General features: G+C 47.2%; 31 protein-coding genes and 1 tRNA gene. 27 read left to right on the top strand and 5 right to left on the bottom strand.

The genetic code is table 11. The features are described 5' to 3' along the window. Positions 1 to 220 precede the first annotated feature (220 nt). The 4 genes from C8N47_RS16945 to C8N47_RS16930 all read left to right on the top strand — a co-directional run bounded on the left by C8N47_RS16945 (position 221) and on the right by C8N47_RS16930 (position 2,838). Positions 221 to 838, top strand: a complete 618-nt coding sequence (locus C8N47_RS16945) for a hypothetical protein (RefSeq protein WP_107823762.1) — start codon at positions 221 to 223, stop codon at positions 836 to 838. 238 nt (positions 839 to 1,076) lie between these two features. Further along, the gene (locus C8N47_RS16940) at positions 1,077 to 1,400 is read left to right on the top strand and encodes a hypothetical protein (protein ID WP_107823761.1); all 324 of its coding nucleotides are present in this window, start codon (positions 1,077 to 1,079) and stop codon (positions 1,398 to 1,400) included. Between the two features lie 227 nt (positions 1,401 to 1,627). Then, positions 1,628 to 2,089 (top strand): IS200/IS605 family transposase, encoded by a 462-nt coding sequence (tnpA, locus tag C8N47_RS16935; protein ID WP_107823760.1) that lies wholly within the window; start codon positions 1,628 to 1,630, stop codon positions 2,087 to 2,089. 41 nt (positions 2,090 to 2,130) lie between these two features. Continuing rightward, positions 2,131 to 2,838 (top strand): hypothetical protein, encoded by a 708-nt coding sequence (locus tag C8N47_RS16930; RefSeq protein ID WP_107823759.1) that lies wholly within the window; start codon positions 2,131 to 2,133, stop codon positions 2,836 to 2,838. A 643-nt stretch (positions 2,839 to 3,481) separates the two neighbouring features. On the opposite strand, the gene C8N47_RS16925 is transcribed toward C8N47_RS16930, so the two are convergent. After that, the gene (locus C8N47_RS16925; RefSeq protein WP_107823758.1) at positions 3,482 to 4,057 is read right to left on the bottom strand and encodes a DNA-3-methyladenine glycosylase I; all 576 of its coding nucleotides are present in this window, start codon (positions 4,055 to 4,057) and stop codon (positions 3,482 to 3,484) included. A 99-nt stretch (positions 4,058 to 4,156) separates the two neighbouring features. Here C8N47_RS16925 and C8N47_RS16920 point away from each other — a divergent pair, with 99 nt between their 5' ends. From C8N47_RS16920 to C8N47_RS16845, 16 genes are all read left to right on the top strand, one after another. After that, positions 4,157 to 6,097 (top strand): tetratricopeptide repeat protein, encoded by a 1,941-nt coding sequence (locus C8N47_RS16920; protein WP_107823757.1) that lies wholly within the window; start codon positions 4,157 to 4,159, stop codon positions 6,095 to 6,097. A gap of 17 nt (positions 6,098 to 6,114) precedes the next feature. Then, entirely contained in the window at positions 6,115 to 6,339 is a 225-nt protein-coding gene (locus C8N47_RS16915; protein ID WP_107823756.1) for a hypothetical protein, read from the top strand. Beyond that, a complete protein-coding gene (locus tag C8N47_RS16910; RefSeq protein ID WP_107823755.1) occupies positions 6,339 to 7,613 on the top strand; it encodes a replication-associated recombination protein A in 1,275 nt (424 codons plus the stop codon). The genes C8N47_RS16915 and C8N47_RS16910 overlap by 1 nt, the downstream gene beginning before the upstream one ends. A gap of 149 nt (positions 7,614 to 7,762) precedes the next feature. Further along, a complete protein-coding gene (locus C8N47_RS16905; protein WP_107823754.1) occupies positions 7,763 to 8,335 on the top strand; it encodes an RNA polymerase sigma factor in 573 nt (190 codons plus the stop codon). 134 nt (positions 8,336 to 8,469) lie between these two features. Then, a complete protein-coding gene (locus tag C8N47_RS16900; RefSeq protein WP_107823753.1) occupies positions 8,470 to 9,504 on the top strand; it encodes a FecR family protein in 1,035 nt (344 codons plus the stop codon). A gap of 198 nt (positions 9,505 to 9,702) precedes the next feature. Further along, entirely contained in the window at positions 9,703 to 12,963 is a 3,261-nt protein-coding gene (locus C8N47_RS16895) for a TonB-dependent receptor (protein WP_211316194.1), read from the top strand. Between the two features lie 11 nt (positions 12,964 to 12,974). Next, complete coding sequence (locus tag C8N47_RS16890; RefSeq protein WP_107823752.1) at positions 12,975 to 14,594, top strand: RagB/SusD family nutrient uptake outer membrane protein; 1,620 nt, start codon at positions 12,975 to 12,977, stop codon at positions 14,592 to 14,594. 96 nt (positions 14,595 to 14,690) lie between these two features. Further along, positions 14,691 to 17,003 (top strand): GH92 family glycosyl hydrolase, encoded by a 2,313-nt coding sequence (locus C8N47_RS16885; protein WP_107823751.1) that lies wholly within the window; start codon positions 14,691 to 14,693, stop codon positions 17,001 to 17,003. Positions 17,004 to 17,015: 12 nt separating this feature from the next. Beyond that, positions 17,016 to 19,307: a GH92 family glycosyl hydrolase gene (locus C8N47_RS16880; RefSeq protein ID WP_107823765.1), complete on the top strand. Its 2,292-nt coding sequence runs from the start codon at positions 17,016 to 17,018 to the stop codon at positions 19,305 to 19,307. A 43-nt stretch (positions 19,308 to 19,350) separates the two neighbouring features. Beyond that, positions 19,351 to 20,343, top strand: a complete 993-nt coding sequence (locus tag C8N47_RS16875; RefSeq protein WP_107823750.1) for a family 43 glycosylhydrolase — start codon at positions 19,351 to 19,353, stop codon at positions 20,341 to 20,343. A 115-nt stretch (positions 20,344 to 20,458) separates the two neighbouring features. Beyond that, the gene (locus C8N47_RS16870) at positions 20,459 to 22,009 is read left to right on the top strand and encodes a glycoside hydrolase family 28 protein (protein ID WP_211316193.1); all 1,551 of its coding nucleotides are present in this window, start codon (positions 20,459 to 20,461) and stop codon (positions 22,007 to 22,009) included. A gap of 7 nt (positions 22,010 to 22,016) precedes the next feature. Then, positions 22,017 to 24,248, top strand: coding sequence for an alpha-N-acetylglucosaminidase (locus tag C8N47_RS16865; RefSeq protein WP_107823749.1), 2,232 nt, complete (start codon positions 22,017 to 22,019; stop codon positions 24,246 to 24,248). 2 nt (positions 24,249 to 24,250) lie between these two features. Then, positions 24,251 to 25,393, top strand: a complete 1,143-nt coding sequence (locus tag C8N47_RS16860; protein WP_107823748.1) for an acyltransferase family protein — start codon at positions 24,251 to 24,253, stop codon at positions 25,391 to 25,393. Between the two features lie 102 nt (positions 25,394 to 25,495). Then, positions 25,496 to 28,489, top strand: coding sequence for a glycosyl hydrolase 115 family protein (locus tag C8N47_RS16855; protein WP_107823747.1), 2,994 nt, complete (start codon positions 25,496 to 25,498; stop codon positions 28,487 to 28,489). A gap of 9 nt (positions 28,490 to 28,498) precedes the next feature. Beyond that, a complete protein-coding gene (locus C8N47_RS16850; RefSeq protein ID WP_211316192.1) occupies positions 28,499 to 30,445 on the top strand; it encodes a metallophosphoesterase family protein in 1,947 nt (648 codons plus the stop codon). A 97-nt stretch (positions 30,446 to 30,542) separates the two neighbouring features. Beyond that, the gene (locus C8N47_RS16845; protein WP_107823745.1) at positions 30,543 to 31,955 is read left to right on the top strand and encodes a family 43 glycosylhydrolase; all 1,413 of its coding nucleotides are present in this window, start codon (positions 30,543 to 30,545) and stop codon (positions 31,953 to 31,955) included. A 99-nt stretch (positions 31,956 to 32,054) separates the two neighbouring features. On the opposite strand, the gene pgi is transcribed toward C8N47_RS16845, so the two are convergent. Both pgi and C8N47_RS18705 read right to left on the bottom strand, forming a co-directional pair. Beyond that, positions 32,055 to 33,704: a glucose-6-phosphate isomerase gene (gene pgi, locus C8N47_RS16840; protein WP_107823744.1), complete on the bottom strand. Its 1,650-nt coding sequence runs from the start codon at positions 33,702 to 33,704 to the stop codon at positions 32,055 to 32,057. 246 nt (positions 33,705 to 33,950) lie between these two features. Then, positions 33,951 to 34,157 carry a hypothetical protein gene (locus C8N47_RS18705; RefSeq protein WP_170111434.1) on the bottom strand — a complete coding sequence of 69 codons (207 nt, stop codon included), beginning with the start codon at positions 34,155 to 34,157 and terminating at the stop codon, positions 33,951 to 33,953. A 215-nt stretch (positions 34,158 to 34,372) separates the two neighbouring features. Between C8N47_RS18705 and C8N47_RS16830 the strand changes: the two genes are divergently transcribed. Beyond that, entirely contained in the window at positions 34,373 to 35,434 is a 1,062-nt protein-coding gene (locus C8N47_RS16830) for a Smr/MutS family protein (protein ID WP_107823742.1), read from the top strand. A 61-nt stretch (positions 35,435 to 35,495) separates the two neighbouring features. Here C8N47_RS16830 and C8N47_RS16825 read toward each other — a convergent pair whose 3' ends face one another. Continuing rightward, positions 35,496 to 36,470: a glycoside hydrolase family 5 protein gene (locus C8N47_RS16825; RefSeq protein ID WP_107823741.1), complete on the bottom strand. Its 975-nt coding sequence runs from the start codon at positions 36,468 to 36,470 to the stop codon at positions 35,496 to 35,498. A gap of 440 nt (positions 36,471 to 36,910) precedes the next feature. Here C8N47_RS16825 and C8N47_RS16820 point away from each other — a divergent pair. The 4 genes from C8N47_RS16820 (at position 36,911) to C8N47_RS16805 (ending at position 40,378) form a co-directional block, all read left to right on the top strand. After that, a tRNA-Leu gene (locus tag C8N47_RS16820) sits at positions 36,911 to 36,996 on the top strand. A 1,090-nt stretch (positions 36,997 to 38,086) separates the two neighbouring features. Continuing rightward, a complete protein-coding gene (locus C8N47_RS16815; protein ID WP_107823763.1) occupies positions 38,087 to 38,845 on the top strand; it encodes a carboxymuconolactone decarboxylase family protein in 759 nt (252 codons plus the stop codon). A gap of 26 nt (positions 38,846 to 38,871) precedes the next feature. Further along, positions 38,872 to 39,273, top strand: a complete 402-nt coding sequence (locus C8N47_RS16810; RefSeq protein WP_107823740.1) for a cupin domain-containing protein — start codon at positions 38,872 to 38,874, stop codon at positions 39,271 to 39,273. 61 nt (positions 39,274 to 39,334) lie between these two features. Then, positions 39,335 to 40,378 carry an alpha/beta hydrolase gene (locus C8N47_RS16805; protein WP_107823739.1) on the top strand — a complete coding sequence of 348 codons (1,044 nt, stop codon included), beginning with the start codon at positions 39,335 to 39,337 and terminating at the stop codon, positions 40,376 to 40,378. 219 nt (positions 40,379 to 40,597) lie between these two features. Here the strand turns inward: C8N47_RS16805 and C8N47_RS16800 are convergent, their stop codons facing one another. Next, positions 40,598 to 44,149 (bottom strand): hybrid sensor histidine kinase/response regulator, encoded by a 3,552-nt coding sequence (locus tag C8N47_RS16800; protein WP_107823738.1) that lies wholly within the window; start codon positions 44,147 to 44,149, stop codon positions 40,598 to 40,600. 769 nt (positions 44,150 to 44,918) lie between these two features. On the opposite strand from C8N47_RS16800, the gene glmM reads away from it, so the two are divergent. Both glmM and C8N47_RS16785 read left to right on the top strand, forming a co-directional pair. Next, positions 44,919 to 46,301: a phosphoglucosamine mutase gene (gene glmM, locus C8N47_RS16790; protein ID WP_107823736.1), complete on the top strand. Its 1,383-nt coding sequence runs from the start codon at positions 44,919 to 44,921 to the stop codon at positions 46,299 to 46,301. A 6-nt stretch (positions 46,302 to 46,307) separates the two neighbouring features. After that, positions 46,308 to 47,408: a phosphotransferase enzyme family protein gene (locus tag C8N47_RS16785; RefSeq protein ID WP_107823735.1), complete on the top strand. Its 1,101-nt coding sequence runs from the start codon at positions 46,308 to 46,310 to the stop codon at positions 47,406 to 47,408. The last annotated feature ends 168 nt before the right edge of the window (positions 47,409 to 47,576 follow it).

Genomic DNA, 47,576 nt, shown 5'->3' with positions numbered 1-47,576 from the left:
CTTAAATTCTTTGTCAAACTTCTTTCTCATAGGACTCATAATATAGGTAAATAAATTATACTTAACCTACCGTCCAGTCAAATGTAGCAGTTCCACAAACGAATCTACAACGATTTAATTCGCTGTTTTGAGATGCATGGTTTCTACCGTAAAAGGTGGTTGGGGGATTTGGAGCCTGTAGATAAAATAAACGGAAATAATATTGAAAATCTATTTAAGTATGCAAACAAATAGCACAAAGGAATTATTGGCAGAGGTTCGCAAATCATACAGATTGCTTTATAGCTATCAGAAAAGGATTTTGGATTTAGTCGATTTTATAGGAAAGAAATACGGTCTTAACTATGATGGAGGATATCCTAAATTTAGTAGCCCTGGGCCTCGAAATGGGAGCGGACGTTTAGACCTTTGGGCATGGGATTGGTTAAATATGTATTTCTATGAGTTTCACTTTCAGAATAAAAAAGCAGGAGAGGATACAATCTATTTTTCAATCTTTTTAATGAATGACAGTGGTTTTTTTGAAACGCATAACGAAAATAAGATTGGTAAAACATCGGTTTCGAAATTTGCTGAAGTTGAAGATTCTACGAGTGATTTGATCTTTGTTGTAGGTAAAAACCTTTGGGATGGTTGGGGATACAATTGGGATGAACCGGAATTTATCCTCAATGAATCAGGTGAAAAAAGAAAGGGAAATAATAAATACATGATCTTTAAACATTATGCGTTGGATTTATTTGAGGATGAGAACGGAGCAATGAAATGCATTAAAGATTTTGAGGCGCTTTGCAAAGAGAACAATATCAAATTAAAGGTGCTAGATCAAAAGATATAACTCCACCTGCCCCTCCTCTGAGCGCTAGCGGAGATGAGGGGAAAGCTTGGAGTTCCCGATTGTATTGGGCAAGCTGTTTATATCGACATTACGCCAGCTAGCGCAAATTTGAGATTCATGCTTTGTTTGGAACAAACAAGCAAGCAGGAAAAGGAGGCCGCTTACCAAAGTGCGCCAGCGAATAGGAGATCAAGGAAACATTACCACCAATAACAAATGAACTTTAAATAAGCCTAATATGAAAAAATGTCCCAATTGCAAATCCGAGATGGAAGAAAATTTTGAGTTATGCTGGAATTGCAACTTCAGCCTAACTGAAAATAAGGTTCTTGATATTAAAGATTTAAATGACAATAAAAAAGACATTAACTGTCTGCGATGCAATACCCCGTACATCTATTCCGGAGAGTATAAATTTCATGAAGGACCAAGGATCGGAATATTGGGAAATATATTTGAAGTGTTTGTTAATCGGGAAGCATTTGATATTTATGTATGTCCGAAATGCGGGAAAGTTGAATTCTTTATTCCCACAGACGATAGCGAATACAAACTTGAATAAGATTGTGAAATGCGCTTCTGCTACCGCAGGACGATGATGTTTTGTTGTATCAAATATGCAATTCAATGGTAGCAGCCTGGCAAGTGCCGCTCCTCCGGAGCTCGGATTTCAGCATCGGGCGATTGAGCTACAAAGATGGCGCTCCTCCGGAGCTGGAGATACAATAAAATTCAATAGAGCTAGTTTCTTAAAAAAAGAATAGCTTAACTGATTTATACGAAACGATCATGGCCAATACATACACCCAACTAATTGTTCAAATTGTATTTGCAGTATATGGTAAACAAAATCTAATTGCGGAAAAGCATCGGGAACGGTTAGAAAAATACATTTGTGGTACGATCACGAACAAGAAATCAAAACCTCTGGCGATTTATTGCAATCCCGATCATACACATATATTAGTTGGAATTAATCCGTCGACCTCGGTATCTGATTTAGCCCGGGATATTAAAGCGAATTCATCAAGGTGGATCAACGAGGAACGGTTGGTGGTTGGCAAATTCGGCTGGCAGGAGGGCTTTGGTGCATTTTCATATTCAAAATCGCAGATTGATGCAGTCGCGAAATATATTCTCAATCAAGCAGAACGCCATAAGCATCGTAGCTTTAAGGAAGAATACCTGGAGATCCTGATGAAATCGGAAATTGAATACGATGAACGCTATCTATTTGAATGGTATGATTAGTGCAAATAATTTTCAAACAACAAACACCCAAACAACACCTCATGAAAAGACTAAAACACCTTTTACAAACCGGCTTTTTGCTGGTCGTTAGTATTAATGCCTTGGCGCAACCTACCAACAAAGATTGGATGCTTTCGGGGGCGGGCAACTATTACAAAAAGACGACGTCCGAATCGGTTTCGGGCAGCAGTGTTGATCAGATGGACAAATCAATAATCGGTTCTTTTATGGTCGAGCGCTTTTTAAGCGATCGGTTTTCGGTGGGGATCGGCATTGCCCGTCATTGGGAAGATGGCGAGCTGGATATTTCCAATTTCAGTAACAACACGCTGACTCGAAGCGTTATGGAGTTGGAGTCGAATTATTGGATGCCTCAGCTTTTTGGGAAGTATTATCTTCCGCTGAAAGGTCGATTGTATTTGGTTCCGCGTTTTACGGCAAGTTATGGCAAAGCCAAAGCCGAAGGTTTCTTGTTGGAGCTAAGTGCTCAATACATTGAATCCGATGAAATACAGATGGGACAAGCAGGCCAGACTACTGCCACCGAATCGTATTTTCGGACCGATGTGGATTTGTTTTCGGCCGAGTTGGCTCCCGATTTGGTTTTCTTTTTCGCACAGCGCTGGGGCGTGTCAGTTTCTCCCGGTGGTTTGCGTTACGACAAAGTAAGCGGCGACCTGGATGATTCGGAATGGACATTCAGCTTTAAACGGCAGTATTGGCGGTTGGGCGTTAACTTCCGGTTTTAAAGCGGAGGGGGTCGAAAGCTAAGCGCAAAGTCCAGTCTCGTAGGGGCGGCTCTTTGCAGAAAGCTTGGGCATTGAGGAGCGTAACAGAAACCAGCAGCCTGGCAGGTGCCGTTCCTCCGGAGCTCGAATTTTTGCTTATGGCAATTGAGCTACAAAGATTTCGCTCCTCCGGAGCTTTTGTTTTGATTGCTTGCTTTTATTGATGATTATCAGTTGGTTTTGATCGAGGTTGTTGGCGGTGGAGGCTTTTTGTTTTTCTGCGACTTCTGATTTCTTTAATGTTTCCTTAATGCTGTGTTAATGCACACACCGTCATTCTGCCTTATCTTTGTCGTAGATTTTATTTCATAAGTTTAGGTTTGATTAGTTTTATTGGTTTAGTTAGGTTTGAAAAGGGTAGATAGAGATCTACTCTTTTTTTTTGCTTCAATGTGAAGGAAATTCCAAAATCCAAAATCCAAACTCCAAACTCCAAATTTCAAAGACCAAAGACCAAAATTCCAGATTCCAAATTTCAAAGACCAAACTCCAAATTTCAAAGTTCCTTGCTAGCGAGAGTCTGTAATTAGTGCTTTGTTTGATACAAACAAGCAGGTTGAGAGACGGCGGCAGGCTTTACAAAAGCGCGGCAGCGAAAGGAATTCTATTTCGTAGAGGCATTAACTTCCTGATGCCGGAAACAACTCACCAGATGATCGTTAACCATGCCGGTGGCTTGCAGATGGGCATAAACAATGGTTGAGCCAACAAATTTGAAGCCTCGCTTTTTCAGGTCTTTGCTGATTTTGTCGGAGAGGGGCGTGGTGGCCGGCAAATCACTTAGCTTTTCAAAATGATTGACGATGGGTTTGTGGTCGACAAAGCGCCAGATGTAGTTCGAGAAAGAACCAAATTCTTTTTGTACTTCCAGGAAGCGTTGCGCATTGGTAATGCTGGCGGCAATTTTTAGGCGATTACGGACCAGTCCTTCATTTTGCAGTAGCTCGTCAACTTTTTGCTGGTCGTAGGCAGCCACTTTCTCCGGATCGAAATTGTCGTAAGCGTGGCGGTAGTTTTCTCGTTTCTTCAAAACAGTATGCCAACTCAGGCCTGCCTGCACCCCTTCAAGGATCAAAAACTCGAACAAAACCCGATCGTCATAAACCGGAACGCCCCATTCCAGGTCGTGGTAGTTGCGGTACAAATCATCTTTCAGGCACCATTCACATCGATTTTCCATAGTGTGAGTTGTTAAAAAATTGAAATCGAGATAAAAATACTTAAAACAAGCGATACCGGGCTAAAATATTATTTTTGCTCTTCGTAAATTGTCCACCCTATGAAATTTAAGATTCTTTTTCTTCTGATCTTTATAAGCGGCTTTGCTTCGGCACAGCTTAACATTAACCACTACATCCGGGTGGGACAGACCCGTATTTCGACAGCTAACTATGTGGGGGCCATCGAAAACTTCAATATTGTGATCAAGTTTAAGCCACAGCTGCCCGAGCCGTATTTCTTTCGCGGCTTGGCTAAGCAACAGCTGGAAGACTTTCGCGGTGCAATTGAAGATTACGATACGGCCATCAAAATAAAACCCTATTATCCGGATGCCTTCATCAACCGGGGCTTGGCTCATTTGTCGCTTCACGAATATGCCGCTGCGATTGCCGATTATAACCGGGCGTTGGAACTGGCACCGCGCAATGCCGGCATTTACAATAACCGCGGTATTGCCAAACTATCGATGAAAGATGTTGACGGCGCCATTGCCGACTACGATAAGGCCCTGGATATTAATTCGAACTTTGTGAATGCCCTGATTAACCGCAGCAATGCCAATATTGTGAAGGGAGATACCAAAGAGGCTATTCGCGACCTGAACCGGGCAATTATCATTCGCCCTCACTTTGCCAGCGCTTATTTGCTGCGTGGTTTGGCCCGCTTCGAGTTGAATGACTTTGCCTCGGCTTTGCGCGACTTCGATCAAACTATTAGGCTGGAGCCGCAAAATGCTTTTGCTTACAATAACCGCGGGATTGTGAAGCAAAGACTTGAAGATTTTCAGGGGGCCATTATGGATTACGACCTGGCGCTTCAGTTAGATCCGACCATGCCGAATGCTTATTTCAACCGGGGTATTGCCAAGGAAGTTTTGGGACAGCCCGGTTTCGAGGAAGACTACCGCATTGCAGCTAAACTGGATCCGAAGCTGGATATTCGTCGCCGACCAACCGAGGAAGAATACTATGCGCAGTTGCAGAAGCAGCAGTCACAGTCGCAGTCTCAGTCACAGTCGCAGTCTCAGTCACAGTCGCAGTCACAGTCGCAAGCTTTGGCACAAAATGGCAATCAGTCCAACACGACGGCCGATCCAAACAACAAGAACGAAGGAAAAACAAAAGAGGAAGAAGCTGCCGAACGGGCTCGCCGTCGTTTCCGTCTTTCGCTGGCCGACACGCGTAATATTCCCAATTACGACGAAGAAGTGGACGATGGACGGGTGCAGAACAAAAACGTGATCATCGAGCTGCAGCATATCTTCCGGATCGCTTCCTTCAGCGAAAACTCGGTCGACTACGAGCGTTTACAGTATTACAGTATGGCCTTGGAAGAGTTGAACAAGTACAATAACTATCTTCCGCAGATGACCATCACCAATAAGGAGACGGCTGATTTTACGGATAGTTTTCAAAACAATATTCTTTACTTCAACGAGAAGTTAAAGGTGAACCAGTCGTCGGAAAATTATTTGAGCCGCGGGATCTTTAAGTTTCTCACCCGGCAGTATAACGAGGCGATGGGCGACTTCGACAAAAGCCTGAAATTAGACAGTAAGAATTTGATTGCTTATTTTAGCAGGGCAAACTGCCGGGTGAAGATGGTTGAATTGTTGGAGTCGGTTCCCGATCTTTCGCAGGACCTGACCATCAGCATTGGTTCGGGCGGCTCGGGAAATGCTGCCGGCACCAATGAGTTTTTGAATGACTACCGGGAGATTTTAGGCGACTACGAACGCTGCTCGAAACTGGATGCCGACTTCCCGTTTGTGTATTATAACAAGGCCTACATTCTGTGTAAGCTCGATCGATACGAAGAGGCGATTGTTTCCCTGAACAAGGCCATTGACCTGCAGCACGATTTTGCTGAAGCTTATTTTAACCGTGGCTTAACCAAGATTTACCTGGATGATGTGGATGGTGGTGCCAAAGATTTAAGTAAAGCCGGCGAGCTGGGTATTGAAGAAGCTTATAATATTATAAAGCGCTATTGTAACTAGATTAAAACCTTTTAGATATGACTGATGTGAAAAAACTGAGCAACATTGAATTGCTGGAGAAACTTTCGAAATACCGGAACATGGCTTTCTTTTCGGTGTTGTCCATTTTTTTGGGTATGGCTGTTATTATTATTTACAAAGTTCACTTCCTGTATTTGGCGATTGTTGCTGTTCCCTTCATTTTTGTTGCCCGGGTATTTTATAAATATTACAACGAAGTACAACGCCGAAACTTGCAGTAATGAGCTTACAACCGTTGGCAGAACGTTTGCGTCCGAAAAAGCTGGACGATTATATTGGTCAGGAACATCTGGTCGGTCAGGGCGCCGTTCTGCGCAAAATGATTGACTCGGGGAATCTGTCGTCGCTCATTTTGTGGGGACCTCCCGGGGTTGGTAAAACAACCCTGGCCAAAATTATTGCCAACACACTGGATCGGCCTTTTCATATTTTAAGTGCGATCAGTTCGGGGGTGAAGGATGTGCGCGAGGTGATTGAAAAAGCTCAGAAGCAGCAGTTTTTCAGTCGTGCCAACCCGATTTTGTTTATCGATGAGATTCACCGGTTCAGCAAAGCACAGCAGGACTCCTTGTTGGGCGCTGTTGAACAGGGCGTTGTAACCTTGATTGGCGCCACCACCGAAAATCCCTCGTTCGAGGTGATCTCGCCTTTGCTGTCGCGCTGTCAGGTATACATTCTGAAACATCTGGAGAAGGACGATTTGCTACGTCTGCTCGAAAATGCTTTTGCCAAAGATGTTGAGTTGAAAAACAAGCAAATTGAGCTGAAGGAATATGAAGCACTGCTTCGTTTTTCGGGAGGCGATGCCCGCAAATTGCTGAACGTGCTGGAGCTCGTGGTGAATGCTGAAGAAAGCGACCAGATTGAAATTACCAATGAAAAAGTCACCAAACGCCTTCAAAATAACCTGCGCACCTACGATAAAAAAGGGGAGATGCACTACGACATCATTTCGGCCTTCATTAAAAGCATTCGCGGCAGCGACCCCGATGCGGCAGTTTACTGGTTGGCCCGAATGATTGATGGCGGCGAAGATGTGAAGTTCATCGCCCGGCGTTTGCTGATTTCAGCAGCCGAAGATATTGGCCTGGCCAATCCGAATGCTTTACTACTTGCCCAAACAACTTTCGATGCCGTGCATCAGATCGGGCATCCCGAGTCGCGGATTATTTTGTCGGAATGTACCATTTACCTGGCAACTTCGCCCAAAAGTAATTCAGCCTACGAAGCGATCAACAAAGCGCTGGCCATGGTTCAGCGTACCGGCGATTTACCGGTACCCCTGCATATCCGTAACGCTCCCACCAAGCTGATGAAAGAACTGGGTTATGGCAAGGAATATAAATACGCCCACGCTTACGAGGGCAACTTTGCCGAGCAGGACTTTCTACCCGAGCAAATCCGAAAAGAACGTTTCTATATTCCCCAAAATAATGCGTCGGAACTGAAGATCCTGGAACGTCTGAAAAACTGGTGGAAGAAGCGCTATTCGTAAAAATGCGATAAACAAGAATAAGGATCGGATAAAGATCGGATAAAACGATAATAAAATTAGAGACAGTCCGGTTTGGTATTCTTTCATCTTGAAATAATTTCCTAGCTTTAAAAGCAAATAGCTTTGAAATAAGGAATAGCCAGGAAAGAATGAATTTGTCTGTTAACGATATTAGGCGCTTGCAGCAAGGCGATCTGCATGCCTTCGATTTAGTTTATAAGCTGTATAGCCAGCGCTTGTACGGCTTTGCCTATTCCATTCTGAAAAACCATGAAGATGCGAAGGAGATTGTGCAGGAAACTTTCCTGAAATTATGGAAGAACCGCAAACAGCTCCGGAGTGACCAGTCGCCCAAAGCCTTTTTATTTAAGATTTCCTATAACATTTCGATCGACTTGATTCGTCGGCGCCTGAAAAACGACCAATACCTGGAATACCTGAAAGGGCATTTTAGCGACAATGACGAGGCGGCAGAAAATATCGCCGACTACAATGAATTGAGTGATGCCTTGAAAAAGATTATTGCTGAATTTCCGGAGCAGCGGCAGCGCATATTCCGAATGAGCCGCGAAGAAGGCTTGAGCCATGCCGAAATTGCCGATAAGCTCGGCATTACCCCCAAGACGGTTGAAAATCACATTAACCTCGCATTGAAAACAATGCGTAAAAAATTGAGCGGCGGCAGCTATGTTGCCCAGTTGTTCTCGGTGTTTTTCTTCTAGCATTTGGGCGGTCTGCAAAATAAAATCAAAATTTTTAGAATACGCGTTGGGGGCTCGGAGCCACTTCGCCGTAATAGCTTTGAATTTCGGAACGAAAGCCGCTGCCTTTGATCCGAATCCAAAAAAATACGGGAATGGATAAAACAAAAAATATAGGCCAGCTCATCGAAAAGTATCTGAATGATCAGTGTTCGGCCAAGGAGCTGGAAACCGTCGCGGAGATCTTTCAGTCGGAGCAATATCGCGAAAAATTACAGCCATTGCTGTATGATTACTGGAGCAATACGCCTTCGTTCCGCCATGAAGTTGCGGAAGATGAACTGGGACAGATGTTGGACACCATTCATCACCGCATAAATCTGGAAGAGCCTTCGGAGAGGCCGCTTGTTAAGCGCTTGTATTTGTATACCTATAAAGCTGCTGCGATATTATTTATTCCACTGTTGATTTTTTCGGTGTGGCAATTGGCAACCAATTTCAACCCAAATGAAAATAATTATTTGACACTGGAAACGCCGCTGGGTTCGAAAATGAAGACGACCCTGCCCGATGGAACGGAGGTGTGGCAAAATGCCGGAACGACCTTGAAATACCCGGCTGACTTCTCGAAACAGAACCGCGAGGTGTTCCTGGTCGGGGAAGCCTACTTCCACGTTGAGTCGGACAAAAATAACCCCTTCCATGTTCAAACACCCGAAGGAACAATCACGGTTACCGGTACGCGGTTTAATGTGTCGAACTATGCGACCGACAATACTTACAGCGTGGTATTGGAGGAGGGGAAAGTGAGTTTTAGACCAAGCGGGGCATCGGACAAAATCGATTTAAAGCCTTTGCAGCAAATTATTCTGGATAAAGCCGACGGCGTTTTACATCGAAGAACCATCGATATCGAGAAGTTCACGTCCTGGAAAGACGGCAGACTGATTTTCCGGAACGATCCGCTGGAGGAAATTGTGAGGCGGCTGGGGCGCTGGTATGATGCAGATATCCGGATTGTAGATCCGGAGGGCGAACTGAACGATTACACCTTTACCATGACCGTTCAGCAGGAGCCCCTCGATCAGGTGCTGGAATACCTTACACAAGCTTCGGGCTTACACTTAAAAAAGGAACAGATCAGTGCAAACGGATCAGTAATAAAAATGAAATATGAAATTTTAAAATAGCAAAAATCATGAGATGAACGAAAGAGCATAGATAAATCAACAAAGGGAAGATGCTGGCACATCCTCCCTTAAGGTTGAAAAAATACAACTTCAGAATTCAAATTGTTTAATTCAATCGATTACAAAACTATGGAAAAAAATCGTAAACGGTTTGGCCCGGGATTAGATTATCCCATGGTCACTAAACTTATGAGATGTATGAAACTAACAATCCTGGTGGTGCTGCTTTTTGCCGGACAGGTGGCAGCATTTGACTCCTATTCCCAGACTGCCCGTATAACGGTGGATATGCACAATTCAACGGTCAAAGACGTGTTGATGCATATTGAAAGAAGCAGCGACTATTTTTTCTTGTACAGCAACAAATTTATCGATGTTGAACGCCGTGTGAATGTCAACCTGCATGAAAGTAACATTGCCGAAGTGCTCGGTGAAGTTTTCCGCGGAACAAATGTGGAATTTGACATTAAAGATCGTCAGATCATTTTAAGCCCGAAGCAAACGGAGCCGGGCACGGGAACTTACAACTGGCAGCAGGCGGTGAACGTGAAAGGGCTGGTTACTGATCCGGATGGCAATCCGATTCCCGGAGCAACCGTTGTTGTGAAAGGGACCTCGATGGGAACGACCACCGATGTTGATGGAAAATTCACCATCAATACAGAAGGTGAAAACCCGGTGCTGGTTATTTCGTTTGTTGGGATGAAAGCTCAGGAAGTAGCCTACACCGGGCAGCCGAGCCTGAGCGTGATGCTGGAGCCTGAGATGATCGGGATTGACGAGGTTGTGGCCATTGGCTACGGAAAAATGACGCGCAAAGATGTGTCCAGTTCCATTACCACCGTTAAGGCTGAAGACCTGAACGTTGGCGTGTACACCGATCCCGCACAGTTGTTGCAGGGGAAAGTTCCGGGCTTAACAATTACGCAAACCTCCGATCCCAATGGCAGTTCGTCCATTACGCTGCGGGGGGCTTCAACCTTGCGCACTGGCGCAGCACAGGAACCTTACTATGTTATCGACGGGGTTCCGGGCGTATCGTTATCGCTGGTGGCCCCCGAAGATATCGAGAGTATGGATGTGTTGCGGGATGCATCGGCAACAGCCATCTATGGTTCGAAAGCAGCCAACGGAGTGATCATCGTCACCACCAAAAAGGGAACTAAAAGCGGTAAAACCAATGTCAACTACAGCACTTACATGGCTGTGGATGACGTGTTGAAGAATCTGGATATGATGACCGCAGCAGAGCTTCGTGCCTATGCCTTGGCCAATGATGTTAGCCTGCCCAACGATGAAGGAGCCAACACCGATTGGCAGAAACAAATGCAACGCACGGGTTTCAGCCATAATCACAATGTTTCGATTAATGGTGGCGATGAGAAGACCAGCTATAATGCCAGTGTAAATTATCTGGACAAGCAGGGAGTTATTAAAGAAACCGACATGGATCGTTTGATTGCCCGTTCATTTTTACAAACCAAATCCATGAACGACCGGCTAACCCTTTCATTCAGCCTGAACGGAAGTATTACCAATAACCATAATGTGCCGATGTGGAACGAGGGACGCAGCGTGTTGGATGCGATGAATTATTATTCACCCCTGGTTCCGGTAAAAAATGCAGATGGCAGCTGGTATCAAAGCTCAGGGATCTCCCAGAACTACAATCCAATGTCGATGATCTACGAAGACGAGTATAACACGGAGAGTAAACGGATGCAGGGAATCACCAATGCTGCGTTTACGATTGTGGATGGTCTGGTGTATAATTTAGGCCTCTCGTACCAGAACGAGCAATACATTTACAGCAACTACAACACGGCAGCGTCCCAGATTTTTGCTTCGCAGCATGGGCAGGCAAGTCGTACCGCTGTTGAGAATAAGAAAAAGGTGCTGGAAACCTACTTGAACTACGACAAGGTTTTCAACGATATTCATAAGTTGGGGTTGATGGCTGGTTATTCGTGGGAGCAGTCGGATAATAACGATGGCTTTGGGCTGACGGTGTACAACTTTTACAACGATGCCTTAAAGTATTATAACATGGGCTATGCCAACAATATGGATATTTCGGGGATCAACAGCGGGTATACGCTTTCTACGCTGCGGATGATCTCTTTTTACGGGCGTATCAATTACAGTTACAACAGTAAATACATTTTCCAGGCGACTATGCGTCGCGATGGCAGCTCGGCTTTCGGGAAGAACAACCGCTGGGCAACCTTTCCTTCGGCATCGGCCTCCTGGCGGATGAGTGAAGAAAATTTTATCAAGAACCTGAATGTGTTCGATGATTTGAAGTTCCGGATTGGCTATGGTGTCAGCGGTAACTCGTTAGGTTTCGACGCGTTTACGGCCATTCAAACTTACGGCGCTTCGGGCTGGTTTTCGTATACCGATCCAACCGGAAATATTTCACCTTATCGTACCCTGGCGGCCACAAGCAATGCCAATCCCGATTTGAAATGGGAACGTACCAGTATGTTGAATGTGGGCATGGATTTTGGCTTCCTGAAAAACCGGGTAACCGGTACACTGGAGTACTACAATAAAAGTACAAAGGATCTGATCTATAGTTATGCGGTGTCGACCAACCGTTACCCCTACGGAAGTATGCTTGCCAATGTGGGCGAAATCAGCAATAAGGGGATTGAACTGTCGTTGAATGTGATTCCCGTTCAAACCAAAAAAGTCAAATGGGAAACATCCTTGAATCTGTCTCACAATAAGAATGAGGTGGTAAGTCTTTCAAACCAAACTTACTCTGTTGATTACATCAATGCCGGAAATCCGAATATTGGTGGTTATTCAACAGCTAACGTCCAGCGGATTATGGAGGGCGAAGCGATTGGCACATTCTACATGTGGGAGTGGGCCGGATACAGCGACAACGGCGTGTCTCAGTTTTATGTGCACGATGCGGAAACCGGCGAACGCACCGGCGAGCTGACCACCAGTCCGCAGGAAACCGATCGGACGAAGGTTGGCAGTGCACAGCCCAAGTTAACTTATGGATGGAACAACACCCTTTCCTACAAAAACTGGTCACTTACAGCATTTCTGCAAGGCGTAACCGGTAATAAAGTCTTGAATTCAACCCGCGCTCAGTACAATTACATTGCGTTGGTGTCAACCGGTAAAAATGTGTTGAGTGAAGTGGCCAGTAATCAGAAATTCTCGGATGTGAATGCACAGGCTCCCTCGGATCGTTATCTGGAAAGCGGCAGCTATCTGCGTTTGTCAACCTTGTCGTTAAGTTACGACTTTGGCCGAATTGGCGACTATATTCATGGTTTACGCGTATACGCAACATGCAACAATTTGATGACTATCTCGAACTACAAAGGACTTGATCCTGAGATTAACCTGAGCGGTCTTACGCCAGGCATCGACAGCCGGGAGTCCTACTATCCGCGTACCCGGACGTTCATGCTTGGACTTAATATCAATTTCTAATCTTAATTCCTATGAAAAAAAGAAATATCATATTCCTTATAGCATCCGGTCTAATGGCATTTGCGGTTAGCAGCTGCACCGATTTGGATGTGGATATAAAATCGCAATACACCTCTTATCCGGATTCGGAAATTGCTATCGAAGCAAAAACTTCGGATGTTTATTACGCCTTTCGGGGCGTGTTAGGGCGCCGTTACAACGAGGCGATGAGCTTTTCGTCGGATGAATGTATGGGCGTAAGCTACGACGGCGACTACTACGATTCGGGCAACTACGCCCATCCGAGCCTGCATAATTTTATGCCCGACGATGCCTGTATCGGCTTTTGGCCCGATTTGTCGAGTGGTATTACCAAGTGTAATCAGGTCATGGTCGATCTGGGGGGCGACGATGCCGTTACGGCTCCCGTCCGCGCTATGAGGGCCTTCTATCATTTTATTTTGATGGATAATTATGGTGATGTGCCCATTTTGGATCATGTGCTGGATGCTGATGAAGCCTTGGAACGCAGTTCGAGAGCCGATGTGGCCCGCTGGATTGAGTCGGAGTTATTGGAAATCCGCGACGGCGTGAATGCTGCGGTTGATGCCTCCACTTATGGAAAGCCAACCCGTTGGATGGTGGATGCTCTGTTGGCCAAGTTGTACATAAACTGGAATGTGTACACCATGGATGTGACCAGTTCTTCCTGGTCGGCAACAGCGGCCAACGAAAAACTGGATGATTGTGTGGCGGTATGTGACGACATCATTCAATCGGGGCTGTTCAACTTGGATGACGATTACCTGGAGAAATTTTATCCGACAAATGGATACCATATCAAAGATTTCATTTATGCAATGCCTTATACAGCTGCCAATCAGGATGGACTGACCTATGGGCGTTTCCGGACCTGGCGCAAGGGCGATTCTGACGGCGAAGGTGGTGCAGGCTTGTACGGCGTAAAACTGGCTAAGTCGGCTGCCGGAAACTTTGCGGTTAACCCGGAGTTTGCCGATCTGTTTAGTCTGGAAGGAGACCGACGCAACGATGCCTTGTTTAAAGGAGCTCTGTATCAGTACGATCCGTCGACTTATGATGTGACATCAAGTCCTTTCCTCTACAAGGGCGAGCAAGTGGTGTTGACCAAAGAAATTGCCCTGAAGGATGTGGATGAGAATCTGAATGTTGGGAACACGGTTTCCGGCTGGTCGCAGGGCTATCGCTTTAATAAGTTCATTATGGATCCAACCGACTATGGCTTGTATAGCCGTTCTCAGGATAATGATGTTCCGATTTTTCGCTATGCTGATATCCTGCTGACCAAGTGCGAGGCCATTCTTCGCGGAGCAACCGCGACCGACGGAGACACACCCATGAGCTTATTCAACCAGATCCGTTTGTATGTGAATGCGCCAACCATCGGCGCAAATCCTACATTGGATGAACTGCTGGACGAAAGAGGCCGTGAGTTTTTCGACGAAAACTGGCGCCGCAACGACCTGATTCGTTTTGGGCGTTTCGAAGATGATTGGGGTTACAAAAACATCATTAACCCTAGTGCGAAGACCGATTTGACCAAACGGATTTTTCCGGTTCCCACAGGTGTGTTGAACGAGAATACCAACTGGTCGCAAAATGACGGCTACTAATCCATTGAAAAGAAAAGGGGTGTTCTGGCGGACATCCCCTTTTCATTTCTAACCCTTCCGGTCTATCGCGTATTTTCTCTATTCATAAGAAGTAAAATGAAGAAACGATTTTTGCAGGCTACAGTTTTGCTGACCTTTTGTTGCACGGGGATCAGTTGTATGACCGATACAGCATCCATTGAACGCAATGTTGATTACGTGAACCCACTAATCGGCACGGCGCCTTCCACAACCATTAGCGCGCTGAAGCACGGCGAGGGAACCGAAAATAATTCACAGGTGGTGCCTTTTGTCACAGTGCCTTTCGGGATGACCAACTGGACAGCTCAAACCAAAGATACCGAAACCAAGTGCGTGGCTCCGTACTATTACGCCGATTCAATTATCCAGGGATTTCGGGGAAGCCACTGGCTGAGTGGCTCCTGTGTGCAGGATTATGGCAGTGTAACGATTATGCCAATTGCGGGGGAACTGAAATGTCTTCCGGAGGAACGAGGCTCATCATTTTCTCACGACAACGAAATTTCAACGCCGTATTTCTATCATGTTCGCTTGGATGATTATGCAATTGAAGCGGAAATGACTGCGACCAAGCGCTGCGGACTTTTCAAATTCACCTTCGAGAAGGGGGGAGAGTCGCATCTGGTCATCAATCCCAACAGCGATGAAGGGCAGGGATTCATTCAAATTATACCCGAAAAGAATGAGATTGCCGGCTACAATCCGGTGCACCGGATTTACCAGGGCTGGGGCGAACCGGCCGGCTTCAGCGGTTACTTTGTAGCGCGCTTCAGCCACGATTTTGAAAAATACGGAACTTACCAGGACAGTCTGATTACCGAATTAGCAACAGAGATAGCCAACCAGGCCAAGCTGGGCGCGTGGGTGACTTTCAACCTGAACGAAAACGAGCCGGTTTATGTTGAAGTTGGAACCTCGTTTACCAGCATTGACGAAGCCCGTGCAAACCTGGATGCCGAAACTGCAGATTTGGATTTTGAGCAAGCTAAAACTCAACTGAAAGAAAGCTGGGAAAGGCTGCTTTCAAAAGTTCAGGTTGAGGGAAGCGATGAAGAAGCGAAGGTGAAATTCTACACGGCGCTTTACCATAGTTTCTTGCAACCCCGAACCTTTAATGATGTCGATGGCAGTTATCCGGCTTTTGCGGGCGGGAAACAAATTCTGAACTCCGGTTCGCGGGATTATTTCGATGATTTCTCGATGTGGGACACCTATCGGGCTTCTCATCCGTTGTTCAACCTGCTGGTGCCCGAAAAGAATGCCGAGATGATGTACAGCCTGCTCGACAAAGCCCAACAAGGGAATTGGCTACCCATTTTCCCCTGCTGGAACAGTTATACCTCGGCGATGATTGGCGACCATGCCGCTGCGGCTATTGCGGATGCTTATTCGAAGGATGTCATTGATTTGACCGATGCGCAATACCAGCTACTGCTTAAAAACGCTTTCCAGTCGCCGGAAACCTTTGCCGAATACAAGGAGGGCAAAGGACGACGGGCGTTGGAATCTTATTTGGAATACGGTTATATTCCGATGGAAGACAGCGTTCAGGAATCTTTTCACAAAAAGGAGCAGGTTTCGCGAACGCTCGAATATGCTTTCGATGATTTTACCTTGAGCCGGATTGCCGAAAAACGAGGCGATACGGAGCGGGCAGCGATCCTGAGAAAAAGAGCGCTGAACTACCAAAATGTTTACAGTCCGGCCGATTCCTGTGTTCGCGGGAAATACCTGGATGGCCGCTGGGCCGCCGACTTCAACAAATACATTCGTCAGCCATACATTACCGAAGGAACGCCCTGGCAGTACACCTGGTATGTTCCGCAGGATGTTCGCGGGTTGATGGACTTGATGGGCGGAGAAGATGGTTTTAACTGCAATCTCGATCAGTTTCACGCTTCGGGGCAATATTGGCACGGGAATGAACCCGGTCACCAGATTCCGTTTTTGTACAATTATTCCGGCCAGCCTTGGAAAAGCCAGCAGCTGGTTTCGGAAATCATGGTCAATGAATACGGAACAGGCCCCGGAGGATTAAGCGGCAACGACGATGCGGGGCAAATGTCGGCCTGGTACGTGTTTGCCGCCTTGGGCTTTTATCCGGTTTGTCCGTCGGTGCCGGAATATGTGATTTCCGGGCCGCATTTCGACAAAATTACGATCGAGCTGGAAGGTGGGAAACAACTGGTGATTCATGCTCCGGGAGCATCCTCCGGTAAAAATTACATTCAGGGGATGAACGTGAATGGTCAGGAAACAGACCTGAATTATTTCAATCATTTCGACCTGATCAAAGGAGGAACAATCAATTTTGAGATGGGAGACCTGCCCAACAAATCCTGGGGTGTAGCGACGAAAGCGCGGCCTTATTCTTTGTCGAATGACTAAAAAAAACCAATGATGAGAAAACAACTTCAAGCTAAAATAGTGCTCTTGTTTTGTGCCCTTTGCTGGGCTTTTACAGCTCCGGCGCAGCTTCACCGCTATGTCGATCCGTTGATTGGTTCCGAAGGTTTGGGCAATGTTTTTATCGGTCCATCCTGTCCGTACGGAATGGTGAAACCGGGGCCGGATAATGATGTCGCGTCCAATAGTGGTTACGCTGCCGATCCGGCGAAACCGATCTACGGCTTCAGCCAGCTGCATGTGAGCGGCACCGGCGGTGGCCCCAAATACGGAAACGTTTCGGTCATGCCTTTCTCCGGCGATTTGGAGTCGATTGAGCAGGAGTCGGTGAAAAGCGACGAACAGGTGGAGCTGGGCTATTACAGTGTGGTGCTTCAGAAGTGGGGCATTCAAACCGAAATTACAACTTCGGACCGGGCAGCTTTTTACCATTTTGCCTATCAACCCGAAAAAGCCAAAGCCATTAAAATCGACTTGGGAAAGTTTTTGGGCGAACCTGCGATCGCGAATCCGGATGCACGGGAGGCACAACAATTTGTGGGCTCCGAAATTGAAATCGTTTCAGAAACTGAAGTTCGAGGCTATACAAGGATTCGTGGCGGGTGGAACAACGGATCAGCTTACACAGTCTATTTCTCGGCTGTTTTCGATCAGCCTTTTACCGGATTTGCGACCTGGAAAAATGGCGAGCTTTTTCCGGGTCAAAAAATGCAGATCGACTCGGGTGAAAAAACAGGAGCCTTGCTCTCGTTCGGCAGCTCAAGCGATGATCTTCAGCTAAAAATCGGGATTTCCTTTTTGAGCCCGATGAAAGCCCGCGCGAACATTGACAACGAAATTCCGCATTGGAATTTCAACCAAACACTGGACGAGAATCGCGAAAAATGGGAATCGAATTTCGCTCGTGTGGAAGTTGATCCGGATGCGTCGGACGAATTGAAAACCATGTTTTACACCGGCTTGTACCACACCATGCTGATGCCGGTTGACCGCACCGGCGAAAATCCGAACTGGGAAAACAAGGGGCCGTATTACGACGATTTTTATGCCATCTGGGACACCTATCGTTCGTCGAGCCCCCTGATTACGCTGCTGACTCCGTCGCGGCAAATTGACATCGTAAATGCGATGTTGCAAATCTATAAGCGCGACGGTTATTTGCCGGAAGCGCGCAGTGGCAATTGCAATGGGCGCACACAGGGCGGTTCAAATGCTGAAGTTGTCATCGCCGACGCTTTTGTAAAAGGGTTGCAGGGCATTAATTACAAACTGGCCTTGGAAGCGATGTTGAAAGACGCTACGGTTCCTCCGGGCGGCAACGAAGAGAAGGAAGGCCGTGGCGGATTGACCGACTATAACCGGTTGGGCTACGTGTCGACCAACTTTGTGCGGGCCGGCAACCGGACGCTGGAATATGCTTACGACGATTATTGCCTGGCAATCGTTGCCAGGGGCATCAAGCGCAAAGGTGAATACTGGCGCTTTATTGCGCAGGCAGACAACTGGCAAAACTTGTGGCGCGACATCGAAGATCATGGTTCGCGCGGCTTTATTATGCCCAAAGATGCGCGTGGCAACTGGGTCGATAGCATTCAGTGTGACGCCAGCAACGGCCGGATCAGCTACATTCCGTACACGCCCGTTGCGCAGGACTGGCCGATTTGCGTGTGCTGGTGGTGTGGTTTCTTTTACGAAGCGAGTTCCTGGGAATATTCCCTCTCGGTGCCGCACGATGTGGCGAAACTAGTTGAAAAATCAGGAGGCAAAGAGGCTTTCAGAAAACGCCTCGACACCTTGTTCGATAAGAAACTTTATAATGTGGCGAATGAGCCGTCTTTCCTGAGCCCAAACCTGTATCACTGGATTGGCCGTGCGGATTTGAGCAACGAACGCATCCACCAAATTATTGATGAAAATTTCAACAGCAGTCGCAGCGGCATTCCCGGCAATGACGACTCCGGCGCGATGTCGTCCTGGCTGGCTTTTCATCTGATCGGTTTGTATCCGAACGCGGGGCAGTCGTATTACCTGATCAACGCGCCTTATTTTGAAAAGACAGTCATTCATCAGGAAAACGGAAATGATTTTGTCATTCAGGCCAAAAATTTCAACCCGAAAAACAAATATATCCAATCGGCCAAACTGAATGGTAACGATTTTCCCAAAGCCTGGCTTGAGCACAACGATATTGTTGTGGGAGGAACACTAATCCTGGAGATGGGGCCCGCGCCTTCAAGCTGGGGAGCGGCGCTTCCGCCTCCATCCAAATCAGATCAGGAACTGTAACGCCGAGTTCGTCTCGTCAAACTTCAGACTAAAAGAATTAACCATGAAGAAGATCAAAGCACAATTTTTATTTCTAATTGTAGCAGTCGCATTAACTGCTTGTACCAATTCAGCCAGGAAGGCGAATGACGAAGCGCAGTTGATTAAAAATCCAATCATCGACGGCTACTTTGCCGATCCTTGCATTGTTAAGGATGGCGATACTTTTTACATCTACGCCACAATTGATCCGTGGGGCGGCGAGGAGTTGGCCGTCTTTTCAACAAAGGATTTTCTGACTTTTGATCGCCATCATTTAAACTGGCCGACCAAAGAAGCTTGTACGAGTGCGAGTTCAAACAGCTCGATGGTTTGGGCTCCTTCAGTTCGAAAAGCGCCAAACGGGAAATACTACATGTATGTTTCGGTTGGGAGCGAAATCTGGGCTGGGGTGAGCGATTCGCCGCTGGGCCCCTGGCAAAACGCCAAGGACGACAATTCGCCTTTGGTGGCTGCCGCCGACTTTCCCAAAGTGCACACGATTGATGCCGATTGTTTCATCGACGACGATGGGCAAGCCTATTTGTACTGGGGCTCCGGCTTCAATTGGGTGAATGGCATTTGCATGGCTGCCAAATTGAACCCGGATATGATTTCCTTTCAGGAAGAACCGGCCAACATCACTCCGCCCGACTATTTTGAAGCGCCCTACATGATCAAGCGCTTCGGAAAATATTACCTGATGTACTCGTCGGGCAAGGCCATTGATGCTACTTACAAGGTCGGCTATGCCGTTGGCAATTCGCCCTTGGGACCATTTGAAACGGGCGCTAACAGCCCGATACTGGAGACCTCAGCCGACAGCACAACTTACGGGCCGGGGCATCATTCGGTATTCCGGGAGGGAGAGCAGGACTACATTTTATATCACCGTATTTTTCCGCAGGATTCAGCCTACGTGCTGCGCCAGTTGTGTCTCGATAGCCTGAATTTTGATGTCAATCACAACATGTTGAAAGTTAAGCCCGGTGGTGTTGACAGTTTTGTGAAGCCTTAAATGTTCCGAAAGGAGTCGGATCGCTCAATTCACAGAAGTTGCGCGCTTCTGCCCCTCGATTTTGGAGCGCTTCGTTAGAATTGCACAACAGATTAACCAATAAAGGATAAGAACAATGAATATTTTTCGAAAACTACTGGTTCTCTTCTTGCTGATGAACTTTGTTTATGTTTCCCGGGGAGAATCAAAATATATTGTTACTGATTTTGGAGCCGTTCCCGGCGGGAAGGTGTTGAATACGAAAGCGATTCAGAAAGCCATCGACCTGGCATCGGCAAACGGTGGTGGTGTGGTGATTGTCCCCCCGGGAACCTTCCTGACCGGTTGTATACAGCTGAAAGATCATGTTGAACTGCATTTGGAAAAGGATGCAGTGCTGCTGGGGAGTACCAGCCCTTACGATTATTTTAAAGTTGAACGAGAGTTGTTGCCCCAAAGCCCCAAGACCGATGATAACTCAGAGCTCGGCTTGGTTTTGGCGGTCAATGCAAAGAATATCAGTCTGACCGGGCAGGGAACGATCGATGGGCAGGGCCTGGCACTGGCGCTGGCTGCCGATAGTTTGCACCATGCCGGAATTTTGGTCGATAAAAACTACAATTACCGCCGCATGCGTCCCAGTGAATTGGTCCGACCGAAGTTGTTTCGCTTTTTGCAATGCGAGGGGATAACGATCAAAAACCTGAGGCTGACAAACAGCGCCAACTGGGGACTTTCCTTCGATTTGTGCCGGAATATGGTGCTCGATAGTCTGAAAATCACGAACCGCGCTTATTGGAATAACGACGGAATGGACATTACCGATTGCGTAAATGTGCGTATTACGAATTGCAATGTCGACGCGGCCGACGATGGCATTTGCCTCAAATCCTATCATCCGGGGCAGGCAAACGACAGCATTTACATTGCCAACTGCACGGTTCGCAGCAGCGCCAGCGCCGTGAAATTTGGAACCGGTTCGTACGGCGGGTTTAAAAATGTGACGATTGAAAATATCAACGTCTTCGACACCTTTCGTTCGGCAATCGCCATCGAATCTGTCGATGGAGCGCAAATCGAGAATATTCGCGTCAACAATATTGTTGCCGAAAATACCGGCAATGCAATTTTTATTCGCCTGGGGCACCGCGACGGCGAAAAGCCCGGAGTTGTCCGCAATATTCACATTTCCAATATGAACGTTCAGGTTCCTTTTGGTCGTCCGGATATCGACTACGATTTGCGCGGCCCCGAGGTTGACTTCTTTCACAATCCTTTTCCGGCATCCATTGTCGGTATTCCCGGTCATAGCATTGAAAACGTCGTTCTTGAAAATATTGAAATTACCTATCCGGGACGGGCAAGCAAGGGAATGGCCTACATCCCTTTGAGCGATTTGGACCGCGTACCGGAACAGGTTGAAAAGTACCCTGAGTTTTCCATGCTCGGTGAATTGCCGGCCTGGGGTTTTTATGTGCGTCATGCCCGGGAGATTCAATTTAAAAATATCAACTTGAAACTGGAAGCCCCGGATTATCGCCCCGCTTTTGTTTTCGATGACGTTCAAACGGTTGCGATCGACAAACTGGAGCTTTCCGGAGCCGGTGCTCATCCTCAAATTGTATTAAAAGGGGTTCAGGATGCCAATATGCCGATTCCTGAAAATCAAATTCAAACGATTCAATAAATAAGATATGACCAACAGATACACGATACTGATCGTCTTTTGCCTGGTTGCACTGCTTAATGCCTGTCAACAGGCAGCGGTAAAACCGCAGGAAATAAGTCCCGAAGTTGAATTAATTCAGCGGATTATTCCCGATCGGGCTAATGAATTTGAGGTCGAAATCCTTCCCTCCGATTCGGCCGACTGGTTTGAGTTGGAATCGAAGAATGGCAAAATTCTGCTTCGCGGAAACAACGGCGTGTCGGTTGCGTCAGCTTTGTATTATTACCTGGCTGAATATTGTCATTGTCAGATTACCTGGAACGGAACGAATCTGAACCTGCCGGAAGAACTCCCTGTGATTCCCGAAAAAGTACACAAAGACAGCCCCTACGAGTATCGCTATTACCTAAATTACTGCACCTTCAACTACACCATGAGCTGGTGGGATTGGGAGCGCTGGGAACAAGAAATTGACTGGATGGCGCTGCATGGCATCAACATGCCGCTGGCGATTACGGGTGAAGAGTCGATTTGGGATGAAGTGTACCGTTCGTACGGATTTACCGATGAGGACCTGGATCCGTTTTTCAGCGGGCCGGCTTATTTCGGCTGGTTTTGGATGGGCAACCTCGATGGCTGGGGCGGCCCGTTACCCAAGAGCTGGAAAGACAGTCACCGTGAATTGCAAAAGAAGATTTTGGAGCGCGAGCGTGAGTTGGGCATGAAGCCTGTTTTACCGGCTTTTACGGGCCACGTTCCGGCTTCATTCAAAAAATATTTTCCCAATGCTAAGTTGAAGCAAACCAACTGGGGAAATGATTTCGATGACACCTACATTCTGGATGCCGATGATCCGTTGTTTGCCGAGATCGGTAAAAAGTTCCTGGAGGTGCAACAGGAAATTTATGGAACAGATCATCTGTACTCAGCCGATACGTTCAATGAAAATGAGCCGCCATCGGATGATCCGCAGTACCTGTCGGAACTAAGTGCCAAGATTTTCGAAGGCATGAAATCGGCTGATCCCGACGCGGTTTGGGTGATGCAGGGCTGGTTGTTTTACAGTCACCGCGATTTTTGGAAAGCTCCGCAAATACAGGGGTTGCTGGGCGCTGTTCCCAACGACCGGATGATCATTCTGGATCTGGCCGCCGAGATTGAACCCATCTGGAAACGCACGGAGGCTTTCTACGGAAAAGAATGGATCTGGTGCATGTTGCACAACTTCGGCGGAAACATCAGCCTGTTCGGGCGCATTGAGAATGTGGCAGAGCACCCTGCGGCTGCGTTGAACGATTCCACATCCGGCCAACTGAAAGGGATCGGTTTGACCATGGAGGCGATTGAACAAACGCCGGTGCTTTACGAGCTGATGACCGATAATACCTGGCGCGATACGCCGATTGATTTGAAAGAATGGTTGCCGAAATACATTCGAAACCGCTATGGCAGCACGAATGCCGACATTGAAAAAGCCTGGGATATTTTGGTGCAAACCGTCTTCAACGGACAGGTGATCCGGGATGGAGCCGAATCGATTCTTGTCGCCCGCCCAACTTTTGAAGGCTATCGCCGCTGGGCGCGCACCAAGCTGAATTATGCGCCGGAAGATTTGTTGCCGGCCTGGGACCGGTTTATCCAAACAGCTCCTGAGTTTGGCACATCCGACGGTTTTCAGTACGATCTGGTTGACTTAACCCGCCAGGTGCTGGCTAATTATGCACTGCCGGTTCAGCAGCAAATCGCTTCAGCATACCAAAACAACGACAAGGAAAATTTTGCCAAATACAGCCGCGAGTTTCTGGAGTTGATTGACGATTTGAACCGTCTGTTGGCAACCCGCAAGGATTTTCTGCTGGGGCACTGGCTTGCTGATGCCCGCAGTTGGGGAACAACACCCGACGAAAAAGCCTTGTACGAGCAAAATGCCCGCGATTTGATTACCCTTTGGGGCGGAGCTGACAACCGCCTGCACGAATACAGTAACCGCCAGTGGAGCGGTCTGCTCAGCGATTTTTACAAGCCACGTTGGGAGCAATTCTTCACTGAAGTGACCCAAAATTGGGGCAGTTTCGATCAGCAGGCCTTTGACGATGAAATCAGCCAATGGGAATGGAATTGGGTGACCGCGCACAAAGAATTTCCGTTGGAAGCCCAGGGAAGCTGCACGGAAGTGGCCAAAGAACTTTATCAAAAATACCGCGACCGGATTGCGCCGCTGACCAAAACGCTGCCGGTAATTCATTACAACTACTGATTATGGAACAAACAATCAAACAAAAGCCGGAGCGCTTTCTGTCGCTCGATGTTTTCCGGGGGCTCACCATTGTCCTGATGATCCTGGTAAATACGCCCGGAACCGGAGCCAGGATCTACGGCTATCTCATACACGCGCAGTGGTTTGGGTTCACGTTGGCCGACCTGGTTTTTCCTTCATTCTTGTTTGCGGTCGGGAATGCCATGAGCTTTTCGATGAAAAAGATGAAAAGCATGTCGACCGCTGAGGTCTGGACGAAGATCATCAAACGAACGGTGATTATTTTTCTGTTGGGCTACCTGATGTACTGGTTCCCGTTTTTTAAATTCGGCGACGACGGCAGTTTCCTTTGGAAGCCAATGGCCGAAACCCGCATTATGGGTGTTTTGCAGCGGATTGCGCTGTGTTATTTTTTCGCCTCCGTTATCGTTTTGTACTTATCGGAGAAGGCTTCGATAATCATTTCTGTCGTCATCTTACTGGGCTACTGGGGAATTCTCTATTTTTTCGGTGAACCCGGCTCCTGGCTGGAAATGGCCTCCAACGCCGCCAGCCGCTTCGACCTTTCAATCCTCGGACTGGGGCATATTTATAAAAAAGACGCCATTCCATTCGATCCGGAAGGGATTCTCAGCACCTTGCCGGCAATCGTCAATGTACTTTGGGGCTATCTGGCCGGTGTGTTCATTCAGAAAAAAGGAAAGTCGTTCGAAGGGCTTGCGATGTTATTGATGGCTGGTTTCCTGATGACCTCACTGGCGCTCTGGTGGGACCTGATTTTCCCAATTTCCAAAAAACTGTGGACGAGCCCCTTTGTGCTTTATACTGTCGGCCTGGATTTGTCGATCATGGCCGTACTTATCTATTTGATCGAGCTGAAAAAGACCCGCTTCGGCGTTCAATTCTGCGACGTGTTTGGCAAGAATCCCCTGTTTATTTACCTGTTTTCAGAACTGTTCTACGTGGTGCTGCGGATGATTCCGGTCAATTCAAGCCAGGATGCCTTCGAGTGGGTGAGCGAGCAAATTTTTCAGCAAATTTTCCCCGGGGCCTTCGGTGCATTCATGACAGCTGTCGCCTATGTTTTGCTTTGCTGGTTGCTGGGATGGTGGCTGCACCGCCGGAAAATCTACATCAAAATATAGTCGCGCGCATCGTCCGGCGGCCAATCGCTTTTGACGGGTAGTAAAGTTTGACTAATTTTCGGAACGATACTACTATTTACGAATTACAAGAAACTAATCAACATGAAAACAACGATTTTCAATGCTCTAATTCTGCTTGTTTGCCTGTCTTTTCAGTTGCAGGCAAATGCTCAAAAAAAGGGCGAAACAAACACCTTTACCCTTTCAGCGAAGAAGGCTGCTTCACCGATTTTGATTTCAGAAAAAGAAGCCAAAGTTGTGTCGATAGCCGCGAACCTTTATGCCGGCGATGTGGCGAAGATCACCGAACAGCAACCCGAAATAATTCATGACATTCCCGACTCGGCTCCCGAATTGATTATTGCCGGTACAATTGGCCAGAACAAAATCATCGATCAGCTGATTGCTGATCAAAAAATTGATGTTTCAGCCATCACCGGAAAGTGGGAAAGCTGGTCGGTGCAAGTGCTCCCGAAACCATTTGCCGGGGTGAAGAAAGCGCTGGTTATTGTCGGTAGCGACCGTCGCGCAACGGCTTACGGAATATTGGAACTCTCGCGTAAAATGGGCGTTTCGGCCTGGGAGTGGTGGGCCGATGTGCAACCAGCCAAACGGCAGGAAATCACCCTCAATATTGAAACGAAAACGTACGGATCGCCCTCTGTGAAATACCGCGGATTGTTTTTGAACGACGAAGATTGGGGCCTTCAACCTTGGGCGGCCAAAACCTTTGAACCCGAAACCGGCGACATTGGGCCGAAAACTTACGCCAAAATCTTCGAACTGATGCTCCGCCTTCGGGCAAACACGGTGTGGCCGGCTATGCACGGCTGTACCAAAGCGTTTTATACCATTGAAGGCAATGCGCAAACCGCCGACGATTATGCCATTGTGGTTGGTACCTCGCATTGCGAGCCGATGTTGTGCAATATCAATGCGGAATGGGACCACCACACCATGGGCGAATGGCGCTACGACAACAATGCCCACGCGATCCGCGATTTGTTCGAGGCCCGCACAAAAGCAACGGCAAACTTCGAAAGTATTTACACCATCGGGATGCGTGGTGAGCACGATTCGCCGATGAACGCCAAAGACCTGACCAGGGAAGATCAGATTAAACTTCTGGAAAAGGTGATTGCCGATCAGCGTGCGATTATGCAGGAAGAAACCGGAAAAGACCCGAAAACCTTGCCGCAGGCGTTCATTCCCTACAAAGAAGTGCTTGATTATTATCAAAGTGGGTTGAACGTTCCGGAGGATGCAACCCTGATGTGGACCGACGACAACTACGGATATATTCGCCAGCTAAGCACGCCCGAAGAGCAAAAGCGCCCGGGCGGTGGCGGTATTTATTACCATGCTTCGTACTGGGGACGCCCGCACGATTACCTGTGGCTAAGCTCAACCAGCCCGATGTTGATCTGGGAGGAAATGTTTAAAGCATACCAGTTTAATTGCCACGATCTGTGGATTTTGAACTGCGGTGATATCAAACCCCTGGAATACAATATCGAGCTGTTCATGGATATGGCCTGGGATATTGATGCTTTTGCCGGAACAATGGATGTGCAATTGCACCTGGAAGACTGGCTGGGGTCGCTGTTTGGTGCAGAGAAGGCGCCTCAGCTAACAAAGCTGATGATGGATTATTATCAGCTGTGTTTTAGGCGTCGTCCCGAGTTTATGGCCTGGAGCCAAACCGAACCAACGACTAAACCTCAGGAAACCGAGTTGGCGCAAATCCGTTACAACGATGAATTGACCCAACGGTTGCGCGCCTGGGAGCAACTGTCGGCAGAGGTGAAAAAGCTGGATGACGAAATTCCTGCTGCGCAAAAAGATGCTTTCTTCGAACTGGTTTATTACCCGGTTACCGGAGCTTCTCTGATGAATCAGAAGTGGTTGTATCATTACAAAAATGAGTTGGCTGCCCGACAGGGACGAACCAGCGCCAACGAATTTACTGCACGCTCCAAAGCGGCTTACGACCAGATTAAAACGGAAACCGAATACTTCAATACCAAACTGCAAAATGGCAAGTGGAAGAACATGATGAGTATGAAACCGCGCAATTTGCCGGTATTCTCGCAGCCTTCGTATGCCGTACCGGCCAGTGATGATGAAGTTGGTTTGGGACTTGCGCTGGAAGGCTACGAAATGGAGGCCAACAAAAAGATTGAAAACAATTATGCCGATGTGTTGCCGGTGCTGAATGCCTATTTGAAAGACTCCGCTTTTGTGGATGTATTCCTGAAAGGCGAAGGCGAAGTGGAATGGAAAGCAGAGCCCAAACAGCCCTGGATTCGTTTGTCGGCGGATCATGGAAAACTGACCACGGCGGCTGGCGAACAGGAACAACGCTTGTGGGTAAGTATCAATTGGGACCTGGTTCCACGGGGCGAAAATACCAAGGAGCCACCACTCGGCCACGATTACCAGCTGATCCCGCCGGCTTACAAGGTGAATGGCTCGGTTGAGTTTCGTTCGGCAGACACCACAATCACAATTGGCGTGTCGACCTTCAACCCGAAATTTAAAGAATTGGAGGATTTTGAGGGCTTTGTTGAGGGCAATGGCTACGTGTCGATCCATGCCGAAAACTTCAGCGCTCAAATTCAGAGAAGTGCAGGGGTGAATTGGCAAGTATGGAAAGGGCTTGGCTACTCGGGAGCTGTGGTCACTTGCGACGCTTACCAAACAGAACCAATCACAGATCCTACAAAGATAAAATCCGGCAGTCCGTTTTTGACTTACGATTTCTACACCTTCAACGCCGGAGAAACTGATGTTCGGGTGCAGGCCGTGCCGACCCATCCGTTCTACGAGGGGGCCGGTGTTCGTTGCGCGGTGGCCATCGACGACGCAGAGCCCGTTATTATCGACTTTAAAACAGTTGGCCGCAGTAATGAGTGGAAGCAAAATGTGCTGAAAAATGCGGCAGTGAAATCGGCCAAACAAGTGATTGCCGAACCGGGAAAACACCAGCTGAAAGTCTGGATGGTTGATCCGGGCGTGATGCTGGACCAGATCCTAATAGATTTGGGTGGTTGGAAAGGGAGTTATGCTTTCCCGGCTGAAACACGAAAAAAATAAACGAAAAAAGTGAAACGAAATTCATTCATAAAACGCAGCATGGGGCTATTCATGCTGCTGGTTTTCGTCATCAGCTGTCATGAGAAGCCTGCAAGCGGACCGAAGGATTTGCAAATTGCTTTTCTCTCGGATGTGCACCTGCAAAACCTGTACGGCCAACTTTCCGACAGCGATTTTAAAGGAGTCTTCAATCCGGAGAACGGACGTTATGTGCTTGGGCGAACGATGGAGGCGCAATTGCATTCGACCCGGCTGTTCAACGAAAATTATTTTGCTTTTCTGGCTGCCCTGGACGATGTGGTTCGCCGGGGCGTGAAATTCGTGGTGCTGCCCGGCGATTTCAGCGATGATGGCCAACCGCTGAATGTCCGCGGCTTGCAGGAGATTTTGCACGACTATGAATCGAAATACGGCTTGCAGTTTATTGCAACAACCGGCAACCACGACCCGGTCCGTCCGTTTGCGATGGATGCCGGAAAGACCGATTACCTGGGTGCGGGCGGCAAGCGGCAGGCCTTGATGAGCCGCGAAGGAATGTATCAGCCGAAAAGTGAAGATGAAAATCCGGTGGTGATTACCACGGATATCCACAAAATGGGCTATGCCGAAATTTTGGATCAGATGGGCGACTTTGGTTTTTTCCCAAAGCAATCGGATCGCTATTGGGAGACAGCTTTCTCAGACTACAGTTACGATGACTATTCTTTTGAAAAAGCCAGCCGGGAAGCCGCACTGGACAACCGAAAGTACCCGGTTCCGCCGACGGATTTTCTGTTGCCGGATGTCAGTTATTTGGAAGAGCCGGTTGACGGATTGTGGTTGCTGGCAATTGATGGCAATGTGTACGTGCCAAAAGAAGACGCCGCTTTGGATGGTGCAAATCCGGAGAACTATGAAGGGGCAAGTATCGGTTATAACCAGGTGTTGACCCATAAACAGCATTTGCTCAGCTGGGTGACGAAGGTTTGCCGGGAGGCTAAAAAGCGAGGGAAAACGCTGATTGCTTTCAGCCACTATCCGATGGTGGAGTTTTATGATGATGCGAGTCCGGAGATACGAAAGCTTTTTGGTGACCACCGGATGGAGCTTCACCGGGTGCCGGCCGAGGAGGTTGCGCGCACTTTTGCGGAAGCGGGCATCCGGCTGCACTTTGGCGGGCATCTGCACATCAACGATACAGGGATCCGAACTTACGAAGACGGCAAGTTTTTGGTGAATGTACAGATTCCTTCGTTGGCGGCGTATATTCCGGCCTATAAACTCCTGACGATTCACGATGCGGAAAATATGGAAGTGGAAACGATAAAACTGGATTCAGTATCCCGCTTCAACGAATTGTTTCCGCTGTACGAAAAGGAATACGCTTACCTTGATAGTCTGCAAAGTCCTTCAATTTGGAATCCCGCTATTTTGAACGCAGCCAATTATCACGATTATACGGCTTTTCATTTAAAAGAATTGGTGCGTTTACGCTTTCTGAACGAGGATTGGCCGGAAGATCTCCGGAACTTTCTCATTGGTTCAACCGGGCAGGAAATGTTGGATTACCTTCTTCTAAATACCCGAAATACCGCGGCCGCGACTGCGACTGGGACTGCGACTGGGACTGGGACTGGGACTGGGACTGGGACTGCGACTGCGACTGAGACTGCGACTGGGACTGCGACTGCGACTGCAACTGGCGATTGGACGGGACAAGACCTGATTTACGATTTCTACCGGTTACGCAGTGCCGATCAACTGGCAGTACCCGATATCGGAGCAGAACGGATGGAAGATTATCAGCATTTCTTTCAATTGGTTAAGCAGGCGGTTCCAAAGCCGGAAAGCGCAGCACGGATTGGTCAACTCAAAGACCTGGCTGATATTTTCGAGCATTTTTTGAACGGGGCACCGGCCGATCATTTCAGCATCCGTTTAAGCGCAAAAGACGCGATCCTGGTGCCCTTGAATTAAATCGGGGTACTGGGAAGGGTAATGATGCTGCTGTTTTTCGGGCAGTCGGGCTGATTTGCTATCTTAGCGGCACTACTCAAAAAAACTACATACGATTATGAAAAGAATATGCTTCCTGCTGTTCGTAGCGTTGACAACGACTTGGGTGTCGGCGCAACACACCGAATTTAATCCCTTGGTTCCTGATAACCTGGCCGACCCGACAATTGTTCAGTTTGGCGACACTTTCTACCTGTATGCCACCAGCGATGTAGGCGATATTGAAACAGACCTGGCCTTTTCGGGCAACCCGGTGGTGTGGAAATCGGAAGACTTTGTGAACTGGAGCTTCGAAGGGATTTGCTTTCCCGGGATCGACTGGCACGAGCACAAATACTGGGCCCCGGGGCGCGTCGTGGAGCGCGATGGGAAATATTACCTCTATGTAACGGTCGATCATGTCACCCAGCTGGCGGTGGCCGATTCGCCCGAAGGACCGTTCAGCTTTATTAACGGCCCGGAAAACTACACCGGCGACGAAAAGCCTTCGATGGTGATTGACGATATCGATGGCTGTCCGTTTATCGACGATGATGGACAAGCCTATATTTTCTGGCGCCGTAAAAAGGCGTCGAAACTCAGTGCCGACTGGACTGAGCCCGAAGGTGAAGCGATTACCATCCCGACGCAGTGGCAGGGCTATTCCGAAGGCCCGTTTCTGTTTAAGCGAAAAGGCATTTACTATTATTTCTATACCATGGGCGGTTATGCCGACTACCAAAACGCCTATGTAATGAGCAAAGAGTCGCCGCTGGGACCGTTTGTGACGCCGGAAAATGACGTCGTTCTTTCGTCTGATTTGGACAAGCAGATTTGGGGGCCGGGGCACGGCTTTGCGTTTTCGCCCCAAGGAACCGACGATTGGTATTTTGTGTACCTTGAATATGGTATCGGAGGAACTTCGCGCCAGGTGTACTGCAATAAAATGGAGTTTAATGAAGACGGAACCATCCGGAAGATACAGCTCGACCGCAAAGGAGTTGGTCCGTTAGCCAAGGTGAAGACCGATAAGCCCGTGGATTTGTCGAAAGCCGTTGCAACAGCTTCGTCGGTTAAAAAGCCCATGGAAGTGGAAGCCCGCAAGTGGCGAAATGCCAAAGAACTGAAGTATGCTTTGCCCGAAGAGCCCTTGTATCGTCATCACGAGTTCAATGCGCAGGATGCCATTGACAACTCGAACTTTACCCGCTGGTGGGCGCGCCCCGATGATACGGAAAAGTGGTGGCAACTGGATTTGGGTAAAGTTGAAAAATTGGATCGGCTGGACTTGTTCTTGGTCCATCCGTCGCTGGGGCATGCTTTTGTGTGCGAAAAATCAACCGACGGTAAACACTGGGAAACCGTGAAAGAGCAAAAAGAGCTTGCCATCCGTTCGCCGCATCAGGTTGAAAAGATTGGCAAGGCGCGTTTCCTGCGCGTCCGTTTTCTTGAGGGGCAGCCGGGAATTTGGGAAGCAAAGCTTTACCGGTAGGAAAAGACGTTATTTACAAGCGACAATAAAACAGAAAAAACTGCCTTTCAGCAGTTTTTTCTGTTTTATAATATTGGATTGCAATAAATTTCAACCGGCTTAACGCATTGCTTTGTAAGCGTTAATTAAGCCATTTGTGGAACCATCGTGAGCAGTTACTTTTTCGTCGCCGCCCAGCTCCGGCAAAATTTGATTGGCTAATTGTTTACCCAGTTCAACACCCCATTGGTCGAAGCTGAAGATGTTCCAGATGATCCCCTGAACAAAGATCTTGTGCTCGTACATGGCGATTAGTGCGCCCAATGTAAACGGAGTCAATTTTTTGAACAAGATTGAATTGGTTGGAATATTGCCTTCAAACACTTTGAAAGGAAGCAAAGCAGCAATCTCGTCGGCAGATTTACCGGCAGCTTTCAATTCGGCTTCAACCTGGGCTGCGGTCTTTCCAACCATCAGTGCCTCGGTTTGCGCAAAAAAGTTCGCCAGCAACTTCGGATGGTGGTCGCTCAGCGGGTTGTGGCTAATAGCCGGCGCCATGAAATCGCAAGGAATCAATTTTGTTCCCTGGTGAATCAACTGGTAAAAAGCGTGCTGACCGTTTGTTCCAGGTTCACCCCAAATAATAGGACCGGTTTGGTACGAAACTTTTTTGCCGTTGCGGTCAACGTATTTCCCGTTACTTTCCATGTTTCCTTGTTGGAAGTAGGCTGAAAAACGGTGCATGTACTGGTCATAAGGCAAAATAGCTTCGGTTTCGGCCCCGTAGAAGTTGTTGTACCAGATGCCGATTAAAGCCAAAATTACCGGCAGGTTCTTGTCGAAGTCAGCCGATTTAAAATGGTTGTCCATGGCATGCGCTCCTTCGAGCAAAGCCACGTAGTTGTCGAAACCAATGGCACAGGCAATGGACAAACCAATTGCCGACCACAAGGAATAACGACCGCCAACCCAGTCCCAGAAACGGAACATGTTTTTGGTGTCGATGCCAAAAGCAGCAACCGCATTGGCATTGGTTGATAGTGCCACAAAATGTTTGGCAACAGCGCTTTCGTCTCTGGAAGCTTCCAGAAACCACGATTTTGCCGAGTTGGCGTTGGTCATTGTTTCCTGGGTGGTGAATGTTTTCGAAGCAACAATAAACAAAGTTGTTTCGGGGTTGACCGCTTTCAGGGTTTCGGCAATGTGGGTACCGTCAACATTAGAAACAAAATGCAGGCTGATATTTTCTTTTTTGTAAGGCTTTAACGCTTCGGTCACCATCAGCGGACCAAGGTCGGATCCACCAATACCGATGTTTACAATGTCGGTAATTGCTTTACCGCTGTAGCCGGTCCATTCTCCGGAAATTACACTCTCCGAAAAAGCTTTCATTTGGTCGAGTACCTCGTTCACTTCAGGCATCACATCTTTGCCATCGACTAAAATCGGCGTATTGCTGCGGTTACGCAAAGCAACGTGAAGTACCGAACGGTTTTCAGTTTGGTTGATTTTGTCACCCGAAAATTCGCTTTCGATCGCTGATTTCAATCCGCATTCTTCGGCAAGCTGCACCAGAAGTGCCCGGACCTTATCGTCGACAATATTTTTCGAGAAATCGAGTAAAATATCTTCAAATTGAAGTGAATATTTTTCAAATCGTTTTTCGTCTTTTGCAAAAAGATCTTTGATTTGAGTACCGTTAAACTCTGCAAAATAGGCTTCCAACGCTCCCCAGGCTTTTGTGGTCGTTGGATTAATAGTTGGCAACATAGTATTTTATTTTATTGTTATTTTGGTGAATTTAATTCTAATCAGTCGTTCCGGTAATAGCGAAAACAAAGATATAATAGATTGTAAACTTAAGGGCATCCAATGCCTCCAAAATCGAACTGAATACCTTAGAATTCATCCTCCACACCTGTAAAATTCACCTTTTTGTTGCTGATTCAGCTGCGATATCCTGAATTGAGATTTCCCGCACCCGCAACAGGACGTCTTTATCGCAGTAAAAGAGATTTAAATTTCGGCTTTCAACTGCGTTACTACTTGGGGCACACCCGCAGTGTCGGGATCCAATTTCAGGATCTCCTCGCCCAATCCCAACGCTTTCTTGTTGAGCTTGTTGGTAAAGTAAAACTGTAATAGTTCCAAACGGCTATTCAACTCATCGGCTACTCTTGTTTCTTTTTTCAGGTAATCCTTGGCCTTCGCTTTGTCTTTCATAAAGTCATACAACATCGCGATGTTATGATTTATCAGCGGATATTGGGGGGTGATCCCGCTTGTTGGGGCACTTGCAACAGGGCTAAGCGGGCAGCCCTTGGTTCGTCCTGCAAGGCCGGGGAGGGGCTGCTTTTCGCCGGTGGCAGCCATTTTACGTTTGTCCCTGTGATTTGGCTTTTCCTTTTGTTACTTTTGTAAATCAAAATTGAATAGCTATGTATCAAGTAGGAGATCGGGTTAAGTTTATGAACGACGTGGGTGGTGGTATCATCACCAAGATCGTAGGTAAAAATATGGTTCATGTTGAAAACGAAGACGGCTTTGAAATTCCGGTGATGACTTCGGAGATTATTCTGGATGAAATTGACCAGGAAGCTGTGACCAATAGCGATAAGAAGCCCGATGTGAGCGACTTTATTCGCCGGGGAACCCAAAAGCCGAAGGCCGAAGAACGCAAGCAGAAGGTGGAGGAACCAATTACCATTATTCGTGGTAACGACGAACCGAAGTTTTATCTGGCTTTTCTTCCCGAGAACGCTCGTAATCCCCTGGACGGGCAAACCAAGGTTTACCTGGTAAACGACAGTAATTTCTTTATCTTGTATCATTTCAGCCATTTTGCCAACGAGCAGTATGTTACGCAGGAGGCCGGAAAATTGGAGCCCAATACCAAATTGATGTTGGGAACACTCTCGCAGGCCGATATTGCCAACTTGCCGGCTTTTGGCTTTCAGCTGATGTTTTACAAGGATAAATCGTCCCGGTTGGAGAAACCACTCCGCAAACGCATCGCGATTAACCCGGTGAAGTTTTATAAGTCGGGAAGCTTCAAGGAAAATGATTTTTTCAGCGGAAAAGCAATGCTCTATAAATTGAACGAGTCGGACATGGAAAAGGCCATGAAAGAGCTGACAAATAAGGAGCTGAAAAAACAAGCCCGCGAAAAAGAGCCCGCCCGGAACAGCGAAAAGGTAAAGGTGGAATTGCCGGAGCTGTTGGAGGTTGATTTGCATATTGATGAGCTGATTGATAATACTGCCGGCCTTTCGAACAAGGATATGCTGGACTTGCAGATGAAGACTTTCCGCGAAAAGATGGAAGAAGCCATCTCGTCGAATGCGGTTAAAAGAGTGGTGTTTATTCACGGCTTGGGTAATGGCGTATTGAAGGCCGAATTGCGCCGCGAGCTGTCTTCTAAATACAAAAAATATGCGCATCAGGATGCCAGTTTCCAGGAATATGGCTACGGCGCAACCATGGTGATTGTTCGCCGCTAAAGCCAATAAAAAAGCGGAGTTGAAAATTCATCAACTCCGCTTTTTCCTCTTTCAGTGTAAGCTACTTATTCAACTCATTCAATCGTTCCCGCAGATACAATCCGTTGGGCGTTAATTCTTCTTTGGTCCAGTTGCCGTTGCTGTTGGCTCCCGGCTTCAAAAAGGCCGTTGTTTCGTCCTTGTCGGTAATGTTCCAGCAAACCCAGCTTAGTTTGCGGTCTTCCAACCATTGCATCCATCTGCGGTTGCGGTCCAAATCAAATTTGCCGTTGCCATCTGCTTCGCCCACACCCCATTCGGTAACAAACAGTGGCAATCCTTTCGATAAGGCATAATCGGCTTTTTGGCGCAGTTGTTCCTGGTGGTTGTTATCCGAGGCATAAAAATGGAACGAGTAACAGATATTGGGGTAGCCCGAGATCGGGGAGTCGGCAGCCACATCAACATCCTGATCCCAATGGGGGCTTCCTACAACAATCAGGTTCTCTTGATCGTATTTGCGGATGACCGCAATAACTTGCCGAGCATAAGCTTTGATCACTTCCCAGCTTTGGTATTCGGGCTCGTTGAAAATTTCATAGATCACTTGGGGGTTTCCGGCGTATTTTTGCGCCATGTCAGCAAAAAAGGCTTTTGATTCTTCCAGGTGCTTTTCGGCATGATGGTCGTGCCAGTCGATGATGACGTAAACCCCGTTATCGAGTGCGCGATCAATCACCCTTGTCACTAATTCTTTTTGAAAATCCGGCTTGTCCAGGTAGCCGCCTTCGGGTTCCACCCCCATCGAAACGCGAATCAGGCTGACCTTAAAATCAGCGCATATCCAGTCCACAACATCCGGGTTGTAATACTTTTGCCCGTTCCAAAGGCTCCACGAAAAGCTGAGTCCCCGCAGCTGAGGTGTTTGATTGTGTTGGTTGACAAGCTGTCCGTCGGCTACTTTCAGCTGTCCGTGCTTTTCAACCGGACTTTGTGCGCTGGTGGCAAGGAAGGCAACGATAAGAAAGGTGATAGCGGTCGTGATTTTTAGCTTCATGGTTTTTGATTTTTAGCGATGTAAATGATCCAATTTCTTCGGTGCCGGGTTGGCTGATCGTTTTTTCCGATCAATGGTTTTTCGGGCTATCCCTGACGTTTTGGAGGAAGGAGATCAGCGTATCCGGTTGGTAGAAACTTGTTTTTTGTTTACCTGCTGATAAATATAGGCAATAGCTGCCGGAATTTACGTCGATCTGTTTTCAAAAAAATGCGAAACTGATCGTGCTTCCCCCACATTCATCGGCAACAGTAGGGGACAGGCCCTAAAAATGGCTGTTTCTTTGCTGTTGGCAATCAGCGAGCTGGAGGAAAAAGTTGTTTGAAACGGAATATTTTTCGCCCGGCAGGATTGCGCTTGCAATTATTTTTTTAGTTTTGCACTCACATTTGAAAGGGAGCTAATTACGATAATGGTTCTTTTTTCGTTCTAATGTTCTTGCCCAGGTGGTGAAATTGGTAGACACGCCAGCTTGAGGGGCTGGTGCCCGTTTTTGGGCGTGCAGGTTCGAGTCCCGTCCTGGGCACATAAAAGCTCGTTGATTTTTCAACGGGCTTTTTTTATCTCCGGAATTAGAATCTGATTCCCCGGTGTTGAATAGGTCGACAATGTTTTATACTGTTTTACAGACTAATTTGCATCAGCTTGCCTTGCCCGAAGCCTGATTTCTGCGGAATGAATCATGCTCAACGTCCAATGAATCATGATTTCTGCGGAATGAATCATGCTCAACGTCCAAGGAATCATGATTTCTGAGGAAAAAATCATCGATAGAAGCCTAAAAGTCAGGATCGGCTCTTGAAAAATCAGTCGCAGTTACGAAGTAGCATTGAGTTATTGTATCGGTACAGATTGATGGATTGAAGGACTGACGGACTAATGGATTGACGGATTGACGGATTGACGGACTGACAACTCATTGACCATTGAATGACGATTGGCGACTGATCACTGCGACTGATCACTGATCACTGGACTAGCGGATTGAAGGATTAACCATCGATTGACCCTGAATGACAATAATTGACCCAATGACAATAATTGAGTCACATCTCACTACTCACGACTCGATTGCTACCAGTTGCGCCGGTAATTATGTACTTATTGAAGGACTGAAGGCTAGAAGGACTGAAGGCTAGAAGGACTGAAGGCTAGAAGGACTGAAGGCTAGAAGGACTGAAGGCTAGAAGGATTGAAGGATTGAAGGACTGAAGGACTGAAGGATAGAAGGATAGACTGCCTATTGGCAATGAATGACTCGTGACTCGCTAGTAGCTCTTTGAAACCTGTCAGCGTCCGCAGGTCCTGATAGCGTTTAAATCGATCGATAAATGATTGAGCCCAAAAATCCCGGAGGGATGCTATTTGGGTCGATGAACGATATCCGGGGGCAAAATTCCGGTATTGCTGGTTCTCGGAGGTATTGTGCTTGTTCGCCGCTGTATAATCACATTCCGTAAAAGTGGTAAGTCATTCCGTTATCTGGGTATTATTCTGAATTTTCTGTTTCGGATCTTTGTATCGTTGATTTTTACAGGCCTCAGGGCTGAGAATTTTAAAGATAAACAAACCCGGTTTGTTGTCGTAGAGAACAAAGAATCAAAAACGATATGGTTATGAATAGGGTAGAATTGAGCGAGAAGAAATACGAAGAATTATTTGGGAAACACACCGGCCCGCTTACGGAAACAGACCCGGATATGCAAGAGATGCTGAACCGCTTTATTTTTGGTGAGGTTTTCTGCCAGGGCAACTTGTCCGATAAAACGCGGGAGTTGATAACACTCGTGGTTCTTACAACGAACCAAACTTTGGAGCAACTAAACGCGCATGTTTTTGCAGCGCTGAATGTTGGTCTTTCGGCTGTTGAGATTAAAGAGGCGATCTACCAATGTGTGCCTTACCTGGGATTTCCCAAAACCTTGAATGCCATTCAACAGGTCAACGAGGTTTTCAAGATGATGAGTATTCCGCTTCCTGTTGAAAGCCAGAAAACAGTAACCGAAGAAAGCCGTTTCGAAGAGGGGCTGAAAGCACAAAAAAGCATCTTTGGCGATGTGATTGATCAGATGCATGAAACCGCGCCTGAAAATCAAAAGCATATTCAGAATTACTTGTCGGCATTTTGTTTCGGTGATATTTACACACGCGGATGTCTTGACTTGAAAGTTCGTGAGCTATTAACCTTGTGTATTTTAAGTGCGCTGGGCGGTTGCGAAAATCAGCTTAAATCGCATGTTTTTGGAAACCTGAAGGCGGGGAACGATAAAAATACGCTGATTGCAGCAGTCACCCAATGCTTGCCTTATATGGGATTCCCGCGCACGCTGAATGCCTTAAGCTGTATCAACGAAATAATACCGGAGAATAATTAACATATTTAAATAGAGGAGATAACACAATGAGCGAGTTTAAACAACCCTTTCCGCTAGGTCAGAAAAATGACGCGTATGCCGACTACTTTATCGGTCAAAGTTACCTGGCTGTGTTAACGGTCGAAGGTGTTCCGGCCTTCAACGTAACCTTCGAGCCCGGTTGCCGCAACAACTGGCACATCCACCACGGTGGCGGACAAATTTTGCTGTGCACTGCCGGTTCTGGTTGGTACCAGGAGGAAGGTAAACCTGCACAAGCTCTAAAACCGGGTGATGTGATCAATATTCCTGCCGGAGTGAATCACTGGCATGGTGCTGCCAAAGACAGTTGGTTTGCACATGTTGCTCTTTCGGTGCCTGTTGAAGGTTCGACCAGCGAATGGTTAGGCCCGGTTACCGATGAAGAATATAACAAGCTGGGGGAATAAATCGATTTCCGCAGAAGTTGAAACAATTGGCTGAAAACCAGAAAACAGAAAGCAATACTGCATGAAAAAAATCGCAATAGTTGTGCTGATGTCTGTCGGAATGCTGGCATCAACACAGGCAAAAGAAACAAAGAAAATGAAAAGAACAGCAGATCAATACACCTTTGAATTAAGCGACCAGGTTACCCGCGAGAAAGTACACTTTACAAACCGTTACGGAATTACCCTGACCGGCGATTTGTATCTTCCCAAAAACCACGGCAACGAAAAATTGCCGGCACTAGCCATCAGTGGTCCTTACGGAGCAGTAAAAGAACAAGCATCAGGGCTGTATGCCAACCAGTTTGCTCAACGCGGTTTTGCCGTCGTGGCATTCGACCCTTCATACACCGGCGAAAGTGGCGGCGAACCTCGTAATGTTGCTTCACCGGATATTAATACGGAAGATTTCAGCGCTGCCATCGACTTCCTCGGAACACAAGCCTTTGTCGACCGCGAAAAAGTGGGAATTATGGGGATCTGTGGTTTTGGCGGTATGGGCTTGAATGCAGCAGCTGTTGACAAACGCGTAAAAGCGGTGGCTGTAGCCAGTATGTACGATATGTCGCGTGTTACAGCACGTGGCTATTTCGATAGCATGACCGCCGTGCAACGTTCAGAAATGCTGGAACAGTTGGCCCAGCAACGCTGGAAAGATGCTGAAAACGGAAAGCCTGCTTATGGCCAGGCTGGCTTGCCGGAACCGGAACAGTTAACCGGTAACGAACCTGAATTTGTGCAAGGTTACGTGAACTATTACAAAACCGACAGAGGTTTCCACCCACGTTCAATCAACTCCAATGGTTCATGGACTGCAACCAATGCCTTGTCATTCATGAACATGCCCTTGATGACCTACATCAATGAAATTTCACCTCGTCCAATTCTGATTATTGCCGGAGAAAATGCTCACTCCCGCTATTTTAGCGAAGATGCTTACGCTGCAGCAAACGAGCCTAAAGAACTGATGATTATCCCTGGAGCAGTTCACACCGATTTATATGACAAAGTAGATGTGATTCCGTTCGATAAGCTGGAAGCCTTCTTTAACGAAAACCTGAAATAGTAACAGAACAAGCCATAGTCAGGAAGACGCTCCTTATTAACGGGGCGTTTTCTGTTTTCAAGCCCGATTATATCATCGCAGGGGCGGGAATCTCCCGGTCACTGGCTTTAGAGGAGAAGCCATTGCCAAAGGCTTTTGAAAGCTTGCCGCAAGCTGTACAAACGGCATTGCACACTTAACGAATCCGGGCACGGTTACCTGTCGGTTTTTAGTGCAGCTTTAAAAATAATTCAGGAAAAAATTCATTGCTTTTCCCCGGTTCGAATCCGAGAGGTATTTTCGAAGAACATGGAGTAAAATATCGCGGTGTATTGGTTTGGTGATGATGGTATCGCAGCCTGCTTCAAAAGCCTTGCGGCGATCTTTAACCATGGAGTGCGCCGTTAGTGCGGCGATGGGCGTGCGGGGCAAAAATGAGCGGATGTGTCGGGTGGCGTCAATACCATCCATTTCGGGCATAATCAAATCCATCAGGATAAAGTCCGGTTTTTCTTTTGCGGCGGTTTTTACCGCTTCGAGCCCGTTGGAGACATGAAGCAAACGTAAATCAAATTTAGAGAGCATCAGACGGGTGAGCTCGAAAATGAAACGATTGTCATCCACCAGTAAGATTGTCTTTCCGTTCAAAATTTCAGGCTCTTCGTCCAGGCGATCCAGCAGGGGAGTATCGTCGAATTCCCGAACCGAAATGGGACTGGGGACGATCAGGCTAAAGCAACTTCCTTCGCCAACTTGCGACCTTACCTCGAGTTTAGCCCCCATTATGTCGCAGAGCTTCCGGGCAATGGCCAGGCCAATTCCCAGTCCGCCGTGGCGTCGGCTGTAACTTTCTTCAACTTGTCGGAATTCGTTGAAAATCAAGTCGAGTTTTTCGTGTGGTATGCCGATGCCGGTATCGGAGACTGAAAAGCATACCGCATCAGGATCGTGCCGAATATTCATTTTGAACTCGATACGTCCTTGCTCCGTAAATTTGACCGCATTGTTCATGAGTATGTTTAGCACTTGTAACACTTTATCTTTGTCCAACTGAAGCTCATGGCAGATATCAATGTCAATGTCATTGAATAAAATTTCAATCGTATTTGTTTTGTTTGCGATCTCCAAGGCTTCCTCCAGATAGGCACGTGCCAGACTGTACAAGTCAACCAGTAAAAAGGGCTGTGGATTGCACCGAACATTCTGCCCGTGATGAAAGGCCAGGTCGAATATATCTTCAAGCAGGTGCAGCATATCGTTTCCCGAACGATGGATGATTCCGGCAAGTTCGTTGACCGTCGGATCACTATGTTCACTACACAGCAGGTTGCTAAAACCGATTATAGGGTTTAGTGGTGTTCGCAGCTCATGCGATATGGTGGCCAAAAAGGAAGACTTCAGCCGGTCCGATTCCTTTAATTTTACCAGTGTTTCTTTTTGCACTTCGATGGTTCGTTTCCGCTCGAAAGCCCAACTAAGCTGTGGCGCAATCGATTCTACCAAGTGAAGATCTTCCCGGCACACAAGGGGATCCTTGTCGTAGGATTGCAGTACCAAGGCTCCAATCACATTTTTCTTCGTCATTAGCGGTACTCCCATCCAGGCTTTTGCCGGAGCCCCAACCAGCTGTTTGGCCCCATTATGCGCATGCTGAGTAAGTTCGTCACCGGAAAGCAGAAGAGATTGCCCGCTCTGAATAACCTGCCCGGTTAGTGTATGATCAAGGATGAAGTTTTTGGGCTCATGCTGGCAGCTTTGAGTGCAGTAGGGGATGGTCGCCTTTTTTCGATCAGAGTCGCAAAGGGCCACGAAAAAGTTCTTGGCTGACGTGAGCTGCCCCAAGGATTCGAATACCATTTCAAAAAAGGCTTCCATATCTTCTGACTGCATTACAGCAACCGAAAGTTGAACCATGATGTCCCTGCTTTTCTCCAGCCGTTTGCGGGTGGTGATGTCCTCTTTTATGGCTACAAAGTTGCTTATTGCTCCTTCCTGATCAAACACCGGCGAAATGATTGCGTTCTCCCAATAAAGCTCGCCGGCCCGGTTTTTATTGATTATTTCGCCCTGCCAGTTTTTTCCCGAAGTGATTGTTTCCCAGAGCTTGTTGTAGAATTGTTCGCTCATTTTTCCGGATTTCAACAACCGTTGGTTTTGTCCCAGGGCTTGTTCGCGGCTGTAGCCTGTAACGGCGGTGAACTTGGGATTAACATATTCAATAACTCCATCCGGGTTGGTTATGGCAATAGAAACCGGACTTTGTTCTACTGCTTTCGATAGATTGAGTAAAGCGTTTTCCCGTTTTTTGCGTTCTGTAATGTCAACAATCACCCCGCGGATCAGGGCTAATTCACCGTGTTCAAAAACCGGTTCAATATGGTTTTCAATCCAGATGTTTTTCCCGTTCGGGAGCTTCATCTGAAATTCGGATAGCTGTTTCTCAGGCGTTTTCAGCAGATCTGTAAAGGTGGCATCCGCAAGAATCCGATCGTCGGGGGTTAGCAAACTTTTGACAAAGTTAAAGGATAGATCCTGATGAGCGGGGTCGACAGCCAGGATTCGGTACAAATTTTCAGACCAAACAGCCTGGTCTTTTCGGGGATCATATTCCCAACTGCCCATTTGCGCTAAAATTTGTGCTTGTTGTATGGAATCATTGTTTTTTTTGACAGCTAGTTCCTGTAACTTTCGTTCGGTAATGTCCAGGCATATCCCCCGAAGTTTGACTAAACGGTTCCGGTTAAAAACAGGAGCTATCGTAATATGAACCCAGATGATCGCCGAGCCGGGAAGTTGAAGACGCAACTCGGTCTCCTGCGTTAATTTGGTTTCTTGCAAGCGATCTAACGTGTGGCTCAGCAGAATTTGGTCGCAAGGGTGGATACGTTCGCGAAAAAGTTCGAAGGACGCCGGGTGGATTGTCTTATCAAAGGCCAGTAAGCGATAGAGGTTGGCTGACCATCTGCATACATCCTTCAAAATGTCGTGTTCCCAGCTGCCCATTCCCGCTATTTGTTCAGCCTGACTGATGAGCGATTCCCGGGACTGAAGTTCCCGGGTAATCCGTTCGCTCTCGGTAATGTCGATCAACATCGCATGACGGGATGTGCGTCCGTTAAAGTTGATGATGTGTGAGGTGGATTGGATAATGCGTTGTTTGCCGGATTTACATATAATCGACCACTTTCGTTCGTTATCGACCCCGTTTTCTTTGTTTGTTGAATGTTGACGAAAATTGACTTGTTGCTCCGGTGAAAGCAGATCAAAGACGTTCATTTTTATCAATTCCTGCTGGCTGTAGCCAAGCAAGGTGCAGGCAGCCTGATTGACAGCCATGATTTTAAAATTCAGAAGGTCATAGATTCCCATGGCCTGAGGATTATTCCGGAACATCGTTCGGAAATTTGAACGTTCCTCGATCAGTTGCTGTTCATGCTTTTTCAATTCCGTAATGTCAACAACCGATGCCCAAATGGCCTGTTCTCCCGACGCTTGATCCCGGGGGGATAGTGAAACAAACAAGTCGCCCCACAGCAAGCTCCCGGTTTTATGAATGTAACGCTTCTGAAGCCGATAGTCCTTAATTTTGCCGGATGTCAGACGATGAAACAACAGAACATCTTTATCAATATCTTCCGGATAGGTAATCTCCTGAAATTTTTTGGTGGATAGCTCTTCCCTGGTATAACCTAAAAATTCACAAAAAGAGCGATTGGCATACACTATTTCGCCGCAACTTGAAACCTGCGCAAAACAAATCGGAGAAATATCGAAAGAGTGATTGAAGTCCATAATCCGGGGTTTAGTGCGATGTTTATAGGTAAAGTTTTATTAATAAAAAGGTCGTTGCTTATTGGGGTGCTAATATACACATTGCGCGTTTGTCGGCAAATATTCCATCGATGTAGATATAAATTGCAGGTTTGTCGAGCGTGGACGTGGTGTGTGTGAAATACCGGATGCTTAGGCCCTGTATTTTATTGATTAATGAATGTTTCGGGTCGAAGGCATTCAGCGATAGCGGAATGCGGGGGCTGCCGACGATCAGGCAATGGAATCTTTTCAGCTTTTTTTCGTGTGAAATTGATTTGCTGCTGCCTGCTCCCGGATCGTCCGATCGGCGATCAGAGAATAACGAAGATTCAGAATTGCAGGATAGTTATATGTGTTCGAGCACACGATGAGCTTCTTGATCGAGTACCCGAGAGGCTGTTTTTTACCAATTGAAACAATTTTTAACCATTTTATTACGGCATTTTCGTCAATCAAACGAAAAAAACACTAATATTGTGTGTACGAACACGCATTTATTGCGTGATGTCAGAAGAATCAGCGTTTGTTGTTTGTTTGAAGCGCTTTTTTTGAAGTTCGCATCGAGATTAAACATCAAGCTTAATGAGCGGAAACGGGGGAATGGAAGCCGGGGCGGTGCCCTGTTGTATGAAAAGCCCGGCTGAAAAGAGATTGGCCGGATACGCAAACATGATCTGGCCATGGTGCAGAAATACCTCGAAGATACTTATGATATTTAAACGATATTTTTTTCAATACACTTAAAAATATGACACTAATTAAATCAATATCCGGCATTCGTGGTACGATTGGCGGAAAAGCCGGTGATGGCCTTTCGCCGCTCGACGTGGTGAAGTTCTCGGCTGCTTATGGAAAATGGCTGACCGAGAGCACAGGCGCCAAAAATCACAAGGTCGTTGTCGGACGTGATGCCCGAATCAGCGGCGAAATGGTGAATGCGCTGGTTTGTGCTACCCTTTCCGGAATGGGTATCGATGTGATTAACATCGGATTGGCGACAACGCCAACAACCGAAATTGCGGTGACTGCCGAAAAGGCTGACGGCGGCATTATCCTGACAGCCAGCCACAATCCCAAACAGTGGAATGCACTGAAGTTGTTGAATGCAAAAGGCGAATTTCTCTCTGCCGCCGATGGTGCTGCTATTTTAAAATATGCCGAAGAGGAGAGTTTTTGCTTTGCTGAAGTTGACGAGCTGGGAACTATGACCGCGAAAGATTATACGGCCGAGCATGTTCGCCAGGTTCTGGCATTGGAGTTGGTTGATGTTGACGCGGTGAAAGCGGCCAACTTTACCGTTGCATTCGATGCGGTGAACTCGGTTGGAGGAATCGCTATTCCAGCCTTACTCGAAGCATTGGGGGTGAAGAATATCGTTCCGATCAATGAAGCTCCGACCGGTCATTTTGCACACGTTCCCGAACCCTTGCCCGAGAACCTGGTCGATACCTGCCGAATTGTGAAAGAACAACAAGTTGATCTGTGCTTTGTGGTTGACCCGGATGTGGACCGACTGTCGATCATTAGTGAGGATGGCAGTATGTTCAATGAAGAATATACCTTGGTGGCCATTGCCGATTATGTACTGTCGAAAACGCCGGGCAACACCGTTTCCAACATGTCGTCGAGCCGTGCTTTGCGGGTGATTACCCAAAAGCACGGTGGTCAATATTCGGCCTCGGCCGTTGGCGAGGTGAATGTTGTTGCGCAAATGAAAGCCACCAAAGCAGTGATTGGTGGCGAAGGAAACGGCGGCGTAATTTATCCGGCCAGTCACTACGGGCGCGATGCCTTGGTTGGTATTGCGTTGTTCCTGAGTCAACTGGCTCAGTCGGGGGAGAAGTGCTCCGAGCTTCGCAAAAGCTATCCCGATTACTTTATCTCCAAAAATAAAATTGAACTAACTCCGGGTATTGATGTTGATAAAGTGCTCGAAAAAGTGGAGCAGATCTACGCCAACGAACAGGTTTGCACAATCGATGGGGTCAAGATTGATTTCCCCGACGAGTGGGTTCACCTGCGCAAGTCGAACACAGAGCCTATCATTCGGATTTATGCAGAATCGACCAGTCTCCAAAAGGCCGATGAGCTGGCCTTGAAAATTATCGATACAATTCACGAAAATATCTAGATCAATATGACAAATTTCGACTTAAACGGAATCCTGAAGAATTTCCAGATCGAAGGGGAAGTTGCACAGGTGAAGCTCTACGGAGACGGACTAATTAACAAAACGTATTTTGTGGAGACACGCGCTGCCGATGCTCCAAACTATATCCTTCAAACAAAAAACAGCAGCATTTTTAAGGATGTGCCGGGTATGATGGATAACATCCTGAAAGTGACGAATCATTTGAAAGCTAAAGTTGTGGCAGCCGGAGGCGACCCGTTGCGCGAAGCCATGACCGTGATTATGTCGCATGATGGTGAGCCTTTTTATAAGGATGAGGCCGGAAACTACTGGACGGTGTATCTGTTTATTGAAGATACGCTGATTTATGAAAAGGCCGATTCGCCCGAAACGGCTTATGCCGGAGGGCGCGGAATCGGGAAATTTCAACGCATACTTTCGGATATGCCCGGAACATTAACTGATATCCTTCCCGGGTTTCATAATATCCGCTTTCGTTTTAAGCAATGGGACGAGGTGATTGCCAAAGATCCTGCAGGCCGTAAAAACAGTGTACAGGAAGAAATTCAATGGATTGAAAGCCGCCGGGACGAGATGCTGTGTTTTTGGGAATTGGTTGAATCGGGCGAAATCCCCACACGTGTTACGCATAACGACACTAAAATTAATAATATTCTTTTCGACAAGGAAGGCGAAGTGTTGTGTGTGATCGACCTGGATACGGTGCTCTCGAGTACTGCGCTGAATGACTTTGGCGACGCAATTCGTTCGTATACCAATACCGGTTTGGAAGATGATCCCAATCCGGAGAATGTGAGCATGGACATTCAAATCTTCCGGGCCTTTACTGAAGGTTACTTGTCGGAAGCCAAGGATTTTCTGACCGAAACAGAAATGAAATACCTTGCTTTTTCGGCTCGTTATATCACCTACGAACAGGTTTTGCGATTCCTGATGGACTACATCGATGGGGATAATTATTACCGGACAAACTACGAGAATCACAACCTGGTGAGAACTCATGCCCAATACCGCTTGCTGGAAAGCATTGAGCAACAAAAAGAAGCAATGGACGAAATTGTGATGGAAAACTGTAAGTTAGGTTGATGACGGAAGATTTATTTGAATAGTTGGGTTTTGTTATTTCGTTAAACAAGATAGGAGAAAATGAAAAATCAGTTAAGTTACATCGAAAGATCAGTTGAGAAACTCCCGATCAATGTTGTGGAGGATCAGTCAGTTGGCGCCAAAATGATGGCGGAAATTATAGCCGGT

The organism is Mangrovibacterium marinum (assembly GCF_003046625.1).
GTDB classification, from domain to species: Bacteria; Bacteroidota; Bacteroidia; order Bacteroidales; family Prolixibacteraceae; genus Mangrovibacterium; species Mangrovibacterium marinum.
The sequence above is the reverse complement of the archived record's forward strand: the minus strand, read 5'-3'. Positions and strand labels throughout refer to the sequence as shown.

Coding starts and splice junctions, on each gene's coding strand:
- tnpA (WP_107823760.1), top strand. CDS start 1,628: ATGGCCAATACATACACCCAACTAATTGTTCAAATTGTATTTGCAGTA.
- C8N47_RS16930 (WP_107823759.1), top strand. CDS start 2,131: ATGAAAAGACTAAAACACCTTTTACAAACCGGCTTTTTGCTGGTCGTT.
- C8N47_RS16900 (WP_107823753.1), top strand. CDS start 8,470: ATGGATAAAACAAAAAATATAGGCCAGCTCATCGAAAAGTATCTGAAT.
- C8N47_RS16865 (WP_107823749.1), top strand. CDS start 22,017: ATGACCAACAGATACACGATACTGATCGTCTTTTGCCTGGTTGCACTG.
- C8N47_RS16800 (WP_107823738.1), bottom strand. CDS start 44,149: ATGGACTTCAATCACTCTTTCGATATTTCTCCGATTTGTTTTGCGCAG.
- C8N47_RS16915 (WP_107823756.1), top strand. CDS start 6,115: ATGACTGATGTGAAAAAACTGAGCAACATTGAATTGCTGGAGAAACTT.
- C8N47_RS16920 (WP_107823757.1), top strand. CDS start 4,157: ATGAAATTTAAGATTCTTTTTCTTCTGATCTTTATAAGCGGCTTTGCT.
- C8N47_RS16860 (WP_107823748.1), top strand. CDS start 24,251: ATGGAACAAACAATCAAACAAAAGCCGGAGCGCTTTCTGTCGCTCGAT.
- C8N47_RS16845 (WP_107823745.1), top strand. CDS start 30,543: ATGAAAAGAATATGCTTCCTGCTGTTCGTAGCGTTGACAACGACTTGG.
- C8N47_RS16945 (WP_107823762.1), top strand. CDS start 221: ATGCAAACAAATAGCACAAAGGAATTATTGGCAGAGGTTCGCAAATCA.
- C8N47_RS16855 (WP_107823747.1), top strand. CDS start 25,496: ATGAAAACAACGATTTTCAATGCTCTAATTCTGCTTGTTTGCCTGTCT.
- C8N47_RS16875 (WP_107823750.1), top strand. CDS start 19,351: ATGAAGAAGATCAAAGCACAATTTTTATTTCTAATTGTAGCAGTCGCA.
- C8N47_RS16940 (WP_107823761.1), top strand. CDS start 1,077: ATGAAAAAATGTCCCAATTGCAAATCCGAGATGGAAGAAAATTTTGAG.
- C8N47_RS16870 (WP_211316193.1), top strand. CDS start 20,459: ATGAATATTTTTCGAAAACTACTGGTTCTCTTCTTGCTGATGAACTTT.
- C8N47_RS16815 (WP_107823763.1), top strand. CDS start 38,087: ATGAATAGGGTAGAATTGAGCGAGAAGAAATACGAAGAATTATTTGGG.
- C8N47_RS16785 (WP_107823735.1), top strand. CDS start 46,308: ATGACAAATTTCGACTTAAACGGAATCCTGAAGAATTTCCAGATCGAA.
- glmM (WP_107823736.1), top strand. CDS start 44,919: ATGACACTAATTAAATCAATATCCGGCATTCGTGGTACGATTGGCGGA.
- C8N47_RS16805 (WP_107823739.1), top strand. CDS start 39,335: ATGAAAAAAATCGCAATAGTTGTGCTGATGTCTGTCGGAATGCTGGCA.
- pgi (WP_107823744.1), bottom strand. CDS start 33,704: ATGTTGCCAACTATTAATCCAACGACCACAAAAGCCTGGGGAGCGTTG.
- C8N47_RS16890 (WP_107823752.1), top strand. CDS start 12,975: ATGAAAAAAAGAAATATCATATTCCTTATAGCATCCGGTCTAATGGCA.
- C8N47_RS16925 (WP_107823758.1), bottom strand. CDS start 4,057: ATGGAAAATCGATGTGAATGGTGCCTGAAAGATGATTTGTACCGCAAC.
- C8N47_RS16825 (WP_107823741.1), bottom strand. CDS start 36,470: ATGAAGCTAAAAATCACGACCGCTATCACCTTTCTTATCGTTGCCTTC.
- C8N47_RS16905 (WP_107823754.1), top strand. CDS start 7,763: ATGAATTTGTCTGTTAACGATATTAGGCGCTTGCAGCAAGGCGATCTG.
- C8N47_RS16830 (WP_107823742.1), top strand. CDS start 34,373: ATGTATCAAGTAGGAGATCGGGTTAAGTTTATGAACGACGTGGGTGGT.
- C8N47_RS16910 (WP_107823755.1), top strand. CDS start 6,339: ATGAGCTTACAACCGTTGGCAGAACGTTTGCGTCCGAAAAAGCTGGAC.
- C8N47_RS16885 (WP_107823751.1), top strand. CDS start 14,691: ATGAAGAAACGATTTTTGCAGGCTACAGTTTTGCTGACCTTTTGTTGC.
- C8N47_RS16880 (WP_107823765.1), top strand. CDS start 17,016: ATGAGAAAACAACTTCAAGCTAAAATAGTGCTCTTGTTTTGTGCCCTT.
- C8N47_RS18705 (WP_170111434.1), bottom strand. CDS start 34,157: ATGAAAGACAAAGCGAAGGCCAAGGATTACCTGAAAAAAGAAACAAGA.
- C8N47_RS16895 (WP_211316194.1), top strand. CDS start 9,703: ATGAAACTAACAATCCTGGTGGTGCTGCTTTTTGCCGGACAGGTGGCA.
- C8N47_RS16810 (WP_107823740.1), top strand. CDS start 38,872: ATGAGCGAGTTTAAACAACCCTTTCCGCTAGGTCAGAAAAATGACGCG.